This is a genomic window from Thauera sp. 2A1, assembly GCF_009469595.2.
Taxonomy (GTDB): Bacteria; Pseudomonadota; Gammaproteobacteria; order Burkholderiales; family Rhodocyclaceae; genus Thauera.
The window spans coordinates 1-56417 of sequence record NZ_SSXV01000004.1 but is presented as its reverse complement, the minus strand read 5'-3'; the positions used below and the strand labels follow the sequence as shown (position 1 = coordinate 56417).

Here is a 56417-nt window from a genome sequence, read left to right as displayed (position 1 = left end):
GTGCTGAAGCCGGGCGGGCTGCTGCTGCAGGTCGATGCCGCAGCGGACCACCTGCGCGAGCTGCGCGAGATCATCTATCCCGCGCTGAAGCCGGAGCGCCCGTCAGTGGAGGGGCCGCCACCGGGGTTCGAGCGCCTTCCGTGCGAAACCCTGCGCTTTCCGCTGCATCTCGCCGACCAGGCGCAGATCGCCGACCTGCTGGCGATGACGCCACACCTGCATCGTGCCACCGCCGAAGGCCGTGCGCGGGCCGCGGCGCTGAGCGCGCTGGACGTGACGGTGGAGGTGCGGCTCGGCGGGTTCCTGCGGACGGCTGTTGATAAATAGATTTATCGCATTGCGAACATGTTATTAATCAATTGGAGCTATTGATTGCGGCGGCCTAAGATGCATCTCGTCTTCTCACCACCCGCAAACACAGGAGCGAATCGAATGGCGATCATCAACAGCACCGTCAAGCCCTTCCAGGCCACTGCCTACCACGAAGGCAAGTTCATCCCGGTGTCCGACGAGACCATCAAGGGCAAGTGGTCGGTGTTCTTCTTCTACCCGGCGGACTTCACCTTCGTGTGCCCGACCGAACTGGGCGACATGGCCGATCTGTACGCCGACTACAAGGCGCTGGGCGTCGAGGTGTATTCGGTATCCACCGACACCCACTTCACCCACAAGGCCTGGCACGATGCCTCGGACACGATCAAGAAGATCCGCTACCCGATGATCGGCGACCCGACCCATGCCATCAGCCGCAACTTCGACGTGCTGATCGAGGAAGAAGGCCTGGCGCTGCGCGGCACTTTCGTCGTCGATCCTGAAGGCAGGATCAAGGTTGCCGAGATCCACGACCTGGGCATCGGTCGCGACGCTGCCGAACTGCTGCGCAAGGTCAAGGCCGCGCAGTACATCGCGGCGCATCCTGGCGAAGTGTGCCCGGCGAAATGGACCGAAGGCGCCGAGACGCTGAAGCCGTCGCTGGATCTGGTCGGCAAGATCTGATCGCCGGCAGGTAACGCTGTACCTCCACCCGCCCGGGTGGAATCCAGCGTCAAGCGCACCCGCCCCGGGCGCGCTTGGCGATGAATTTCCCGGCATCCACTTGAGGAGAACGCCATGCTCGACGCCAACATCAAGACCCAACTGAAAGCCTATCTGGAGAAGGTCACGCAGCCGATCGAGATCGTCGCGTCGCTGGACGAGGGCGAGAAGTCGCGTGAAATGCAGGCCCTGCTCGCCGACATCGTCGGCCTCACCGACAAGATCACGCTCGTCGAGCGCCGCGACGACGGCGAGCGCAAGCCCTCGTTCTCGGTGAGCCGCAAGGGTGCCGACATGGGCATCCGCTTCGCCGGCCTGCCGATGGGGCACGAATTCACCTCGCTGATCCTCGCGCTGCTGCAGGCCGGCGGCCATCCGCCCAAGGCGGAGGCGGACGTGATCGAGCAGATCCGCAACCTCGAAGGCGAATTCCGCTTCGAGACCTACATCTCGCTGTCCTGCCACAACTGCCCGGAAGTGGTGCAGGCACTCAACCTGATGGCGGTCATCAACCCCAACGTGCGCCACACGATGATCGACGGCGCGCTGTTCCAGGAAGAAGTCGACGCCCGCAAGATCATGGCCGTGCCGACGATCTTCCTGAACGGCGAACATTTCGGCCAGGGCCGCATGGAGCTGGGCGAGATCCTGGCGAAAATCGACACCGGCGCTGCGGCGCGTGACGCCAGGAAGCTCTCGGCCAAGGACCCGTTCGACGTGCTCATCGTCGGCGGCGGCCCGGCCGGCGCGGCGGCGGCGATCTACGCCGCGCGCAAGGGCATCCGCACCGGCATCGTCGCCGAGCGCTTCGGCGGCCAGGTGATGGACACGCTGGGCATCGAGAACTTCATCTCGGTGAAGGAAACCGAAGGCCCGAAGCTGGTGATGGCGCTGGAAGAACACGTCAAGCAGTACGAAGTCGACGTGATGAACCTGCAGCGCGCGGCCAAGGTCGTGCCCGGCAGCGAAGACGGCAGCCAGCTTGCCGAAGTGCAGCTCGAGAACGGCGCCGCGCTCAAGGCAAAGACGGTGATCGTCGCCACCGGCGCGCGCTGGCGCGAGATGAACGTGCCCGGCGAGCAGGAATTCCGCGGCAAGGGCGTGGCCTACTGCCCGCACTGCGACGGCCCGCTGTTCAAGGGCAAGCGCGTGGCGGTGATCGGCGGCGGCAACTCCGGCGTGGAAGCGGCGATCGACCTCGCCGGCCTCGTCGCCCACGTCACGCTGCTCGAATTCGCCGACGAGCTGCGCGCCGACGCGGTGCTGCAGCGCAAGCTCTACAGCCTGCCCAACGTCACCGTGATCAAGAGCGCGCAGACCACTGAAGTGACCGGCACGGACAAGGTCAACGGCCTGGTGTACAAGGACCGCAGGACGGACGAGGTGCACCGCCTCGAGCTCGAAGGCATCTTCGTGCAGATCGGCCTGCTGCCCAACACCGACTTCCTCAAGGGCACGCTGGAGCTGACCCGCTTCGGCGAGATCATCGTCGATGCGAAGGGGCAGACCTCGGTGCCGGGCGTGTTCGCCGCAGGCGACTGCACCACGGTGCCGTACAAGCAGATCATCATCGCCATGGGCGAGGGCTCGAAGGCGGCGCTGTCGGCCTTCGATCACCTGATCCGCACGTCGGCGCCGGCGTAATCCCGGCGACCGGCAGGAGCGGGCTTGACCGCGACCCCGAGGGCATCGATCGCGGTCAAGCGCGCTCCTACGGCAAGGCTCCGGGCGCGTCCTGCGACGCGGCTGTTGCCGGGCTAGAGTTCGTCCAGACGCGCGCGCAGGCTTGCCGCCTGGGCGCGCGTTGCTTCTAGCGTCGCCGCGTCCATTTTTGCCAGTTGGCGGAAAACCATCCCAAGGCGCTGGTTGCCTTGCAGCCGAGCCTCGTGGCGGGCGAAGAAGTCCCAGTACAGCGCATTGAACGGGCAGGCGCGTGCGCCGGTGCGCGCCTTCTTGTCGTAGTGGCAGCCCTTGCAGTAGTCGCCCATGCGGTCGATGTAGGCGGCGCTCGACACATAGGGCTTGGTGGCGAGCAGGCCGCCGTCGGCGTACTGGCTCATGCCCAGCGTGTTGGGCAGCTCCACCCATTCGAAGGCGTCGATGTAGACGCCGAGGTACCAGCGATGCACCGCCTGCGGCGACAGGCCGGCCAGCAGCGCGAAGTTGCCGATCACCATCAGGCGCTGGATGTGGTGCGCGTAGGCCTGCTCCAGCGACTGGCCGATCGAGTGCGCGAGGCAGCGCATGCGCGTCTGTCCGCTCCAGAACCAGGCCGGCAGCGGCGCGTCGTGGCCCAGGGCGTTGTGCTCCACGTAGCCGGGCATGTGCGCCCAATACACGCCGCGCACGTATTCGCGCCAGCCCAGGATCTGGCGGATGAAGCCTTCGGCCGCGGCGAGCGGCACGCGACCGTCGCGCCAGGCCACTTCCGCCTTCGCCACCACTTCGCGCGGGTTCAGCATCTTGACGTTGAGCGCGAAGGACAGCAGCGAGTGGAACAGCCGCGTGCTGCGCAGGCTCATCGCGTCCTGGAAGTCGCCGAAGTGCGGCAGGGCCTCGGCGATGAAGGCGTCGAGCTGGGCCAGCGCCTCGTCGCGGTTCAGCGGCCAGGCCAGGCGGTCGGCGTCGGGATCGCCGAAGCTGGGCACGCCGGCGGCGACGATGGTCTGCCACAGCGCGGAATGGTCGTGCCGGACACGCGGGTCGGCGGGCACGTAGGGGATGCCCGGCCAGGGCTTGCGGTTGTCGTGGTCGAAGTTCCACTGCCCGCCGGCCGGCTTGCCGGCAGCATCCATCAGCACCCCGTGGCGCCGGCGCATGTGGCGGTAGAAGCGCTCCATCAGCCATTGCTTGCGACCTTCGAACAGCCGCGCGGCCTCGTCGCGCGCGGTGTAGAAGTGCTCGCTGTCGACCGCCTGCGCCGGGATCGCGAGCCGGCGGGCGTAGTCGGCGAGCTGCGCGTCCAGCCGCCACTCGTCGGGCGACTGCCATTCGAAGGCGGTGGCACGGTGGGCGACGATCGCCGCGTCGAGGTTGGCGGACAGCGACTGGCGGTTTTCCGCGTCGTCGATGGTGAGGTAATGCACGCGGTGGCCGGCCGCGCGCAACTGCCGCGCGAAATCGCGCATGGCGGCGAAGATGGCGAGGATCTTCTGCGCGTGGTGCAGCACGTAGTCGGTTTCCTGACGCACCTCCATCATCAGGTAGACGACGTCGTCGCGCCGGCTGTCGAACCACGAGTGGCGCGGGTCGAGCTGGTCGCCGAGGATCAGCCGCAGGCAGGTGCTCATGCGGTGCTCCTGGCACTGCGGCGGCAGCGCTCCGAGCACCACTTCACCTGTTCCCAGTCGCGCGCCCATTTCTTGCGCCAGGCGAAGGGGCGCCCGCAGTGGGCACAGGTCCTGGTCGGCAGGTCGGCTTTGCGGCGCATGCCCATTCACCACTCCAGGCTGAGCTGACGGTCGGTGCCCGCGCGGCGGGGGCGCCGCGCCTCCGGGCGCTTGCGCGAGCCGTGTTTCTTGACGATCGCCGCCTTGGCGGCGCGCACGTCGGGCTGGGCGCGCAGCGCATGCACGCGGGCCTTGGCGGCGCGGGTGGCGTCTTCCAGATCGACGAGCGGCGCGGCGATGTCCTCGCCCACGCGCACGCCGCAGCGCTGCTGGATGTCGGTCGGCATGCGCCACGGCTCGAACAGCCAGGCGTCGGGCACACGGCGCATCGCCGGCAGCCAGCGGCGCACGAACCGGCCCTGCGGGTCGTGGTCGCGCGCCTGCTTCACCGGGTTGTAGACGCGGGTGGTGTTGATGCCGGTGGTGCCGGACTGCATCTGCATCTGGCTCCAGTGGATGCCCGGCTCGTAGTCGAGGAACTGGCGCGCCAGCCATTCGCCGACCGGGCGCCAGTGCAGCCACAGCGGATAGGCGGCCACCGACACCAGCATCGCGCGCATGCGGAAGTTCAGCCAGCCGGTGTCGCGCAGCATCGCCACGCAGGCATCGACCAAGGGCCAGCCGGTGCGTCCGGCCAACAGCGCGTCGAAATGCGCCGGGTTCCAGTCCGGCTCGCGCAGGCCGTCGTAGCCGCGGTGCAGGTTGCGGAACTCCAGCTCCGGTTCGCTCTCCAGCTTCTGGATGAAATGGCAGTGCCAGTACAGCCGGCTGAGGAAGGCGGCGAGGCCCTTGCGGCGGCGCTCGTCAGCGGGCGGCAGCGCGTCGATCATGGTTCGCGTGGCCTGCACCACCTCGCGCAGGCTCAGGCAGCCCCAGGCGAGGTAGGGCGACAGCCGCGAGCAGGCGCTGGGCGCCGACAGCGGCGACGAGATGCCGCCGCGGTACTGGCCGCCGCGCTCGGACAGGAAGCTGTGCAGTACGTCGACCGCGGCGCTGCGCCCGCCTTGCTGGCGACGCGGCGGATCGTCTTCGGTGAGACCCAGTCCGGCGACGCTTGGCGGCGGCGGTTCGGTCCAGGGCAGCGAAGCGAAGCCGATGTGCGTGGGCAAGACATGCTGGGCGGCGGCGACATGCGCTTCCCAGCGCTCCTGCCAGGTGTCGCGGTCGCGCAGGCGGCGCACCACGCCGAACTGCGGGTACTCGTGCCAGGCGACGCGATGGGCCCGGCACCAGTCCGCCACCGCGCGGTCGCGCGCGTAGCTGGCGCCGTTGCCGGTTTCCTCGTGCGAATGCAGCGCATCGAAAGGCGCCAGCGCGTGCAGGCGGTCGAGCACCGCGACCGCCTCGCCGGTGACGACGTGCAGCCGTCCGCCATGCTGGCGCAGGGCGACGTAGAGCTCGCGCAGGCTCTCGATCACGAAGCGGTAGTGCTGGCAGGCCGCGTCCGGCTGCGCCCACAGGCTGGGCTCGACGATGTACAGGCACAGCACCGGGCCGCGCGCCGCGGCCTGCGCGAGCGCGGCGTGGTCGTGCAGGCGCAGGTCGCGCTTGAACCAGACGACTTGGTAGCTCATGTCCGATCGACGAGGGAGGCGGCGTGGCGGGGCACAAGGAGATCCCCTTCGATCGGATGATAGCCTGTCCGACCCTATTTGTCCTGGACAAATAGTGGACAAATAGGGTCATTGGAGCGCTACGTCAGCGCGTGACCCAGCCGCCGCACATTGGGAACACCTGGCCGACGAAGCAGTCCGCCGCCGCGCTGCTCAGGTAGGCGGCGAAGGCCGCGTCCTCGCGCGCGCCGACCAGGCGGCCGAGCGGCACCTCGCGCTGCAGGCGCTCCTGGAAGCGCGGATTGGCCTGCACCTCGGGCGGGAAGTAGGTGGGGTTGTCGACGAAGTTCTGCGCGATCGCGTTGACCTGGACATTTTGCGGCGCCATCTCCACCCCGAGCGCCTGCACATAGGCCAGTTGCGCGCCGCGCGCCGCGCTGTAGGTGGAGGCGCGCTTCATGCCGCGCAGCGCCGATGCGCTGCCCATCAGCAGGATCTTGCCGGCACGCCGGGCCACCATCTGTGGCAGCACCGCGCGGCATAGCCGCGGCAGCGGATCAACCAGGCAGCCGAACACCTCGGCCCACTCGTCGTCGGTGACGTCCACCGCCGGGGTGCTGGGCGCTGGCAGCGCGAGGTTGGCGACCACTACGTCGATCGCACCGCAGCGCGCCACCAGCGCCGCCGGTGCGTCGGCTTCGCGCAGCGACTCGGTGCTGGCGACGACCTCGGCGCCCTGTTCGGCGAACACTTCGCACAGCACCGGGCCCATGAAGGCGTCGGCCTGGGTGATCAGCACACGTTTTCCGGCGAGCGGGGCAGCGGCCATGATCGTCTCCTCAGTTCCAGCGGATGGGTACGGGCTCGTGCTGCACGTGGAGCGCGGCAATGGCCCGGTTCGGGTAGTCGGTGATGATGCCGGTGACGCCGGCGGCTGCCAGTGCCGCCATGCGGTGCGCGTCGTTGCAGGTCCAGGCGAAGACCATGCGGCCGGCAGCAGCGAGCTCGGCGATGTCGGCGCGGCTGTTGGGGTCCAGCGTGCCGCGCACCGAGCCGAAGCCGAGCGAATCCACCTCGCCATCGCAGCCGGGGTGGTAGGCGTCGGCGTCGAGGAGGGCGAGGTAGTCATTGATGTGCGCGAGGCGCTCGCTGCTCAGCACGCCGGTGGCGATGTCGACATCGAGCCGGCGCACTTCGACGAGCTGGGCGTGGTCGAAGGACGACACCAGCACGCTGTGATGCAGGCCGGCGGCGTGCACGTCCGCCACCACGCGCGCGGCGATGCCTTCATACAGGCGTGGGATGGACTTGATTTCGATGTTCAGCAGCATGTCGCGCTCCGCCGCCCAGGCCAGCAGCTCGCGCAGCGTGGGGATGCGGATGGCGCCGCTGCAAAAGCGCTCGCGCTCGGCAAGCGGCACGTGCGCGGCGAGTTCGGTGTCGGTCAGCTCGCGCAGGAAGGGTTGGCGCTGCGCCGCGGGCAGGCCCAGTTCGCGCACGTACCAGCTCCCGGCGTCGAGCTCGCGCAGTTCCTCCGCGCTGAAGTCCGAGATGAATTCCCCGGCGAACAGCGGGAATTCGGAGGCGACGTCGGTGCAGCGCGCGAGGCGGTCATCGTGATGCACCACGACCACGCCGTCGCGCGACAGGTGCACGTCGAGTTCCACCATGTCGCAGCCGAGCGCAGCCGCCTTGTCGAAGGCGGCGAGGGTGCTCTCCGGCGCGAAGGCGCGCGCGCCGCGATGGCCGACGATGAGTGGGCGACCCGCGGGCAGCGGACGGCCGGAAGGAAACTGCAGGCGACGAGGCTGCGGCATGCGGGTCTCACGTGTGGGGTCTGCTTGGCTTCTGCCCTGATTCTATTGGGCTCGACGGCAAATACCTACCTGCACGCAGCGGCAGCGGACTGCGCTGTGACTTGGCTTGGTCGATCGCGGTCAAGCCCGCTCCTACGGGGACGGAGGCGCGGCTTCGCGTTGTCCGGGCGGCCGCGCTGTGACCTCGCGGGTCGATCGCGGTCAAACCCGCTCCTACGGGGACGGAGGCGCGGCTTCGTGTTGTCCGGGTGGCCGCGCTCGAGCGCGCTCCTGCACGGGGCCGCAGCGCTGGGTAGGGTTTTGTAGGAGCGGGCTTGACCGCGATTCGGTGTGGCCACGCGAGCGCAGCGTGCCCGGTCAGCGCTGTACGTCCTGTGCCCGCAGCCACTCCAGCACGCCCTGCCCGGCTGCATTGCCGGTGGCGAAGCAGGCGGTGAGCAGGTAGCCGCCGGTGGGTGCTTCCCAGTCCAGCATCTCGCCGGCGACAAAGACGCCGGGCAGCGCGCGCAGCATGAGGTGCGCGTCCACTTCGCTGAAATCCACGCCGCCCGCGCTGCTGATCGCCTCGTCCAGCGGCCTTGCTGCGACCAGGCGCATGGGCAGCGCCTTGATGCCGGCGGCGAGCCGGGCCGGATCGGCGAAATCCGCGGCCGGCAGGCACTCGCGCAGCAGCGCCGCCTTCAAGCCCTTGATGCCCGCCTGGCCCTGCAGGTGGCTGGCCATCGAGCGGCTGCCGCGCGGGCGCGCGAGATCGGCTGAAAGGCGCTCCAGGCTGCGGCCGGGCGCAAGGTCGAGCTGCAGTACCGCCTCGCCACGCGCAGCGATGGTGTCGCGTAGCGGCGCCGACAGCGCGTAGATCAGGCCGCCCTCGATGCCGGTGGCGGAGATCAGGCACTCGCCGGCGCGCTCGACGGTCTGGCCATTGGCGTCGGTGAGGCGGCCAACGACCGACTTCAGCGGTTCGCCGAGGTGGCGCGCCAGCAGGTGCTCGCTCCAGCCAATGCCGTCCGCTCCTCCCGCGGCGACGTCGAAGCCGCAGTTGGCCGGCAACAGTTCCGCGACCCGGATGCCGCGCTGGCGCAGTGTCGGCACCCAGGCGCCGTCCGAGCCCAGCTTTGCCCAACTGCCGCCGCCCAGCGCCAGCACCACCGCATCCGCGCTGGCGAGGCGCTCGCCGTCCGGCGTGGCGAAGCGCAAGGTGGCCGGCGCGCGTGGGACGGCGTCATCCTGGGCGCGCCAGCCCAGCCAGCGATGGCGCACCGCGAAATGCACGCCGGCGGCGCGCAGCCGGGCGAGCCAGGCGCGCAGCAGTGGTGCGGCCTTCATCTCCTGCGGAAACACGCGACCCGAGCTGCCGACGAAGGTGGTGACGCCCAACTCGTGCGCCCAGGCGCGCAGCGCGTCGGCGTCGAAGGCGGCGATCAGCGGCTCGAGCACCGCGCGGCGCTCGCCGTAGCGCGACAGGAAGGCGTCGGGCGGCTCGGAGTGGGTCAGATTGAGCCCGCCGCGGCCGGCGAGCAGGAACTTGCGCCCGACCGAAGGCATTGCGTCGTAGACGGTGACCTCGGTCGTGCCGGAGAGCACTTCGCCCGCCATCAGGCCCGCCGGACCGCCGCCGATCACGGCGACCCGCGGGCGGCGGGCGCTGCCTGCGCGCACCTCACTCATGCGCTGGGGAAGTGGCGGCGGAAGCCCTCGGGCGCCGGCGCGATCTTGCGCACGTCGTAGTCGAAGAACACGATGCCGTGCTTGCCGCGCGCCACGTCGCGGCCGCTGGCCTTGTCGCGCATGCGCCAGACGACGTCGCAGCCGTACTTGTTGAAGTCGTCGGCGCCGATCTCCACGACCATGGTCTCGCCGTGGAAGGCTTCCGACAGGTATTGCAGCGCCGCGTCGGCGACGATGATGCCCAGGCCCTCAATGTTCAGTTCGCCGTAGCCCATGGACTTCAGCCAGCGCACGCGCGCCTCCGATACCAGGGACAGCAGGCGGGCGTTGTCGAGGTGATTGCCGTGGTTCATGTGCTCGACGTAGAGCGGGATTTCGGTCGAGAACGGCAGCGATTCGGGTAGTTCGATCTTGATGCGGGCCATGTGCCGGTGCGGAGCCTGGGTTGTCTTGACTGGAAAGCAAACGCGATGGACCGGGCTGCCGGCCCATCGCGTGTGTGCCGCTCAGGCCTCGGCCGGGATGCGCAGCACCTGGCCCGGATAGATCTTGTCAGGGTGGCTCAGCATCGGCTTGTTGGCCTCGAAGATCGCCGGGTACTTGTTGGCGTTGCCGTAATACTGCTTGGCGATCGCCGACAGCGTGTCGCCGCGTACCACGGTGTGGAAGCGTGCTTCCGCGGCCGGGGCAGCGACCGTCATCTGGTCGCTGACCTGGCCGACGCCCGCGACGTTGCCCGCGGCAAGCAGGATCTTCTCCTTGGTGGCCTGGTCGGGCGCAGTGCCGGATACCGTCACGGTGGAGCTGGCGCCATCGAAACTCACCGCCAGATCGGCGGGGGCCAACTGCAGGGCGACGATGTAGTTGCGGATCGCCTCGGCGGCCTTGGCGTTGGCGGCGGGATCGGTTCCGGCAGCATGCGCTTCGCCGCTGCCGAACAGTTTTTCACCGGCTTCCTTGATGAACGAGAAAAGTCCCATGCTTGCCTCCTGGCTGAGATGATTCGGACGGATGACGCAAAAGAGCGGAGCGAAAAGCGGTGCGAACCGGAACGCGCCCAGCATAGACGGATATGTCGGAGAGGTCCATTTGCGCAAATTGGCTGCGCCCGGGCGAGCTCACGCCCGCAGCCCGAGCCGGATCAAAAGCCTCAACGGCAGCGCGTGTTTCCGCTAAACTGCGCGCCGACCCTGCGCCTGCGGGATAACCCTAGGAATCTGGAGCCAAAACATGTTCGATCAGGAAGACGGCGAACTCAATGTCGTCATGGGCGTACTGTTCGGCATCATCGCCCTGGTGATTGCCTTTGTCATCGGCCTTGGTGTCTACAAGACACGCTCGGCGGCGCATCATGCGCCGGTTGCGGCGGTCGTCGCGCCGGCCGCGGCGGAGTTCGTGGAGATCGCCGAAGTCGGCGAACCCCTCGTCAAGATCTACTTCGACCTCGGCCAGACCGGGCTGCCGGCGGACGCTTCGGCCAGCATCGCAACGGTGGTTGCCGCACTGCGGGCCGAACCGGCGAAGCATGTGCTGCTCTCCGGCTTCCACGACGAGACCGGCGGTGCCGCGGTCAATGCCGAAGTGGCCAAGGGCCGGGCGCAGTCGGTGCGCAAGGCGCTGGTCGACGCGGGTATCCCGGCCGAGCGCGTGCTGATGCGTCGCCCTGCGGTGACCCTGGGTGGCGCCGACGCTGCAGAGGCACGTCGCGTGGAAGTCCGCGTGCAGTAATCGTTGCGTCGTTCGAAGCGCGAACGCAAAGCCGGGCTTGCCCGGCTTTTTTGCGCCTGTCGAGCGGGCTGGCGCGCACCACCAAGGTGCATCTTGATACATTCGGCATTTTGAATCCCGAATTGGTGCATGAAATGCACCGCTTTGGTGAATCTGGTGCAGAATAATGCGGTTTTGCGCATCGAACCCTGAGAAAGTTGGGTTCCGCACGCCGTTTTCATGTCCACACAGGTTCGAGCACCATGAAATATCAGTCCCTGGCCGAATTCCTGGCCTACGTCGAGCAGCGCAACCCTGGCCAGCCGGAATTCCTGCAGGCGGTCGGCGAGGTGATGGAGAGCCTTTGGCCTTTCATCTCCGCCAACCCCCGCTATGCCGAGCACTCCCTGCTCGACCGCCTGGTCGAACCCGAACGCGTGATCATGTTCCGCGTGTCGTGGGTGGACGACAAGGGCGAAGTCCATGTCAACCGCGGCTACCGCATTCAGCACAGCTCGGCGATCGGGCCCTACAAGGGCGGCCTGCGCTTCCACCCGTCGGTGAACCTCTCCATCCTGAAGTTCCTCGCCTTCGAGCAGACCTTCAAGAACGCGCTCACGACGCTGCCGATGGGCGGTGGCAAGGGCGGCTCCGATTTCGACCCCAAGGGCCGCAGCCCCGGCGAGGTGATGCGCTTCTGCCAGGCCTTCATCAGCGAACTGTATCGCCACGTCGGCCCCGACACCGATGTGCCGGCAGGTGACATCGGCGTCGGTGGCCGCGAAGTCGGCTTCATGGCCGGCATGATGAAGAAGCTGTCGAACAACGCCGCCTGCGTGTTCACCGGCAAGGGCTTGTCCTTCGGTGGCTCGCTGATCCGTCCCGAGTCGACCGGCTACGGCACGGTCTATTTCGCCAAGGCGATGCTTGAGCACGCCGGCCGCGACCTCAAGGGCATGCGCGTGGCGGTCTCGGGTTCGGGCAACGTCGCCCAGTACGCCATCGAGAAGCTCATGCAGTTCGGCGCCAGGCCGGTGACCTGCTCCGACTCCAGCGGCACGGTGATCGACGAGGAAGGTTTCACCCCCGAGAAGCTGGCCGTGCTCATGGAGATCAAGAACCACTATTACGGCCGCGTCTCCGAGTATGCCGAGCGCGTCGGTGCCCGCTTCGAGCCGGGCGTGCGTCCGTGGCATGTGCCGGTGCAGGTCGCGCTGCCGTGCGCGACGCAGAACGAACTTGACGGCAACGATGCCGCGACGCTGGTGAAGAACGGTGTGGTCGCCGTCGCTGAGGGCGCCAACATGCCCAGCACCGCCGAGGCGGTGAAGATCTTCGAGCACAACGGCGTGCTCTATGCGCCGGGCAAGGCGAGCAACGCCGGCGGCGTGGCCACCTCCGGCCTGGAGATGAGCCAGAACGCAATGCGCCTGTCGTGGACCCGCGAGGAAGTCGACGCCCGCCTGCAGGAGATCATGCTGGGCATCCATGCCGCCTGCCTGAAGTACGGCAAGCGCGAGGACGGCACGGTGAGCTATGCCGACGGCGCCAACGTGGCCGGCTTCGTCAAGGTTGCCGAGGCGATGCTGGCTCAGGGCGTGGTCTGAGCATCGTCGCGCATTTGGCGCGTTGCTGACGCGCTACCGGTGTACCAACCCACCCTTGCGGCCTGGCGCCGCCGGGTGGGTTTTTTTGCGCGCGGAAGAGGCTGGGACCTGATCGGTTAAACTCCGGTCCGACTTACGTTTGCAGGAGCAGTAACCCATGATCCAGGCCAACATCGTCCCGGTGACGCCTTTCGAGCAGAACTGCAGCATCCTGTGGTGCGACCGGACGAAGAAGGCGGCGGTCGTCGATCCGGGCGGAGATCTCGACCGCATCCTCGCCGAGGCGCAGCGTCTCGGCGTCACGATCGAGAAGATCCTGATCACCCACGGTCACATCGACCATGCTGGAGGCGCGGCCAAGCTGGCGCGCGAACTCGGCGTGCCGATCGAGGGGCCGCAGCAGGAAGACCGCTTCTGGATCGAGGGCATGCCGCAGCAGAGCCGGATGTTCGGTTTCCATGAAGTGGAGACCTTCGAGCCCGACCGCTGGCTTGAGGAGGGCGACACGGTGACGGTGGGCGAGGAAACGCTGAGCGTGATCCACACGCCGGGCCACACGCCGGGCCATGTCGTGTTCCTGCATGCGGACGCGCGACTTGCGATCGTCGGCGACGTGCTGTTTGCCGGCTCCATCGGCCGCACCGACTTCCCGCGCGGCGACCACCAGACGCTGATTCGCTCGATCCGCACCAAGCTGTTCCGGCTCGGCGACGATATCGTCTTCATCCCCGGCCATGGTCCGACCTCGACTTTCGGCGATGAGCGCGAAAGCAACCCTTACGTCGGCGATCACGCCTGAAACGCGTCCGTCCGCGACGATTCAGAACGCGAAAAAAACTTGTGACGCACGCCCTGTCGGGGCGAGCGTCACAAGTTTGTCGTTTGCTGACCGACTTCGGTGACAGCGATCGCCGTCACCGCGCCGTGATCAGCCGCGCGCTTTCAGCGCGTCGCGGATCTCGCGCAGCAGCTTCACGTCCTCGGGCTCGGGTGCGGGCTCCGGTTCCGGCGCCGGAGGTTCGGCGCGCTTGAGCTTGTTGATGGCCTTGATGGCGATGAAGATCGCGAAGGCGATGATCAGGAAGTTGATGATGCTGTTGATGAAGACGCCGTACTTGATGAGCGGCGCGCCGGCTTTTTCTGCGGCTTCCAGGGTGTCGTAGGCAGTCTTGCCGAGATTGACGTACAGGTTGCTGAAATCGACGCCGCCCACCAGCATGCCGACGGCAGGCATCACCACGTCCTTGACGAGAGAGTCCACGATCTTGCCGAAGGCGCCGCCAATGATCACGCCAACCGCGAGATCGATGACGTTGCCACGCATTGCGAATTCCTTGAATTCCTGCACGAAGCTCATGGGCAACTCCTTTTGCGAACGTTGTTGTTTGGGGGCATGGCGCGCCGTTGCGTCATATCCCGTTGCATGCCTGATACGAGATTGATCTTAACGCCGCGCGCAGCGCAATTACAGGGGGATGAGGCGGAAAACTCAGCGCGATTGCCCATTCAGCGGCGCGCCGGCCTGCGGCGAGGCCGCAGTCCGTGTGCCAGAATTCGCGTCATCGCCTCGCCGCCGCACCTCGCGGCCTGCGTGAATCGCCATCCGGAGAAGACATGCCGCTTCCTACATCCCTGCTCGGCCGCTTTCGCGTACCGGCCATCGCCGCGCCGATGTTCCTCGTGTCCGGCCCCGAACTGGTCATCGCCGCCTGCCGGGCGGGCGTGGCGGGCACTTTTCCGGCGCTCAACGCGCGACCGGCGGCCCAACTCGATGCCTGGCTGAGCGAGATCGACGCAGCCCTCGCGCGCTGCGGGCGCGATCAGCCCGCGGCACCCTGCGCCCCGCATGGCGTCAATCTGATCCTGCACGCGTCCAACGACCGCCTGCAGGAGGACCTCGCCACCATCGTGCGTCACCGCGTGCCCATCGTCATCACCAGCCTGGGCCATCCGGCCGAGGTGGTGAAGGCTGTTCACGCCTACGGCGGGCTGGTGTTCTCCGACGTGATCCATGCCTACCACGCCAGGAAGGCGATCGCCGCCGGCGTGGACGGCATCATCGCCGTCGCGGCGGGCGCCGGTGGGCACGCCGGTGGCCAGGGCGTGATCAGCCTGGTGCGCGAAATTCGGGAGTTCTGGGACGGCGTGCTGGTCGCCGCCGGCAGCATCTCCGATGGTGCGGCGGTGCGTGCGGCGGAAGTCCTCGGTGCCGATTTCGCCTACATGGGCACCCGCTTCATCGCCACCCGGGAGTCGATGGCGCCGGAGGCCTACAAACAGATGATCGTCGATTGCGGCGCGGCCGACATTGTCTATACCGACGCGATTTCCGGCGCCAACGCCAACTTCCTGTGGCCCAGCCTGCAGCAGGCCGGCTTCGACCGCGCCGCGCTCGCCGCCAGCGCCGGCAAGGGCAAGCTGCACGACATGTCCGAAGAAGCCCGCGCCTGGCGCGACGTGTGGAGCGCCGGCCACGGCGTGGCGACGATCCACGACATTCCCACCGTCGCGCAGCTCGTCGATCGCCTCGCCGACGAATATCGCGTCGCCTGCGCGCTGCCGCCCAGCGCCGCGGTGGCGCGCTGAACGGACTCGCGCGTGCGGCATCTCGTCCGGGTTCCTGCATGCTCGCCGTCGTCCAGGTCCTGATCAGCGGCGTCGCGCTCGGCTGCGTATATGGCCTGGTCGCACTGTCCTTCGTGCTGATCTACAAGGCGACCGAGACCGTCAGCTTCATGCAAGGCGAGTTGCTGATGCTCGGCGCCTTCACTGCGCTTGGCCTGCACCTGGGCGCAGGCTGGCCGCTCGCGGTGGCGGCGCTCGCCGCGGTGGCGGGCACGGCGCTGCTGGCTGCGGCGTTCGAGCGCATCGCGCTGCGCCACGCCGTCGGCCGTCCGCATCTGGTTGCGGTGCTGCTGACTTTCGGCCTCGGCCTGATGCTGCGCGGCGCGGTGGCCTCGGTGCCGGCGGCCGCGCAGGAAACCTACCGCCTGCCCCTCGCCTTGGATGTCGTGCAGATCGGTGCCGTGACGCTGGCTGGCGGGCAGTTGCTGGTGATCGCCGCCACCTTGCTGATCGCCGCGCTGCTGACGCTGTTCTTCCGCGCCACGCGAGCCGGCCTGGCCCTGCGCGCGCTGTCCGAGGACGCGCGCATCGCCGCGCTGATGGGCGTGCCGGTGGCGCGCATGCACACGCTGGCGTGGGCGCTCGGTGCCGGCCTCGCCGCGCTCGCCGGCCTGCTGCTGGCGCCGCTCACCTTCATCCACCTGAACATGGGTCTGGTGGCGCTGAAGGCCTTTCCCGCTGCGGTGCTGGGCGGGCTCACCAGCCTGCCGGGCGCGCTCGTCGCCGGCATCTTCCTCGGCGTGGTGGAGGCGCTGGCGGGGCTGATGCTGCCCGAGGGCGTCAAGGACGTCGTGCCCTATGCGCTGCTGATGCTCGGGCTGCTGCTGTTTCCGGCGGGTTTTGGCGCCGGCCGGGCGGGGCGATGACGCGGACCGTGCGCTGGCGTTCGGTCTTGTCGTGGGCCGCGCTGCTCGGGCTGGCGGTCCTCGCCTTCGGCGCCGACCATGCCTTGAGCCAGGCGACGCTGGTCGCCACCTATGCGCTGGCCGGGCTTGGTGTCGTCGTGGTGGTGGGCCAGGCCGGTCAGATCGCGCTCGGCCAGGCGGCGCTGGTGGGGCTGGGCGCCTACACCGAGGCCTTGCTGGTGACCGCAGGCGTGCCGTCGCTGCTCGCGATTCCGGCCGCTGCGGCGATCGCTGCGGCGGGCGGTGCGCTTGCCAGCCTGCCGGCACGCCGCCTGGGGGGGCTCTACTTCGGCATGAGCACGCTGGCCTTCGCCCTCATCGTCGAGGAGGCGCTGGTGCGCTGGGAGCCGGTCACGCGCGGCGCAGCCGGGCTCGCGGTGCCCGCGCTGCAGCTTGCCGGACAGGCGGTGGAATCGCCTGCAAGCCAGGCCCTGGTGAGTGCCGCCGCGCTGATCGGCGCCATGCTGCTGTGCACGAGGCTGTTCGATTCGCGCCTCGGCCGCGCATGGCGTGCGGTGCGCGAGGACGAGGCCGCCGCCGATGCCTGCGGCGTTGATCCGGTGCGCGCGAAGCTGCTCGCCTTCGTCGTCGGCGGCGCGCTGTCGGGCGTGGCCGGCGCGTTGTATGCGCACTGGATCGGCTTCATCAGCCCGGATCAGTTCGGGCTGATGTTCTCCTTCGAGCTGCTGATGCTCGCCTTCATCGGCGGCGCGCAGCGCCAGGCGGGTGCGGCCTGGGGCGCGCTCGTCATCGTCGCCATTCCGCAGGCGATCTCGGTGCTACGCGACGCGCTGCCTGGCGAGCTGGCACGCTCTGCGGGGCTGGAGACGGTGGTGTTCGGCGCAGTGATCGTGGCCGTCGTGCTGCTGCGGCCCCGCGGCATCGCAGGCGGGCGTTGAACCGCGCCGCCACGTCGTCGGGTGTTGCGGCGGCGGGCCAGGGCAACATTTACTGACGACTTCGGCGTGGACAGCGTGTGCTGCTGCCTTTTACGATCCAGCCCAACCGAACAACAACAGGAATACACGCAATGATGCGCAAACTGCTTCCCGCCCTTCTTTGCCTCTCGCTTGCCGGCGCTGCTCATGCCGGCGCATCGACCGTGCTCGGCGGCGCCATCGGCGGCGGCGTGGGTGCGGCCGTCGGTGAAGCGGTGGGCGGCCGCGATGGTGCGGTGATCGGCGGTGCCCTCGGCGGCGGCGTGGGTGCCGCGGTCGGCAGCAACGCCGGGCGCGAACGTGTGCGCGAGCGCGAAGTTGTGCGCTACGAAGATCGCCGCTACTACGACGACCACCACCGTCACCGCCACGAGCGCGGATACTTCTGCCCGCCGGGCCAGGCCAAGAAAGGCAACTGCTGATCGCAAGAAAGCGTAGGAGCGGGCTTGACCGCGACACGATGCGTCGTGTGATGTCGCGGTCAAGCCCGCCCCTGCATGGCGCTTCGTCCTGTCGGAGCCATGTCTTGGCGCGGGTGAGGGTATAAAGCGGATCCACGTCCATCAGACCGGAGATCCGTGCCCATGAATCTGCTTCTGAAGCTGGCGCTGGCCGCAAGCGCGAGCGTCTTCCCTGTCGCCGCCATGGCCGCTCCGGTCACCCCGGGCGTGACCGATCGCGAGATCGTGGTCGGCACCATCTCCGACCTTTCGGGCCCGATCGCCTTGCTCGGCGTGCCGGTGCGCGACGGCTTGCTGATGCGCTTCGACGAGGCCAACGCGGCCGGTGGCGTTCATGGCCGCAAGATCCGTCTGGTGGTCGAGGATTCCGGCTACGACCCCAAGCGCGCGGTGCTTGCTGCGCGCAAGCTGGTGCAGCGCGATCAGGCCTTTGCCTTCATCGCCGACATGGGTACGCCGGTGGTGATGGCCTCGATGCCGGTCATCGTCGACGCCGGCCGCCTGCACCTGTTCCCGTTCTCGCCGCACGAATCGACCTATCTGCCGCTGCATCCGCTGAAGTTCCAGAACTTCGCGCCCTACCAGACCTACATGGAAGCGGCCACCCGCCACATGGTGCAGACCCACGGCTACCAGCGCTCCTGCCTGCTGTACCAGGACGACGACTACGGCCTGGAGGTGATGAAGGGCGTCGAGGCGGCGCTCGGCAGGCTCGGACGTCCGCTCGTCGAGAAGACCAGCTACAAGCGCGGCGCCACCGACCTGTCGAGCCAGGTCGCCCGCCTGCGCGGCGCCGGCTGCGACTTCGTGGTGCTCGCCACGGTGGTGCGTGAGACGGTGGCGGCGATGAGCGAGGCGCGCAGGATCGGCTGGAAGGTCGACATGCTGGTCACCGCGTCCGGCTATTCGGCGCAGACACATGAGCTGGGCGGCGCGGCGGTGGAGGGGCTGTACGGCGTCAGCGTGCTGCCGCACCCGTATGCGGAGGGCGCCAACAAGCAGCTCGCCGACTGGATCCAGCGCTACCGCAAGCGCTACGGCGTGGATCCCAACGTGTGGAGCGTGATGGGCTATACACTGGCCGACATGTTCGTGCGCACGGCGGAAGCTGTCGGGCCGCAGCTCACGATCGGCGGCTTTGCCCGCACGCTGGAGAAGTTTGACTTCACCCGCGACTATTTCGGCAGCCCGGAATACCGCTTCACGCCCACCGACCATCTCGGCAACCGGTACGGGCGGCTCGCGCAGATCCGGAATGGAAAGTGGGAATTGATTTCGGATTACCTGAAGTGACTTTCCTCGTCCGTGGTCTCTCTTCCATGAAGGGCCTGATCGGTTAACCTGCAGCCAGGGATGTGATCTCCGGACCGGACCATGAGCAACGATCAAACGCGCACCATCACCGTCGCCTTCACCGGCGCCTCCGGCCTGCCTTATGGCGTGCGCCTGGTCGAATGCCTGCTGCAGGCCGGCTGCCGGGTGTGGCTGCTCTATTCGCAGGTCGCGCAGATCGTTGCGCGGCAAGAGATGGACTGGAACCTGCCGGCGCGCCCGGCCGACGTCGAAGCCGAGCTGTCGGCGCGCTTCAGCGCCGCGCCCGGCCAGTTGCGCGTGTTCGGCCGCGAGGAATGGTTCGCCCCGCCGGCCTCCGGCTCCAACCCGCCGGACGCGATGGTCGTCTGCCCCTGCACCATGGCGACGCTCGCGGCGATCGCCGGCGGGCTCAGCCAGAACCTGATCGAGCGCGCGGCCGACGTCGTCATCAAGGAAGGGCGCAAGCTCGTGCTGGTGCCGCGCGAGACGCCGTATTCGGCCATTCACCTGGAAAACATGCTCAGGCTCGCGCGCCTCGGCGTCTGCATCCTGCCGCCCAACCCCGGCTTCTACCACCATCCGCAGACGGTGCAGGATCTGGTCGATTTCGTCGTCGCGCGCGTGCTCGACCAGCTCGGCGTGCCACACCGGTTGATGGCGCGCTGGGGCGACGAAGGAGGGACGTCATGACCGATAGCGCCCGGATTCCGCTGTTTCCGCTCGGCACCGCACTGTTCCCCGAAGGCAGCCTGCCGCTGCGCATCTTCGAGCCGCGCTACCGGCGCATGATCGCCCAGTGCCTGAAGGCGCATGACACCTTCGGCGTGTGCCTGATCGCCGCCGGGCGCGAGGTGGGCGAGCCGGCCGTGCCCTACCTGCTGGGCACCGAGGCGCAGATCGTCAGTGCCGACCACCTGCGCAACGGCGTGGTGGACATCGTCGTGCGCGGGCGTCGGCGGTTCCGGGTGCTGGACCACGAGCTGGAGGAGGATGGCCTGCTCATCGGCACTGTGCGCTGGCTCCCCGAGCCGGTGGCGCAACCGATTCCGCGGCATCTTGCCGAGGTGGTGCCGCTGCTCGAGCGCCTTATCGAGAAGTTTGGCGGCGGCCATGTCGTCGAGCCGCTCCGCTTCGACGACGCCGTCTGGGTGGGCACGCGCTACGCCGAGTGGCTGCCGCTGAAGCCGGAGGCCAAGCAGCGCCTGCTGGAGATGGACGACCCGCTGGAGCGCCTCGAATTCGTGCGCGACACCTTGTACGAACTGGGCATGCTGCCCGACGATCCGGACGCGCCGCTTACGCGCTGAACAGGTCCGGAGCAGCCAGGGCGCCGAGGATGCGCCGCACGGGCGTCGGCAGGGCGGCATCGGCGAGGGTGGCCAGCGGCTGCCAGGCGTGGCCCGGCTCCATCGCGGCGGCGTGGGTGCGCCGGGCTTCCAGCCGCAGCGGCTGCATGTCGAGCACGAAGTGGGTGAAAGCGTGGGTCAGCGGCGCGAGCGGCTGCGCGTCGGCGCACTCCACTCCCAGCGCGGCATCCGCCCAGGCGGTCACGTCGGCGGCGGCGTCGGGGATCTCCGGCAGCGCCAGCAGCCCGCCCCAGATGCCGGCGGGCGGGCGGCGTTCCAGCAGCACGCGGCCTTCATGCAGGATCACCGCCACCCGTACGCTGCGCCGCGGCACCACCTTTTTCGGGCGTGCCGCCGGCAGTTCCGCCGTGCGGCCGTCGCGCCGTGCGACGCAGTCGTCGTGCAGCGGGCAGCGTGCGCAGGCGGGTTTGCCGCGGGTGCACACGGTGGCGCCGAGGTCCATCTGCGCCTGGATGTAGGTGCCGACGCCGCGCGCCGGCAATAGCGACTCGGCCAGCGCCCACAGGCGGTTTTCCACCGCCTTTTCGCCCGGGAAGCCCTCGATGCCGAACACCCGGCACAGCACGCGCTTGACGTTGCCGTCGAGGATGGGGGCGCGCTCGTCGTGGGCGAAGGCGGCGATCGCCGCCGCAGTGGAGCGGCCGATGCCGGGCAGCGTCTCGATCTCCACCGCGCTGCCGGGGAACTGCCCGCCGTGGCGCTCCACGACCTGCTGCGCCGCGCGGTGCAGGTTGCGCGCACGGGCGTAGTAGCCCAGCCCGCTCCACAACGCCATCACGTCCTCCACCGGCGCGGCGGCCAGCGCGGCGACGTCGGGAAAGCGCTCGAGAAAGCGCAGGTAATAGGGGATCACCGTCTCCACCTGTGTCTGCTGCAGCATGATCTCCGACAGCCAGATGCGGTAGGGATCACGCCCGCCCTGCCAGGGCAGGTCGTGGCGGCCGTGCTCGCGCTGCCAGGTGACGAGTTTGCGTGCGAATTCGCTCATGCGTTGTGTGCTTTCCCCGGCAGGCGCCCGGCACTCGACGCTGTTGGCGCCTGCCGCCATAATCCGTACCTGTTCATTCTTCCTGCCGCCTCAGCCGGCGCGGCAGCATTCCGTCCGATGTCCCAGCAGACCTTCAGCAGCGACGATGCGGCGCGGCGCTTCCGCAATGCGCTCGGCATGTTCGCCACCGGCATCACCGTCGTCACCACGCGCACGCCCGATGGTGTGCCGTTCGGGCTGACGGTGAATTCCTTCAACTCGGTGTCGCTCGAGCCGCCGCTCATCGTCTGGAGCCTCGCGAACGACGTGTCGATGCGCGAGCAGTTCGAAGGCTGCGAATACTACGCGATCAACGTGCTCGCCGCCGATCAGGAGGCGCTGTCGAACCGCTTCGCCAGCCGCGTCGACGACCGCTTCGCCGGCCTGGCCCTGGAAGACGGCGAGGGCGGCGTGCCGCTGCTGAGTGGCTGCTGCGCGCGCTTCGTGTGCCGCAACACCACGCGCCACCCGGGCGGCGACCACATCGTGTTCATCGGCGAAGTGGTGAGCTTCGACCGCGAGGAGCGGCCGCCGCTGATCTACCACGCCGGCGCCTACCGGCGGCTCGTCGACTGACCGGCGCAGCTCCGGTCCCCTGCTTTCCTGCCCACTCCTTTCCGGCCTCATTCCCATGGCTCAGCTCATCCTCAAGCCCGGCAAGGAACGCTCGCTGTTCCGTCGCCACCCCTGGATCTTCGCCGGCTCGGTCGACCGCCTGGACGGCCGCGCGCGGCCGGGCGACACGATCACCGTCGTCACCGCCGACGGCAAGCCGCTGGCGCGCGCCGCTTGGTCGCCGGAATCGCAGATCCGCGCGCGGGTGTGGAGTTTCGATGTCGACGCGGCGATCGACCATGCCTTCTTCAAGCGCGCGGTGGCCGCTTCGGTGGCACGGCGCGCGGCGATCCCGGCGCTGCGCGGGCAGCAGGGCGTGCGCCTGATCCACGGCGAGTCCGACGGCCTGCCCGGCGTCATCGCCGACCGCTATGGCGACGTGGTGGTGCTGCAGCTCACCAGCGCCGGCGCCGACAAATGGCGCGAGGCGATCGTCGCCGGCCTGGTGCAGGCCACCGGCTGCGCCGCGATCTACGAGCGTTCGGATTCGGAAGTGCGCGGCCTTGAGGGGCTGGAGCCGCGCACCGGCGTCGCGTATGGCGAACTGCCGGCGGGCGGGCTCACCATCGTCGAGAACGGCGTGCGCATGGAAGTGGATGTGGAGGGCGGCCACAAGACCGGCTTCTACCTCGACCAGCGCGACAACCGCCTGCTCACCGGCCAGCTTGCCGGTGGCCGCGAGGTGTTGAACTGTTTTTGCTACACCGGCGGCTTCTCGCTGCAGGCGCTGGCGGGCGGCGCGCAATCGGTGCTGTCGATCGACTCCTCCGGCCCGGCGCTGGAATCCGCGCGACGCAACCTGGCGCTCAACCCGCAGCTCGACGCCAGCCGCGCCGAATGGCTGGAGGCCGACGTGTTCAAGGCGCTGCGCGCGCTGAAGGACGACGGCCGCCGCTTCGACCTGATCGTGCTCGATCCGCCCAAGTTCGCGCCTTCCGCCGCGCACGCCGAGCGGGCCGCGCGCGCCTACAAGGACATCAACCTGTTCGGCTTCCGTTTGCTCAACCCGGGTGGCATCCTGATGACCTACTCGTGCTCGGGCGGCATCGGCCAGGAGCTGTTCCAGAAGATCGTCGCCGGCGCTGCCACCGATGCCGGTGTCGATGCGCGCATCATCTACCGTCTGTCGGCCGCGCCGGACCACCCGATCGGGCTGGCGGTGCCGGAAGGCGAGTACCTCAAGGGGCTCGCCTGCCAGGTGGGGTGAGGGGCTGCGCTTCCCTGCTACGAATCCGGTTTGGAGGCGGGGGGTGCGCTCCGTCAGGCTGCGCAACTCGACCTCGCTTCGCTCGGGACTCGGACAGTGCTCGCCTGCTCCGCGCACCCCCCGCCTCCAAACCTGCAGGTTCGAGTACTTCTACTGATCCAACGCGTTCTCCGCACCGCCGAGATGCACCGCCAGCCAGACCGCATCCGCGCTCGTCGACTCCACCCGGTGCCGCCGGTGCGCCGGGATGAAGACCCAGTCGCCCGCCGCCAGCGCCAGCGACTCGAGATCGCCGTCCGCGTGCTCGAGGGTGAGCTCGGCGCGCCCCGCCGCCAGCATCACCCATTCGTCGCCCGCCTGGTCGTACCAGAAACCCGGCGGGCTGGCCTGGGCGAACGAGGCGATGCGCTCGATGCGCGCCGCCGGGTGGTCGAGCAGGGTATCGAAATGCTCCTGCGGCCCGGCCGGCGGCAGGCCGGCGAGGAGCTTGCCGCGCTCGCTCAAGCCTTGCCTTCCTTCTTCGCCTCCACCAGCGGCACCACGCCCGGGAACTCGAAGCGCTTGCGGCCGGGTTCCATCTCGGTGAGCGGCCCGCACGGCTTCAGCGTGGCCAGGCAGCGCTCGGTCAGTTCCTGGTAGGTGCGGGTGCCGTCGCCCTTCCACGTCACTTCCTGCTCCGAAAGGTCGCGCATCACCTTGGCCGGCATGCCGGCGACCAGCTTGCGCGGCGGGATCTCCATGCCGGCCTTGACGAAGGCGCAGGCGGCGACGATGGATTCGTCGCCTACCACCGCGTTGTCCATGATCACGGCGTTCATGCCCACCAGCGCATTGCGCCCGATGCGGCAGCCGTGCAGTACCGCGCCGTGGCCGACGTGGCCATCGACGCCGATCACCGTGTCGGTGCCTGGAAAACCGTGCATCACGCAGGTGTCCTGGATGTTGCTGCCTTCCTCCATCACGATGCGGCCGAAGTCGCCGCGCAGCGAGGCCAGCGGCGCGACATAGCAGCGCGGGCCGACGATCACGTCGCCGATCAGCACGGCGTCGGGGTGGACGAAGGCGGTGGGATGGATGACGGGCTTCAGGCCGTCGATTTCATAGCAGGGCATGGGGTGGGTCCTTGGTTCGGCGCGGCAGTGATGGTGTCGATCTAGCTCGATTCTGCCATGCGGACATCGCCATCGCTGCCATCACCGCTTCACCCCAGCCCAACTGTCCTTGCGGGCAGGTTCTGCAGGCTGCTCTACACGCTGAAACCACGCGACTGAGAGTCTGTTTTCCTGTTATTCTCAACCTCGTAGAAAAACAGGAAAACATCGTGCAGCCTCTCGATCACCAGCAGCAGTTGTTCATGGTCGAGTCGGACCAACTCTATCGCGCATGGATCGACGCGCTCCATCACGCCCGTAGTTATCGCTATGGGATGCGCTGGATGTCATCCAAGGGGCGCCAATACCTCCTGCGACGCCAGGACGCGCGTGGAAACGGCAAGTCGCTCGGCCCGCGTAACGCCGAAACCGAGGCCGTCTATGCCGCGTTCACCGAGGGCAAGGTACGTGCGAAGGCGCGCCTGCAAACGCTGTCCGAGCGGGTGAAGAACCAGACGCGCCTCAACCGTGCGCTGCGTTTGGGGCGGCTCCCCAGCATCGTCGGCGACATCCTGCTCGGTCTGGCGGCAGCACGCATGGAGCATGATTTTTGCGTGATCGGAACACACGCGATCCACGCCTACGAGGCGATGGCAGGCGTGCATTGCCGTATGGAACTGCTGGCCTCGGGCGACGTGGATCTTCTCTACGATCCGCGTCGCCACTTGTCGATCGTGACGCAAAAGCTCGACCAGGGAGGGCTGCTCGGGCTGCTGCGGAAGGCCGATCCGAGCTTTGTGCCCTCGCGCGACGCGCCCTTCCGCGCGGTCAATGACAAGGGCTTCATGGTCGATCTCGTGATCCCGGCGCGCGACATGCGTGACGCAACCGACGTGACCTTTGGCCAGGACGATCTTGTCGCGGTCGAGCTGCCCAACCTGCACTGGCTGGTGAATGCGCCCAAGCATGATGTCGTCGCGATCGCATCCGACGGTCGCCCAGTCATGATGCGGGTACCCGATCCGCGCGCATTTGCCCTGCACAAGGCCTGGCTCTCCACACGACAGGATCGGGAGCCGGTGAAGAAGGGGCGCGACCGGGCACAGGCAGTGCTTGTTGCCGAGATCGTTCTGGCCCATCTGCCGACGTTTGAGTTCGACCCCGCACAGTTGCGCTACTTCAGCGCCGAGATGTTGCAGCAGGCTCGCCGCACATTGGCTGGGGGCGATGGAATCCGGCTGCCCGGGATCGATTTCTGAGGATGCCTCAGCCCGATCGATTCGGCGCAACAGCCTGCGTTCACGCCTGTTGGAGCAGGCGCATGCCGAGCAGGAGATCATCCTCGCCAAGACCGGCAAGCTCTATGCGCGGCTCGTACTGCACGCCCCGGCTTTTCAGCGGGGTCGGGAGTGCCGCCAAGGGTGTTAATGTGTTGGCCCCTACCGGGCAGGCACCAGCCCGCAGCCCGGTCGTCATCGAGCGAACTCAGGTCATGAATCAGACAAACACCACGAACAGGTACTACGCCGCCATGGTCATCGCGAAGGCCAAGGATCTTGCCGAATTCCGCGAGAAGTTCCAGCAGGATCAGGACTTCGCCGAAGTGGAGCAGCGGATCCGGGAGCAGGGGACGTACCAGTTCATCATCGGCGGCCAGGACGACCGCTTCGGCGTGATCGTCGCGCTGCCGGATCGCACCTTCGCCGCCTGTGGCGCGATGAACAGTTGGGTCTGCGACTCGTACGAGGAGGCGAAGGAGCTCGCGGAACGGCTTTCGCGCCCCGACGAAACGTCGGAAGGTCACGAAGTGCTGGTGATGAGCTTCACGCCCGAGGCATGACGGCTGCCTGCTGCACGAACCTGGATCTCTCCCCGGTTTCCCCTCGCCTCGACATCCAGCATCCGCTGGCGGATGAGTTTTCGCCGCGAAGTGCGTCACTCGCGTGCCGACTGTCTATAAACAGAATTGGGAGGGTATCGCGAAGCGAGGTGGGCAAATGAACACGCTGGGATGGCAGGAACTGAAAGTGGTGGCGCTCGCCGTCGATGACCTGGCGAGGGCGGCAGATTTCTATCGCGCAAAACTGGGTCTCGAACCCGTCCCGGGCGGCAATGGCGACGTGGGCTTCGCGCTCGGCAGCCTGACGATCCTGCTCAAGCCCGTGGCCGAGGATGCGGCCCCGTCGGGAAAGTCTCCCTTTCCGCGGCTGACCATCGCCGTTGCGGATGCGCCCCGGCTCGAGCGGGACTTGCTGGCCCGCGGCGTCACGATCAGCGACAAGGTCCAGCTCTACGAGGAGGGACGGTTCTGGGTGGGAGCCTTGCTCGACAGCGAGGGCAACAAGCTGTGGTTCTGTTCGGAAGCGCACAGGGGCGACGCAGCCGCACAGGCTTGAAGAAGGTCCGGCGCGCAGACGGTTCGAAGCGTGGGCTCAGCGCATCAATTTCCAGCCCCTGCGTGCGAAACGGAACGGCCGGGAACCTCGCGGCGGCACCGCTGCTGACGGTGCAGGTGGGCTGAATTTCGGCCCGGGGGCTTGTCTTTCGATCGCGGCAGATCTACACGGAGCACGCAATGCTGAACGGGAAGATCGCACTCATCACCGGCGCCGCAAGCGGCATCGGCAGGGAAATCGCCCACGTGTACGCGAGGGCCGGCGCGGCGGTGGCCATCGCCGATATCCACCTGGCGGCTGCCCAAGCCACGGCCGATGAAATCGTCGCAAGCGGCGGCAAAGCCATGGCCGTGGCGATGGACGTCACCGACGAGGACGCCGTCGACGCCGGCACCACGGCGGTGGTCGACACCTTGGGCGGACTCGACATCCTCGTCTCGAACGCCGGCATACAGATCGTCAAGCCGATCGTCGAATTCAGTTTCGCCGAGTGGAAGAAGATGCTGGCGATTCACGTCGACGGCGCCTTTCTCACCACAAGGGCGGCGCTGCGCTTCATGTATCAGGACAATCGTGGCGGCACGGTGATCTACATGGGGTCGGTGCACTCGCATGAGGGCTCGCCGCTCAAATCGGCCTACGTCGCTGCCAAGCACGCCCTGCTCGGTCTCGCCCGCGTACTGGCCAAGGAAGGGGCCGCGCACAATGTCCGTTCGCACGTGATCTGTCCGGGCTTCGTGCGCACGCCGCTGGTCGACAAGCAAATACCCGAGCAGGCCAGGGAATTGGGCATCAGCGAGGAAGAGGTGGTCAAGAAGATGATGCTGGGCGAGACGGTCGACGGCATCTTCACCACCATCGACGACGTGGCGCAAACCGCGCTGTTCCTCGCGGCCTTCCCGAGCGCGGCGCTGACCGGACAATCGTTCGTCGTCAGCCACGGCTGGCATATGCATTGAGGGGCCGCCATGGTCGGCGACACGCCAGACGCCACGCGGCAGCGCGGCTCGGGTTTCTACCAGAGCCCGAGTCTGCCGGCCGGCCACCGCTATCAGGTGGTCGCTCTGGTGCTGCAGGGAGGCGGAGCGCTCGGCGCCTATCAGGCCGGGGTGTATGAGGGTCTGGCCGAGGCGCAGTTGCATCCGAACTGGGTCGCCGGGATCTCGATCGGCGCACTCAATGCGGCGATCATCGCCGGCAACCCGCCGCAGCAACGCGTGGCGCGCCTGCAGCAATTCTGGGAAACGATCTGCCGGCCGCCGCTGCTGCCGTCCAGCCCGCTCAGCCAGATGGATCTTCGGGACTGGCCCGAACCGCTGATCGGGATGCTCAATGGCTGGGAAGCGTGGCGCGCACTGACCGAGGGCCAGAACGGCTTCTTCCAGCCCCGTGCCTCCTTCAGCTTCGATCGTTCAGCCACCCCCGACACGGCGAGCTACTACGACACCGCGCCGCTGAAAGCGACGCTCGAGGCGCTGGTCGACTTCGATCGGCTCAATGACAGCGGCGAAATCCGGGTATCGGTCGGCGCGGTGAACGTCGCAACGGGCAATTTCGTCTACTTCGACAACACGAAAGAGCGCTTGTGTGCCGAGCACTTCATGGCCTCGGGTGCGCTGCCGCCAGGCTTTCCGGCGGTGGAGATCGGCGGCGAGTATTACTGGGACGGAGGCGTGGTGTCGAACACCCCGCTGCAAAAGGTGCTGGCCACCACGCCGCGCAGGAACTCGCTGGTGTTTCAGGTCGACCTGTGGAGCGCACACGGCGCGCTGCCGACCGATCTCTCCGCGGTGATGGTGCGCCAGAAGGACATTCAGTACTCGAGCCGGACGCGCACGATCACCACCTACATGGCAAGCATGCAGAAGCAGCGCCGCCTGCTTGGCGAACTGATGAAGCTGGTGCCGGAGGACGCGCGCAAGCACAACCCCTGGTACCGGCGCGCAGCCGAAGAGGCCTGCGACCGGCTCTTCAACGTGTTCCACCTGATCTATCGGGACAAGCGCTGCGAGGGTAACTACAAGGACTTCCAGTTCGGTGCGCGCACGATGCGCGCGCACTGGCAATGCGGCCTGGCAGACATCCGGCACAGTCTGCAGCATCCAGACTGGCTCGACATGCCCACGGCCGAGGAGCCGTTCATCACCCATGACGTGCATCGGCAGTGAAGCGCCTGAGCCGCCAGGGTCGGCGTGCGCCTGTCCGCAGTCAGCCGTTCGCACCAACCAGGAGCAGATCATGAGCGTGGAATCGGTCCGTGGCACCACCGTCGTCATCCAGTTTGACGGTCAACGTTGCATTCACTCGCGCCACTGCGTGCTCGATCGGCCCGACGTGTTCGTGCCGAACGTGGCGGGCGACTGGATCCACCCCGAGCGCGCGACGCCGGCGGAACTGCTCGAACTGGCACACAACTGCCCGTCGGGCGCGATCCAGTGTGCCGGTGCCGACGGTACTGCGATCGAGTCGCCACCCCGCGTCAACACGGTGCGCGTGCGCGAGAACGGACCGCTCGCCTTTCGTGCACCGATCTCGATCGACGGCAGCGACCGGGGTTATCGGCTGACGCTGTGCCGCTGTGGCGCCTCGACACACAAACCCTATTGCGACGGCAGTCACACGACCGCGGGCTTTGTCGCCACCGGCGAGCCGACGCCGGGCGACTCGACCCCGCTGGCGCAGCGCGATGGCCCCCTGCTGATCGAGCCCCTGCAGGACGGCCCGCTGCACGTGCGCGGCAACCTCGAGGTGATCACCGGCACCGGCAAGATGGTGAACCGCGTCACCGATTGCTGGCTGTGTCGCTGTGGCCAATCGAAGGACAAACCCTATTGCGACGGCAGCCATCGCAGCGTGGGTTTCCGCAGCAACCCCTGACCTCGTTCCGACCATCGCCACCCAGAGGCTTCCCTCACGGCAGGATCGGCAGCCCCAACTCCTTGAGGAAGGCGTTGTGCTTATCGAGCGCAGCTTTCCTTTTCTGCTCCAGCGTCACCAGCTCGGCGTGAACAGCGGCCAAGTCGATCTCCTCTTCCGCCTCTGCCGTGCTGACATAGCGCGAGATGTTCAGGTTGAAATCGTTCTTCTCGATTTCCGCCATACCCACCCGACGCGAATAGCGAGCCTCTTCCTTGCGGAACTGGTAGGTGTCGATGATCTTGTCGATGTGCTCGGGCAGCAGCTGATTCTGCCGCTTGCCCTTCTCGAAATGCTCGGCAGCGTTTAGGAACAGCACATCGTCAGGCTTCTTGCACTTCTTCAGCACCAGGATGCAGACCGGAATGCCGGTCGAGAAGAACAGGTTGGCCGGCAGCCCGATCACCGTGTCGATGTGGCCGTCCTTGAGCAGCTTGGTGCGGATGCGAGCCTCCGCGCCGCCACGGAACAGCACGCCGTGGGGCAGGATGATGGCCATCACGCCGTCCTGCTTCAGGAAGTGGAAGCCATGCAGCAGAAATGCGAAGTCGGCGGCAGACTTCGGCGCCAGGCCGTAGTTCTTGAAGCGCACATCCTCGCCCAGCGCCTCGCTCGGCTCCCAGCGATAGCTGAAGGGCGGATTGGCCACCACCGCGTCGAACTTCGGCATCCTGGCCGGGTTCGTCTCCCGCAGCATGTCCCACTCGTTGAGCAGGGTGTCGCCGTGGAAGATTTCGAACTCGGAATCCTTCACCCCGTGCAGCAGCATGTTCATGCGCGCCAGGTTGTAGGTGGTGATGTTCTTTTCCTGGCCGTGAATCTTGCCGATGCCGTGCGGCCCCATGCGGTGGCGCACATTCAACAGCAGCGAGCCCGAGCCGCAGGCAAAATCCAGCACGCTGTCCAGATGCGAACGCTGCCCCGTCGCCGGCTCCTGGCTGTCCAGCGTAACGATGGTGGAAAGGATGCTGGAAATGGGCTGCGGCGTGTAGAACTCGCCCGCCTTCTTGCCCGAGCCGGCGGCAAACTGGCCGATCAGGTATTCATAGGCATCGCCCAGTGCGTCGCTGTCGGTGCGAAATTGCGTCAGCCCGTTGGCGATCTCGCTGATGATCTTGCACAAACGGGCATTGCGCTCGGCATAGGTCTTGCCGAGCTTGTCGGACGCCAGATTGATCTCCGAGAACAAGCCCTTGAAGGTGCTGGCGAATGACTGGTTCTCGATGTAGTCGAAGCCCTGCTGCAGCGTGTGCAGCAGCTCGGCGTGCTGGGTGCGGGCCAGCTCGCTGATGTTGCCCCACAGGTATTGCGGCTCGATCACGTAATGCACCTTGCGGCGCATCTGCTTTTCGAACTCGGGCACATCCGCCGCGTTATCGGCATACCAGAACGACAGGGGGCTGAGCCGATCGCCAGGCTTCGGCGCCGGGTAGTCCGGCCCCAGTTCCTTTTTTGCGGCCGCTTCGTAGTTGTCCGACAGATAGCGCAGGAAGAGGAAGGCCAGCATGTAATCGCGGAAGTCGTCCGCGTTCATCGCGCCGCGCAACTGGTCGGCGATGGCCCAGAGGGTCTTGCCCAGCTTTTGCTTCTCGAGGTCCGTCACTTAGTTTCTCCCTCGTCACGAAGGCCTTGTTGAATTTCGAGGGCTTCGCGGTCACGCTGCAACTCCAACCGCAGCTCTTCCTCACTGGGCAACACCAAACGGTACTTGCTGGCGAAGAGCTGTTCGCTTCCGTTCAACACGGAATAACGCACCACCGACTTGTCTTTACTGCCGCACAGCAGAATGCCCACTGTCGGGTTGTCTCCCTCACCCCGGCGCAGGTCGTCGTACATGCGCACATACATGTCCATCTGCCCCACATCCTGATGCGTGAGTGGGCCGGTTTTCAGGTCGATCAGCACGAAGCACTTGAGCAGGTAGTTGTAAAACACCAGGTCAATGTAGAAATCCTGCGTTTCGGTGCTGATGCGCTGCTGCCGGGCCACAAACGCAAAGCCTTTGCCCAACTCCATCAGAAACTGCTGCAGCTTGTCCATCAACGCCGTTTCCAGCGTGGCCTCCAGCAGGCGGCCCGTGTTGGGCAGGCCCAGAAACTCCAGCATCATCGGGTCGCGCACAAATGCGCGGGGTGATTGCTCCAGTACACTCAGATTTGCCTGCGCCTCAGCAGTCACGGCCGCCTTGTCCTGGCTCAGCAGCAGGCGCTCGTAATACAGGCTGCCAATCTGCCGCTCCAATGCGCGTGTGCTCCAGTTCTGAGCGACGGCCTCCTCCACATACCACTGGCGGGCCTCGGGGCTGTCTACCCGCAGCAACAGGCGATAGTGCGTCCAACTCAATTCGCGACGCAGTGCGTCGCGAATTGGAAACGCCAGATAGAACCCGCGCATGTGCCGCAAATTGGTCGCATCGAAACCCCGCCCGAATTCGGCCGACAAGGCCTGCCCCAACTGCGGCAACAAGCGCTGCCCATAGGCCGCCCGCTGCGCACCGCCTTGCTCGAACTCCACAATGTGCCGACCGACGTGCCAATAGGTTTGCACCTGCACCGCGTCCACCGCCCGCAGCACTTGCTGGCGTGAATCGGCGATGAGCTGACGCAGGGTGCCCAGCAGCGGCGAAAAGCCTTCGACCGGATCGGCAGGCGGGGGGCTCCCGATAGCGCCCTGCTTCTTCTGGTTCCTTTTCGTCATGACAACTTTCCCCACCGCTTCTCCGCCCACGCCTTACGCCTTGAACTGTCAAGGATTCCTTGACAGTTGCCGCGCTGGTCAGGCATCGGTCGTTCTCTACACGCTGTGTAGAGAATGGGAAGAGGCCCAATGGCGAGAGGCCTGCACTGCGCGCCACGGCAATTCTGGCCATCGGCTGCAGTTGTCAAGCGATGGTTGACAACTGAACTCCCACGTTCGCTGGTGTAGAGAATCACTTGCGTCACGCGGGCACCTTGTCCGGCACCGGGAACAACTGCTGCATCAGGCCCTTCTTGTGGGTCTTGAGGGCGTCGATTTTCTGAATTTGCGTTGCAATGAGGTCATCGAGTGATGCGAGGCCATCAGAAATTTGCCTTTGCTCTTCCTTGCGGGGGTAAGCAATAGGAAAGTTGGCAACGTCGGTACCGGTTATGTTTGGGTCCTTCCGACTGCTACTGGCGATCTTTTTCCAGCTCTCGACACGTGCATTCATCCAAGTCAGCAAGTAAATTGGCAAGACTTCATTTTCGTCTGCAGTCAGAACAGATATGGCTTGATTGGTTGCCGCTGACACCGTCAGGTACCCTGTCCGGCCGATTTGGTTGAACCCGCCATACATGGCAACGAGAACTGAGCCGACAGGATTGATTCTTGCTTTCGCGGCGGGCGTTATGCACTCCTCTGTGTGAGAGATGAAGCCGTTGTTCAAATCTGCCGTCTTCACCCAAGGGATTGTTCCGCCGCTGTAGAACGCTGGCTCAGAACGCGAAGGCGTAGTGCCAGCTCGGATGGTCGCAACACCTGCGAGTGTCGTGGATTTCCAAGACCCAGACTTTCGAAACTCCGGAAACCGAAGTCGTGGCGCGGTTTCGCCTTCGCGGGGGAAAAGCTGCTGCATCAGGCCCTTCTTGTGGGTCTTGAGAGCGTCCAGCTTTTGGGTCTCCAACGTTATCAGTTCGTCGAGGGAAGACAGGCAGTCGGCGATTTTTTCTTGTTCTTTCTGAGATGGGGTTGGGAGCTGCAATTCAGAGAATTGCTTGTAGCTGACCATCTTTCCATCCCGCAAGCCTTCAAGGTTCTTGGTCAGTTGGCCAATGAATCGATCTGTCTTGAGAAAGTGCCGAAAATAGTCCGCCGAATACCCAGGCGCGAGCCTCAGAATCACGTAGGCCGGACTGCAAATTCCTTTGTAACTGGAGTATTCAATGCCACCCTGGAAGGAGCGCAAGCTGATGATGAAGTCACCAACTTCCACAACCTTGTAGCCTTCAATACTCTTGTCGGCTACAGATACGTGATAGTCAATCAAGCGGCGAGGGACCGCCCCATGCTCTTGGGTAATGGCAAGCACAGGAAGATCAGAGTTGTGGTCTTTATTGCTGACTTGATCGAAAAGCACGGCTCCGGATTGACTGCGCCACTCCCCCGCCTCCCGAAACTCCGGAAACCGCAGCCGCGGCACCAGCGCCGACATTTCGTCATCCTCTTCGCCAATCACGGTTGTGCTCTCACTGCTCATACGCACTCAACCCCGAAATCTCCCGCCCCTGCGCAAGCTTGTGCAGCAGTGGCGTAAGGTCATCCACCAGCGCCAGTTCGGCCTGAGTGCGCTCCTTCCAGCCCAGCCCCAGCGGCGCCATGAGATCACTCAGGCGTTCCCCGTCGAAGATGCGGCGGCGTAGGACTTCGTCCACAAAGGCTTGCAACGCGGCGGCGTCCAGCTTGTGCTTGGCGGCAATGGCGGTGAGTTCGCGCGCTTTCTTCTCGGCCTTGAAGCGCTCGTAACCGGCGCGGATTTCCTTTTCTTCCAGCGCCTCGCCCACCGGCAGGCTGCGGATGTATTCGGCGATGTCTTCGCGCTCGTCGATGAACTTGGCGTCGGCATGAATGAGGCCGATCAGCTGCTCGCGGTTCATTGTGGTCTTGCCGGGCTTCTGCGCTGTCATCCGGGCGATGAGGCCCATGATGTAGTCGTAATCGATGAGGCTGGAGGCGAACAGCACGAACTCGAAATCCAGTTGCTGCACGGCGGGCGGCGCCTGCTCGCCTTCTCTCGCCTGTTGTTCTTTCAGACGCTTGGCGGTTTCGAGATAGGTGCTGCGGAAACTCTGCAATTGATCCTGCGGCAGGATGGCTTCCATCCGTGCCTTCTGCTCGGGCTCGAGGTCGGTGTATTGGTCGAGCTGGGTCTTGAGACGCTGCACTTCCTTGAAGCGGTTTACGAATTCGATGCGCGCCGTGTCGCCCTTGAGGTTGTAGACCTGCTCGGGTTCGCAGACCAGATTCTTCCTTTCCATGAAGCCGGCCATGCCCGCGACGGCGGCCTCGTACTTGCGCAGCACTTCGGCGGCCGGTTCCACCAGCCAGATTTCGCGCGGGTTATCGATCTTCTCGCCGGAGAAGAGGGCGATGGCTTCATCCACGCACTTCTTGGCCTCATCCTGTTTGCGAAAATGCAGGATGTTGCCATAAGGCTTGGTGTCGTTGAGCACGCGGTTGGTGCGCGAAAAGGCCTGAATCAGTCCGTGCTGCTTGAGGTTCTTGTCCACGTACAAGGTGTTGAGGTACTTGGAGTCGAAACCGGTAAGCAGCATGTCCACCACGATGGTGATGTCGATCTTCTGCGCGTGCGGCAGGTCGGCATTCGGGTACTGCTGATCCTTGATGCGTTTTTGCAGGTCCTGGTAGTACAGGTCGAATTCGCCGATGCGGTGGTTGGTGCCAAAGCGGGTGTTGTAGTCGGCGATGATGGCCATGAGGGCCGCCTTCTTCTTTTCTGGCTCGACCTCGTTATCGGCCTTTTCCTGTGGCAGGTCAGCTTGTAGTTGCCGGATGTCTTTAGCATTCTTGTCGTTGCCGTTCTCCTTGTCCTTTTCCAAGGCGGCTGCCGGTGGGGAGAAGACGCAGGCGACGTTGAGCAGTACGAAGTCCGGGTTCTGCTGCCGCGTTTCGTCCTGCACGGTCTGGAACAGGGCGTGGTATTCGATGGCGTCGTTGATGCTGGCGGTGGCCAGTACGGCGTTGAACTTGCGGTCGGCAGTGGCGGCGTCGTGCTTGGCCAGGATGGCCTCGATCACCTTGCGCTTGGCGAGGGCTTCGCCGGGCTTCGGCTGAGAGGTGTTGCCAATGAGGCCCTTCGGCTTGTAGTAATCAACATGGAAGCGCAGGACGTTGCGGTCTTCGATGGCGTGGGTGATGGTGTATTGGTGCAGGCAGCGCTGGAACAGATCGTCGGTGGTGCGGTAGCTGGCCTGCTGGCCTTCGATCTGCTGATAGCTGGCGTTCTGCTCGAAGATGGGCGTGCCGGTAAAGCCGAACAACTGGGCGTTGGGGAAGAATTCCTTGATGGCCTTGTGGTTGTCGCCGAATTGCGAGCGGTGGCATTCGTCGAAGATGAACACGATGCGCTGATTGCGCAGCGGCGCCAAACGCTCCTTGTAGTTGCCGTAGTTGCGTTTATTGTTGCCGCCGCCACTGCTGTCATCCAGCGCCAGGCCCAGCTTCTGGATGGTGGTGACGATGACCTTGTCGGCGTAGTCGTCGGAGAGCAGGCGGCGCACCAGCGTTTCGGTGTTGGTGTTTTCCTCGACGCAGCCTTCCTGGAAACGGTTGAATTCCTCGCGCGTCTGGCGGTCCAGGTCCTTGCGGTCCACGACGAACAGACATTTGTCGATGTCCGGGTTGTCCTTGAGCAGGGTGGAGGCCTTGAACGAGGTGAGCGTCTTGCCGCTACCGGTGGTGTGCCAGATGTAACCGTTCCCGCAGCGCTGGTGGATGCAGTCCGCGATGGCCTGCACGGCATAAATCTGATACGGCCGCATCATCAGCAGCTTTTGCTCGCAGGCCACCAGCACCATGTAGCGGCTGATCATCTGGCCCAGCGTGCACTTGGCGAGAAACTTCTCGGCAAAGGCATCCAGATGGGTGATCTTCTTGTTGTCTTCGGCGGCGAACTGATAAATGGGCAGGAAGCGCTCGTCGGCGTTGAAGCTGAAATGGCGGGCGTTGTTGTTGGCGAAATACCAGGTGTCGCTGCGGTTACTGACGATGAAGAGCTGGATGAAGCACAGCAGCGTCTTGCTGTAGCCGTTGCCGGGGTCACCTTTGTAATCGACGATCTGCTGCATCGCCCGGCGCGGGCTGACGGCCAGCGTCTTCAGCTCGATCTGCACCACCGGCACACCGTTGATGAGCAGCATCACGTCGTAGCGGTGGTGGCTGTTGTCGGTATTGATGCGTAGCTGGTGGATGACCTCGAAGTCGTTCTTGCACCAGTCGCGGATGTTCACCAGGGTGTAATTCAGCGGCGTGCCGTCGTCACGCTCGAAGCTGCTGATGTTGCGCAGCGTCTGGGCGGCGTTGTAGACATCGGGCGTGATGATGCTGTCGAGCAGCCGGTGAAACTCGCTTTCGGTCAGGCGCACACGGTTGAGTGCCTCGAACTTGGCGCGGAAGTTGGCTTCCAGCGTGGCCCGGTCTCGGATATCGGGGCGGTAGGTGTATTTGAGGTCGCCCAGTTTGGCGACCAGATCAAGTTCGATCTGGCTTTCCGTGGTTGTCATCTATTCGACCCGGGGCATGCAAATGGGAACTTCAGGGTCGCCGGAGTCTAGCAGCGCGCGACTGGACAGGCCAGGATTCAGGAGATGGCTATCAGGCGCAATCTTCAGGGCAGATCGCTGCCACGATGGTGCTGATGCCAGCGCCGCAGTCGTTCGCCGAACTCGATGAACAAGTTGCCGAAGACCGACCCGAGGCGGGCTTGAAAGCAGGTGCCGAGCGGCTGGGGCGTACCGCTGACGTGCCTCGCGCGCTGCTTTGCCGCGTCGTGCCGTAGGCGACCTTCGGGCCGCCGCTCAGTGCCCCTCACCCATGCAGCGCCTTCACCACCCGTCTGAGCGTGTTCTCTTCCGGATGCGGCTGCACTTCGAAGCCCAGGCCATGCATCAGACGCAGCATCTTCGGGTTGTTGCCGAGCACGTCGCCGACGATGTTGCGGTAGCCCTTGTTGCGGGCGCAGTCGATCAGGGCGCCCATCAGGCGGCGGCCGAGGCCGAAGCGTTGCCAGTCGTCGGCCACGACGAGGGCGAACTCGACCGACTCGCCGTCGGGGGCCAGCGAGTAGCGCGCGCTGCCGATCATCGTCTCGACGTTGTCGGTGCGGGTGGTGGCGAGCAGGGCCATCTCGCGGTCGTAGTCGATCTGCGTGAAGCGGTCGATCAGGCTGGGCGGCAGCTCCTCGAGCTGCTCCATGAAGCGGAAGTAGCGCGTCTCCGGGCTCAGCTTGTCGAAGAAGGCTTGCACCAGCGCGGCGTCCTCGGGGCGCACCGGGCGCACGCGCACGATGCGGCCGTCGGCCATCTTCCATTCCTGGATCAGGTGGCCGGGGTAGGGGTGGATGGCCATGTGTGCGTAGCGGTCGCTGCCCGCGGGCAGGCCCTGGTCGATGACGAGGTGGGCGTCGGCGACGATTGCGCCGTCCTCGTCGGCGATCAGCGGGTCGATCACCAGCTCGCGTACCCAGGGCAGCTCGCATACCAGGTCGGACACCGCGACCAGCACCTGTTCCAGCGCGTCGCGATCGATCCCCGGCACGCCGTCGACGCCAGCGACCAGCGCTTCCACCTGCGGCGAATCGATCAGGTCGCGCGCCAGCACCGGGTTGAGCGGCGGCAATGCGTAGGCGCGGTCGGCGGTGTGGCCGGCGGCCGCGCCGCCCGCACCCAGGCTGATGACGGGGCCGAACACCGCGTCGCGGAACACGCCGAGGCGCAGCTCGCGGCCGTGCGGGCGGTGGAGGTAGGGCTCGAGCGACACGCCGGTGATGCGCGCGTCGGGGTGGCGGGTGCGCACGGTGCCGACGATGTCGTGGAAGGCGCTCCATACCGATTCGGTGGCGCTGAGGTTGAGCCGCACGCCGCCCGCCTCGGACTTGTCGTGCAGGTCGGGCGAGTCGATCTTCATGACGACCGGAAAGCCGATCTGCTCGGCGACGAACAGCGCCTCGGTGACGTCGTGCGCCACCATGGTCTGCGTCACCGGCACGCCGAAGCTGCGCAGCAGCGCCTTCGCCTCCATCGTCGACAGCACCGTGCGGCGCTGGTTGAGCAGCGCCTCCACCAGCATGCGCGCGCCGCCGGAGCCGCCGCGCCCGGCTTCGTCGGAGCGGCCGGCGGTCTGCAGCAGCAGCGCCTGGTTGCGGTGGAAGCGGGAGATGTTGTGGAACAGCTCGACGGCGGCCTCCGGCGCATGGAAGACCGGGATGCCGGCCTGGTCGAGCAGGTTGCGCGCCTGCGCCACCTGGCCGCCGCCCATCCAGCAGCAGCAGATGCTCAGGCTCACCTGGCGGGCGACGTCGATGACGGCCTGGGCGATATCCACCGGGTCGGTGAGCGCGTGCGGCGACAGGATCACCAGCACGTTGCGGATCGACGCATCCTCGGCCAGGGCGAGGATGGCGTCGCGGTAGCGTTCGGGCGGCGCGTCGCCGCCGAGGTCGAGCGGGTTGCCGACGCGGCTGCCGCCGACCTTGAGGCGCGCCAGCGCCGCCTGCGCCTGCGGTGACAGCGCCACCAGCGGCGTGCCCAGGTCGCCGGCGCGGTCGGCGGCGATCGCGCCCGGCCCCGCGCCGTTGGTGACGATGGCGAGCTGTTCCACCCGCGGCCGGAAGCCGGTGGCCAGCGCGCGCGCGGCGAAGAACAACTGGCCGACGTTCTGCACCCGCACCACGCCGGCGCGGCGCATCGCGGCATCGAACACCGCGTCGGCCAGCGATGCGCCGGTGCCGCCGCCGGGCGCGCCGGACGGCTCGTGGCGGCCGGTCTTGAGCAGGATGATGGGCTTGACGCGCGCCGCCGAGCGCAGCGCGCTCATGAAGTGGCGCGCGTTCCGGATGCGGTCGACATACAGCAGGATGTAGCGCGTGCGCGGATCATGCACCAGGAAATCGAGCGTCTCGCCGAAATCCACATCCAGCCCGGTGCTGAGCGCGATCACCGACGAGAAGCCGATGTGGTGCGTCGCCGCCCAGTCGAGCACCACCGAGCACATTGCGCCCGACTGCGACACCAGCGCGAGGTCGCCGCTGGCCACCGCGATGCGGGTGAGCGCCGCGTTGAGCCCGTCGGCCGGCCGCAGGATGCCCAGGCTGCCCGGCCCGAGCAGGCGCAGGCCGGCGGCGCGCGCCGTCTCCAGGATGCGCCGTTCCAGCGCGCTGTCGGCCGGCCCCAGCGCGGTGACGATCACCGCGTTGCGCACGCCGGCGCGGCCGCACTGCTCGACCACCGCGTGCAGCGTGCGCGCCGGCGTGGCGATGACGGCGAGGTCGATGCGCCGGCCGATGTCTTCCACCGAGCGCACGCAGGGGTGGCCCAGCACCGTTTCGCGCTTCGGGTTCACCGCGTGAAGCTGGCCGCGGTAGCCGGCGTCGATCAGGTTCTTGAAGATGAGATGGCCGACCGAGCGCGCTTCCTCGGATGCGCCGATCACCGCGACGGAGGCGGGCTGGAAGAGGGCGCTGAGGTAGTGGTCGTTGAGCATGGCGGGCGGGGGCGGTCGTTGGAGTCAGGTGAGTCTAGGCAAGCGCGTGGGCGAGTTCATTGACCTGCATCAGCGGCAAAGGCGAAGCGGGCGGCTTTGCCGGGTCGCGCTCAAGCGCGCTCCTACAGGGATGTGCCGCGCTTCTGTAGGAGCGCGCTTGAGCGCGACTGGCAAGTCACCAAATGCCGGCCGTGGACAAAAAACGCGGCCGACGAATCGGCCGCGTTCCGGGGCTGGGCGATCACGTCGAACGCCGCATCAGCGCTCGTCGAAGCTCACCTTCAGGTGCTTGGTGGTGCATCGTGCCTGGCAGCTCAGCACGAAGCCCTGCGCCACTTCGGCCGCTTCGAGGGTGAAGTTCTTGTCCATCACCACTTCGCCGTCCAGCACCTTGGCGCGGCAGGTGCAGCACACGCCGGCCTTGCACGAGAAGGGCAGGTCGAGGCCGGCGTTGAGCGCGGCGTCGAGCACGTGCTCGTCGGCGCCGATGGCGATCTCGTGCTCCTTGCCGTCGAGCACCAGCGTCATCGTGATGTCCTTGGCCGCGGTGGCCACCGCCTCGGCGGTGCTGGAGGCACCGACCGGCTTGGCGCCTGGCGCCAGGGTGGCGGTGAAGCGCTCGGTGCGGATGCGGTCGGCGGGCACGCCGGCCTCCACCAGGGCGGTTTCGGTGGCGGTGATCATCTCATCCGGGCCGCAGATGAAGACTTCGTCCATGCTGCCCACCGGCAGCAGGGCAGCGATGATCTCGCGCACCTTGTCGCCGTCGATTCGGCCTTGCAGCAGGTCCACTTCCTGCGCCTGGCGCGACAGCACGTGGATCATCGTCAGGCGGTCGCGGTAGCGGTCCTTCAGATCCTGCAGGTCCTCGTTGAACATCACGGTGGACATGCGGCGGTTGCCGTAGATCAGCGTGAACTTCGACTCGGGCTGCTCTTCCAGCGTGCTGGCGGCGATCGACAGGATGGGCGTGATGCCCGAACCGGCGGCGAAGCCCACGCGGTGGATGGCGCGTTTCTTCCTGACCACGAAGCGACCGTCGGGCGGCATCACCTGGATGGTGTCGCCGGCCTTGATCGCGCGCGCGGCCCAGTTGGAGAACAGGCCGCCTTCCACCGGACGGATGCCGATCTCGAGCTCGCCATCCTTCGCCAGGCGGCTGCGCGGGCTGCTGATCGAATAGTTGCGGCGCACGTCCTGGCCGTCGATGGTGGCGCGCAGGGTGAGGAACTGGCCCGGCTCGAAGGCGAAGCGCTCCTTCTCCGACGCGGGGATGGCGAAGGTGATCGCCACCGCGCCGGCCGCTTCCGGGCTCACGCGCTTGACGGAGAGTTCTTGAAAACGGGGTGCTGACATGTCGGTTTGGCTCCGGCCCTCAATAGGGCTTGAAGTAATCGAAGGGTTCCTGGCAGGAGAGGCAGCGGTAGAGCGCCTTGCACGCGGTGGAACCGAACTGGGAGGTGACGACGGTGTGGGTCGAGCCGCACAGCGGGCAGGCCACCGGCGCGGTGTCGGCGCGCCGCACGAACTTCACCACGCTGACGTCCTTCGGCGTGTGGTGCGGCGGGGCGATGCCGTACTTGCGCAGCTTCTCCTTCGCCTCGTCGCTCATCCAGTCGGTGGTCCAGGCCGGCGCGAGCTGGGTGATCACCCGCGCCGCGATGCCGGCCTGCTCCAGGCTGGCGCGCACGTCGTCCTCGATCTGGCCCATTGCCGGACAGCCGCTGTAGGTCGGCGTGATGACGACCTCGACCCCGTCCGCGGTCTCGCGCACATCCCGCAGGATCCCCAGCTCGCGCAGGGTCACCACCGGGATCTCGGGATCGGTCAGGTGCTCCAGGGTCGCCCAGACCTTGTCGACGTTGCTGCTCATGGCGACTCGCCTTACCAGGTTGCGTTGGGATGCGCGCGGGCCAGGCCCTGCATCTCGCCGAGCAGGTAGCTCAGGTGCTCGGAGTGCAGGCCGACCTTGCCTTCGGTGACGTAGCCGTGGAAGTTCGGCCGCGTCAGCGTCGCTTCTTCCAGCGCCTCGTTCACCATCGCGTCCCACTCGGGGCGCAGCGCCCACACGTCGATGCCGACCCCGGCCGCCACCGCGGCACCTTCGGCCGGGCTGGTGGTCCAGAATTCCTCGGTGTAGGGCATCAGGTGGTTCACCGCGGCCTGCACGCGAGCGTGCGATTCCTCGGTGCCGTCTCCCAGGCGCACCAGCCAGTCGCGCGAGTGGTGCAGGTGGTAGCTCGCTTCCTTCAGCGACTTGGCGGCGATCGCCGCCAGACTGGCATCCTTCGATTGCAGCAGCTTGTCCCACACCAGCACCATCAGCGTGGAATACAGGAAGTTGCGCACGATGGTGGTGGCATAGTCGCGATCCGCCGCGGCGTAGCCGACAAGCGGGCCGTGGTGCGGCAGCTCCAGCAGCGTGTAGTTGCGGAACTGGTGCGCATCGCGGAAGTAGGCCAGCTTGTCCTCGGTGGCATCGCCGCCCATCAGCTCGGCCGCGCGCTGGTACAGCAGGCGGGCCTGGCCGATGAGGTCGAGGCTGACGTTGGCGAGCGCGAGGTCTTCCTCGAGGATGGGACCGTGGCCGCACCACTCGGCGTTGCGCTGGCCGAGCACGACGGCGTTGTCGGCCAGGTGCAGCAGGTAGTCGATCGGCGTGCTCATTACATGTGCCCCACTTCTTCCGGGATCTCGTAGAAGGTCGGATGGCGGTAGATCTTGTCGGCCGCCGGGTCGAACAGCTCGCCCTTGTCGTCGGGGTTGCTGGCGGTGATCGCGGCGGACGGCACCACCCAGATGCTCACGCCTTCCTGGCGGCGGGTGTAGACGTCGCGCGCCATGTGCAGCGCCTGCGCCGCGTCGGCCGCGTGCAGGCTGCCACAGTGCTTGTGCTCCAGGCCTTGCTTGCTGCGGACGAAGACTTCCCAGAGGGGCCAATCCTTCAGTGCGGGTGCGGTGCTCATGCTGCCTCCTTGACTTGACGTTCTTTCTGCTTGCGTGCGTATGCCAGGGCTGCGTCGCGCACCCACTGGCCGTCGTTGTGTGCCTTCACTCGCGTCGCCAGGCGTTCCTTGTTGCAGGGGCCGTTGCCCTCGACGGTGTTCCAGAACTCGGCCCAGTCGATCTGGCCGTAGTCGTAGTGGCCGCGCTCCTCGTTCCACTTCAGGTCGGGGTCGGGCAGGGTCACGCCCAGCACCTTGGCCTGCGGCACGGTGGCGTCGATGAACTTCTGCCGCAGCTCGTCGTTGCTGATGCGCTTGATGCCCCAGCGCATGCCCTGCGCGCTGTGCGGGCTGTCGGCGTCCGGCGGCCCGAACATGGCGAGGCACTTCCACCAGTAGCGGTTCACCGCGTCCTGCACCAGCGCGCGCTGCTCATCCGTGCCCTTCATCATCACCAGCAGGGCCTCGTAGCCCTGGCGCTGGTGGAAGGATTCCTCCTTGCACACGCGGATCATGGCGCGCGCATAGGGGCCGTAGGAGCAGCGGCACAGCGGGATCTGGTTCATGATCGCGGCGCCGTCGACCAGCCAGCCGATCACGCCCACGTCGGCCCAGTTGAGCGTCGGGTAGTTGAAGATCGAGCTGTACTTGGCCTTGCCGGAGTGCAGGCCGGCGAGCATCTCGTCCCGTCCGGTGCCCAGCGTCTCGGCGGCGGAGTACAGGTACAAGCCGTGGCCGCCCTCGTCCTGCACCTTGGCGATCAGGATCGCCTTGCGCTTGAGGCTGGGCGCGCGCGAGATCCAGTTGCCTTCCGGCAGCATGCCGACGATCTCGCTGTGGGCGTGCTGGCTGATCTGGCGCACCAGCGTCTTGCGGTACGCCTCGGGCATCCAGTCCTGCGGCTCGATGCGGCCGTCAGCCGCGATGCGGGCCTCGAACGCGGCTTCCTGATCGCTCGCCGCACCGGGCACGACGGCAAGCTTTTTCCCGGATTCGTCCGGGATGTCCATCGCCTGGGTATACATCTGCTCTCTCCTCGCAAATACCGGCCCGGGGGATACCGGGGCGGAACTCAACATGTGTTTCGACTTGCTCTCTGCTGCGTTGTTTCCGTGCGCCGCCGCTCAGCTCATCCAGGCCGGCGATCGCTTCTGCAGGAAGGCGGCGATGCCTTCCTTCGCCTCGTCGGTGGCGCGCTGGCGGGAAATGCGGGTGGCCGTCTCCTCGGTCACCGTGGCGTCGATCGGGCGCCCGGTGATTGCCGCAATCAACTGCTTGGCCGCCAGTTGCGCCAGCGGACCGCCGGCCAGCAGCGGCTCCACCAGTTTCGCCACGCCGGCGTCGAGCTGCTCCAGCGGCACCACTTCGCTGACCAGGCCGATGGCCTTGGCCTCCGCAGCGCGGAACTTCTCCGCGGTCTGGAAGTAGCGCAGCGCGTGGCGCGGGCCGATGGCGCGCAGCACGTAGGGGCTGATCACCGCCGGGATGATCCCGAACTTCACTTCCGAGGTGGAGAACTGTGCGTCCTCGGATGCCACCACCATGTCGCAGGCCGCCGCCAGGCCGGTGCCGCCGCCCAGCGCGGCGCCCTGCACGCGGGCGATGGTCGGCTTGGACATGCCCGCCAGCGCCTGCAACATGCCGGCGAACTTGCGCGCGTCGGCAAGGTTCTCGGCCTCGGTGTAGGCGGAAGCGCGCTGCATCCAGTTGAGGTCGGCGCCGGCCGAGAAGTGGCGGCCGCGGCCGGCGAGCACGACGATGCGCACCGAGGCGTCGACGTCCAACTCGGCACAGGCCGCGCCGAGGTCGGCGATGAGCTGTTCGTTGAAGGCGTTGAACACGTCCGGACGGTTCATCCAGATCGTGGCGACCGCGCTACTGCGTTCGATTTCCAGTGTTTCGTAGGTCATTCTGCTGTTCCTGCCGCCGCGGCCGGCGGGCGAGGTCCGGCGTGAAGCCGGATCTGCCCGGGGCGCTGCGGGTCTCCTCCGTTATTCTCTGTGGCCTGGCGCGGCCTCAGACGCGCTCGATGATCATCGCGATGCCCTGGCCGACGCCGATGCACATCGTGCACAGCGCGTAGCGGCCGTTGCGGCGCTGCAGCTCGTAGGCGGCAGTGGTCACCAGGCGCGCGCCGCTCATGCCGAGCGGGTGGCCCATGGCGATGGCGCCGCCGTTCGGGTTCACGCGCGCCTCGTCGTCGGCCAGGCCGAGGTCGCGCAGCACCGCGAGCGCCTGCGCGGCGAAGGCCTCGTTGAGCTCGATGACGTCCATCTGATCGAGCGTCAGGCAGGCCTTGGCCAGCACCTTGCGCACCGCCGGCGCCGGGCCGAAGCCCATGATGCGCGGCGGCACGCCGGCGGTGGCCATCGCCACCACGCGGGCACGCGGCGTCAGGCCGTGGCGCTCGGCGGCGGCCTCGGAGGCGAGCAGCAGCGCGCAGGCGCCGTCATTGACGCCGGAGGCGTTGCCGGCGGTGACGCTGAGATCCGGGCCATTGACGCCCTTGAGCTTGGCCAGCATCTCCAGCGTGGTCTCGGGGCGCGGATGCTCGTCGGTGTCGAACAGGATCGGATCGCCCTTCTTGCGCGGGATCTCGACCGGTACCAGCTCGTCCTTGAAGCGGCCGGCGGCGTTGGCCGCGGCCCAGCGCTGCTGCGAGCGCAGCGCGAAGGCGTCCTGGTCGGTGCGCGAGATGCCGAACTCGGCGGCGACGTTGTCCGCCGTCTGCGGCATCGAGTGCGTCTCGTACAGCTTCTTCATCAGCGGATTGATGAAGCGCCAGCCGATGGTGGTGTCGTAGATCGCGGCCTGGCGCGAGAAGGCCGATTCGGCCTTGCCCATGACGAAGGGCGCGCGCGACATGCTCTCGACGCCGCCGGCGATCATCAGCTCGGTCTCGCCCGACTTGATCGAGCGCGCGGCCAGGCCGATGGCGTCCATGCCGGAGCCGCACAGGCGGTTCACCGTGGTGCCGGGCACCTCGATCGGCAGCCCGGCCAGCAGGCCCGACATGCGCGCGACGTTGCGGTTGTCTTCGCCGGCCTGGTTGGCGCAGCCGTAGATGATGTCTTCCACCGCGGTCCAGTCGACCTGCGGGTTGCGCGCCATCAGCGCCTTGAGCGGCACGGCGCCGAGGTCGTCGGCACGCACCGCCGCGAGGGTGCCGCCGTAGCGGCCGATCGGGGTGCGGATGGCGTCGCAGATGAATGCCTGGGTCATCGCCGGCTCCTTACAGTTGCTTCGGGCGCTGGTCGATGACGCGGCGTGCCTTGCCGGTCAGCGTGCGCGGAATGGCTTCGAACTCCATCACGTTCACCTTGGTGCTGATGCCGATGATGGTCTTGATGTGGTGCTGCAGCTCGCGGGCGATCGATTCGGTCTCGGTGCGGCTGAGCTTGCCCGACAGCTCGCGCTGGACCTCGACGCGGATCTCGACGTTGTCGAGATGGCCGTCGCGCGTCAGCACGATCTGGTAGTTCCCCGACAGGCGCTTGTCGCGCATGATCTGCTCCTCGATCTGGGTCGGGAACACGTTCACGCCGCGCACGATCAGCATGTCGTCCGAGCGCCCGGTGATCTTGCCGATGCGGCGGAAGGAGCGTGCGGTCGGCGGCAGCAGGCGGGTGAGGTCGCGGGTGCGGTAGCGGATGACCGGGAAGGCTTCCTTCGTCAGCGAGGTGAACACCAGTTCGCCTTCCTCGCCGTCGGGCAGCACCTCGCCGGTGTCGGGGTCGATGATCTCGGGGTAGAAGTGGTCTTCCCAGATCACCGGGCCGTCCTTGGTCTCGATGCACTCGCTCGCCACGCCCGGGCCCATCACTTCGGTGAGGCCGTAGATGTCGATGGCGTCGATGCCGAGCTTGCGCTCGATCTCGGCGCGCATGCCTTCGCCCCAGGGCTCGGCGCCGAAGATGCCGATCTTCAGCGAGATTTCCTCGGGCTTGATGTTCAGGCGCTCGAACTCCTCGGCGATCACCAGCGAGTAGGACGGCGTGACCATGATCGCGTCGGGGCGGAAGTCCATGATCTGCTGCACCTGCTTCTCGGTCTGGCCGCCGGACATCGGCACCGCGGTGCAGCCGGCACGCTCGATGCCATAGTGCGCGCCGAGGCCGCCGGTGAACATGCCGTAGCCGTAGGCGTTGTGCACCATGTCGCCGGCGCGCACGCCAGCGGCGCGCAGCGAACGGGCGACGACGTTGGCCCAGTTGTCGAGGTCGTTCTTGGTGTAGCCGACCACCACCGACTTGCCGGTGGTGCCGCTCGAGGCGTGCAGGCGGGCGACCTTGCTGCGCGGCACCGCGAACAGGCCGAAGGGGTAGTTGTCGCGCAGGTCCGTCTTCGTCATGAAGGGGAACCTGGCGAGGTCTTCCAGCGACTTCAGGTCGTCCGGGTGCACGCCCTTTTCCTCGCAGCGCTTGCGGTAGGGCTCGACGTTGTCATAAGTGTGGCGCACCGACCACTGCAGGCGCTGCAATTGCAGCGCGGAGATTTCGTCGCGGCTGGCTTGCTCGATCGGCTCGAGATCGCCGGGTTGCGGGCTCTTCACGGGCATGGTGTTGTCCTCTCCTCTCTGTTTTTCGGGTGGCCGTTCAGGCCTGTTCGGCAGCGAGGCCGGCGATCACTTCGCCGGCGATGCGGTAGCTCTTGCCGCGGAAAAGCGCGACGGTGCGGCCGGCGCTGTCGCGCACGGTGACGTCATAGACGCCGGTGCGGCCCGACAGCGAGCGCTCGACCGCCTCCGCCTGCAGGGTGTCACCTTCCTTGCCGGGGGCGACGAAGTCGATGTTGCAGCCCGAGGCCACGGTGTTGCGGTTGTAGGCGTTGCAGGCGTAGGCAAAGGCGGTGTCGGCGAGCGCGAAGATCAGGCCGCCGTGGCAGATGTGGTGGCCATTCACCATGTCGCCGCGCACCGGCATGCTCAACGTGGCGTGGCCGGGGCCGACGCTGTCGATGCGCATGCCCAGCGCCTGGGCGGCGCGGTCGCGCGACCACATCGCCGCAGCGACGGCTGCGGCCAGCGCCTGCGGATCGGCGGGGATGGTCTGCGTGTCAGTCATGGATCTTCTTTCCGGCAAAGACGCGCTGCTGGATCAGCGGCGAGACGCGATAGCGGTCCTCGCCGTAGAAGCGGGCGAGGTTGGCAAGCACGGTGCAGATCGTCGGCACGCCCACGCGGTCGGCCCATTCCAGCGGGCCGCGCGGGTAGTTCACGCCCAGCTTCATGGCGGAGTCGGCGCCGGCCGCGTCGCACACGCCCTGATACACGGCGTCGGCGGCTTCGTTGGCGAGCATCGCCACGGTGCGCATCACCGCCAGGCCCGGCGTGTCGCCCAGGCGGCACACTTCGAAACCGGCGGCCTGCAGCAGGCCGATGGCGGCGCCCACCGCGGGCGCGAAGCAGTTGATCGCGGCGCCGACGGCGATGCGGCTGGCAGTGGCGTAATCGAGCGCAAGGTCGATCAGCACCACGTTGGCGATGCCGGTGTCGGCGGCGCGCTGCGTGGCGGTGCGGCCGTCGGTGACGAAGATCACCGCGCCGCCGACTTCGGCGATGCGGCCGTCGCTGGCCTCGCCCCAGGTGTGGGCGATGTTGCGCTCGAACAGGCGGTCGGCGATCGCATGCACTGCGGCCGAATGGCCGTGCAGCACGATCTCGGTCGGTGCGTTCTGTGCCACCGCGACCTGCGGCGCGGGGCGCTCCGCGCCTTCGCGATAATCGTAGAAGCCGCGGCCCGACTTGCGGCCAATGAAGCCGGCGTCGACCAGCTCCTGCTGGATCAGCGAGGGCGTGAAGCGCGGGTCGTTGTAGAAGGCGTTCCACACCGAGCGCGTCACGGCGAAGTTCACGTCGTGGCCGATCATGTCCATCAGCTCGAACGGCCCCATGCGGAAGCCGCCGGCGTCGCGCATGATCGCGTCCAGCGTGGCGCAGTCGCCGCCGCCTTCGTTCAGGATGCGCAGCGCCTCGGCGTAGTAGGGCCGGGCGACGCGGTTGACGATGAAGCCCGGCGTCGAGCGCGCATGCACCGGCGTCTTGCCCCACGCCGCGGCGGAGGCGAACAGGGTGTCGGCGACGGCGCGGTCGGTGGCGAGGCCGGACACGATCTCGACCAGCTTCATCAGCGGCGCCGGGTTGAAGAAGTGCAGGCCGGCGAGGCGCTCGGGGCGCTTCAGGGCGGCGCCGATCGAAGTCACCGAGATCGACGAGGTATTGGTGCCGAAGATGCAGTCGGCGCCGACGATGTCTTCGAGGTCGCGGTAGAGCTTCTGCTTCGCTTCCAGGTTCTCGACGATGGCTTCGGTTACCAGCGCGGCGTCAGCCAGATCGGCGAGCTGCTCGACGGCGACGAGGCGCGCGCCGGCAGCCTGCGCGGCGTCGGCGCTCATCCGGCCCTTCTCGGCGAGCTTGCCGAACTGCGCGCGGATGCCTTCGATCGCCTTGGCGGCGGCGCCCGGGCGGTTGTCCAGCAGCTTGACCACATGGCCGGCGGCGGACGCCACCTGGGCGATGCCGGCGCCCATGGCGCCGGTGCCGACCACCGCGATGACGGCCGAGGCGGGCAGCGGGTTCGCTGCGGGCTTGGAGGTTTCAGTGCCGGTCACGCTCATTCCCCCGTGAACTTCGGTGCGCGCTTTTCCATGAAGGCGGCAACGCCTTCGGCGTAGTCCGGACTCCAGCCCAGTTCGCGCATGAAGCCGCCCTCGAACGAGAGCTGCTGCTCCAGCGTGTGGCCGGGCGCGGCGTGCATCGCCTGGCGCGTGCGGACCAGCGCCTTGGTCGGCATGGTGGCGAGTTGCGCGGCGAGCGCATCCACCTTGGCGCCGAACTCGGCGTCGTCGTATGCGGCCCAGATCAGGCCCCAGTCGGCGGCCTTCTCGGCCGGCAGCTTGTCGGCCAGCAGGGCGAGGCCCATGGCGCGCGCCATGCCCACGCGCTGCGGCAGGAACCAGGTGCCGCCGGTGTCCGGGATCAGGCCGATCTTGCTGAAGGCCTGCAGGAAGGACGCGGACTTGGCCGCCACCACCAGGTCACAGGCCAGCGCCACGCTCGCGCCGGCGCCGGCGGCGATGCCGTTGACTGCGGCGATGGTGGGCACGCGCAGATTCTGCAGGCGCAGCACCAGCGGCTTGTAGTTCTTCTCGACGACGTTGCCGATGTCGGGCATCTTGCCGCCCACCGACGCCATGTCGGGATCGGCCAGGTCCTGGCCGGCGCAGAAGGCGCGGCCGGCGCCGGTGAGCACGAGCACGCGCACGGCCTTGTCGGCCTGGATGCGGTCGAGCGCGTCACGCAGCTCGGCGTGCATTTCGCCGGTGAAGCTGTTGAGCTTGTCGGGGCGATTCAGCGTCAGGCGGGCGACACCCGCCTCCACCGTGAAGAGGATGTTGTTGTATTCCACGGATGGCTCCTCAGACGTGGTAGCGACGCTGAACCACACGGAAGCGATTGGCGACGAAGGCCGAATCCGCATACGAGGCATTGGCCGACGGGTTGCCGCCGGTGCCGTGGTAGTCGGAGAAGGCCGCCGACTGATTCACGAACACGCCACTGGTCAGGTTGATCGACAGTGCGACCTTGCCGCGCCAGGTGGCCTCGGTCATCGCGTCGATGACGTCCTGCTTCGTCGAGTAGACGCCGACGGTCAGCGCGCCGTGGGTTTTCACCACGCGCTCGGACAGCGCGATCGCCGCGGCGGTGTCGGCCACCTTGACGATGAAGCTGATCGGTCCGAAGCGCTCTTCCATGTAGGCCTTCTCGTCCGCCGCGTCGCAGGCCAGCAGCACCGGGGTGCGCACCTTGGCGCCGGGGAATTCCGGATTCTGCAGCGTGGTCGAGGCCAGCACGACCTTGCCCAGCGCGCCGCTGTTGGCGATGTCGATGCGCTCGGCGGTGTCGGCCGACTGGATCGCCCCCAGCACCGCATGGGCGACTTCAGGCTTGGACAGGAAGCGCTCGACCGCCTTGGCGAGATCGGCGCAGACCTCGTCGTAGCTCTTGTGGCCGTCCTCGGTGTCGATGCCGCCGGCCGGCACGAAGATCGCCTGCGAGGTCGTGCACATCTGGCCCGAGTAGAGCGACAGCGTGAAGGCGAGGTTGCCCAGCATCGCCTTGTAGGCATCGGTGGAGTCGATGACGATGTTGTTCACGCCGGCCAGCTCGGCATACACCTGGGCCTGGCGGCAGTTGTCGATCAGCCACTGGCCGAACACGTTGCCGCCGGTGAAGTCGACCGACTTGACCGCCGGGTGGGTGGCGAGCGCCTGGGTGACGCTGCGCTTGGTGGCCACGCACAGGCTCACCAGGTTGGGGTCGATGCCGTTCTCGGCGAGCACGGTGCGGATCGTGCGCACGGTGATGGCCGCCGGCAGGATGGCGTTGCTGTGCGGCTTGACGATCACGGCGTTGCCGGTCGCCAGCGCGGCGAAGAGGCCGGGGTAGGTGTTCCAGGTCGGGAAAGTGCCGCAGCCGATCACCAGGCCGACGCCGCGGCCGACGATCTGGAAGTGCTTCTTCATCACCAGCGGCGGGTTCTTGCCCTGCGGCTTTTCCCAGGTGGCCTCGGCAGGCACGAAGCCCTGCTCGCGCCAGGCATAGGTCACTGCTTCGAGGCCGCGATCCTGCGCATGCGGCGCGCCGGCCTGGAAGGCCATCATCCAGCCCTGGCCGGTGGTCATCATCACCGCATGTCCGAGTTCGAAGCTCTGCTTGTTCAGGCGGTCGAGGATCTCCAGGCAGATCCCGGTGCGGCCATCCGCACCCACCGCCTGCCAGCCCGTCATCGCCTCGAGGCCGGCGGCGATCAGCGCGTCCGGCTCGCACACCGGGTAACTGACGTCCAGCGCGACACCGTAGGGCGAAGCTTCGCCACCATGCCAGCCGGTCTGGCCCGGCTGCCCCAGTTCGAATTGCTTGCCCAGATGGGCCTCGAACGCGCGCTTGCCTTCATCGGGCGCCGTTTCGCCATACAGCTTGGGGCTCGGCATCTCGGGGAAGGGCGTCCAGTATCCACGGGTGGAGATGGCGTTGAGGGCGCTATCGAGGGTCGCGCGGTGCTTCTCGAACAGGGGATGAGTCATTCGTCTCTCTCCGGTGGGGATGTGTGGGTACAAACGATACGAATGGATTTGATGGATGTCAATGCTTGGTATCTTAAATTGCTGCTAGTTTCGCGTCTTATTCCTCTCAGAGGAATGAATTATATAAAAAGAAAGACAAGGAAAAACAAGTTGATGCATTGAAAAAAGGCAGCAAATAATCGCCAATGGAATATTTTGAGGCTCTGTGCCGACCGCTCTTTGATCTTGTTGTGATACAAAAAACGTGATAAAAATATAACATACGTATCACTTCAATTTGACCGCGCATCCGTACCCTGCCGCTTTCACCGGGGGCGGTTCTTGTGCGCGGCAAGTGCGCCACGTTGATGATGCCGCCTCCTTCTCTTTTTAAACTCGAGCACGCTGTCCTTCCACCATCATGTTGCCCGTTCAATCCGTTGTACGGCGTCGAAGCGACGCTATCCGGCGTGGCACCGAATCGATAGACTCGTTTGCCCTAAGTCCAGGCCTCGCCGACCAAACCGTGTCCACTGCCATCCAGCAACGTCTCAATGCTTTCCGCAGGCTCGATCGCGTGCAGGCCGGGTCGGTCATCATTTCTGTCTTCGGCGACGCGGTGGTGCCGCGCGGCAGCCGCATCTGGCTCGGCAGCCTCATCCGTCTGCTCCAGCCGCTGGGGTTGAACGAGCGGCTGGTGCGCACCTCGGTGTTTCGTCTTGCGCGCGACGAGTGGCTGCGCAGCGAGCCGGTGGGGCGCCGCACCGACTACCTGTTGACGGCCTCGGGCCAGCAACGTTTCGAGGAAGCATCGCGGCACATCTACGCCTCCAGCACGCCGCAGTGGGACCGCCGCTGGCGGCTGGTCGTCGTCGTCGGCGAGGTGGGGGGGCGGGATCGCGAGCGGCTCCGCCAGGCCTTGTTCTGGCAGGGGTTCGGCGCGCTGGGGGCTGACTGTTTCGTGCACCCCAGCGCCGACCTGGGCGCTGCCTTCGATGCGCTGACGGCAGAAGGACTGGGTGGGTTGCTGCCGCGGCTCAAACCGCTGCTGGCGGCCGATCCGGCTCCCGGTACCGCAGCGAGCGACGCCGACATGGTGCACCGCGCGTGGAACCTCGAGCGCCTGGCTGTCATGTACATCGAGTTTGTCGAGCGCTACCAGCCGGTGCTGCAGCAGGTGCGCGACGGCGCCGCCGAGTTCGACGACGAGAGTGCCTTTCTGGTCCGCGCGCTGCTGATTCACGACTATCGACGGCTCCTGCTGCGCGACCCCGAATTGCCCGATGTGCTGCTGCCGGCCGACTGGCCAGGGCAGAAGGCGCGCCTGTTGTGCAGGGAACTGTACCGCCGCCTGGTGGTGCCGTCCGAGCGCCACCTCGATGCCGTTTTCCAGCTTGCCGATGGCGGTACGCCGGAAGCGGCGCCGCTGCTGTTCGAACGTTTCCGGGACGCCGACCCGCTGCAGCAGCCGCTCTGATACGTTCGCGCTGCACATCTGTTTTCCTCCCCACCGAGTTGTGTTACACATTACGAAATAAATTTTCTATTTCGTAATGAACGGTCGTAATGAACGGCGAAAGGGCAGGGGTATGAGCGAGGAGCTGGAGGGCAAGCATGGTGTGCAGTCGCTGGAGGTGGGCATGTCCATTCTCAAGGCGATGGCCACCGGGCGGCGCTCGATGATGCTGAAGGACATCGCTGCGGCAGCCGGCATGCCGCCGTCCAAGGTACATCGCTACCTGGTCAGTCTGATCCGCAGTGGCCTCGTCGAGCAGGACCGGCTGACGTCGCGCTACGACCTCGGGCCCTTTGCGCTCAACCTGGGCCTGGTCGCGCTCGACCGCGTCGACCGCATCCGACTGGGGCTGGCCGCCATCGCCGACCTGCGCGACGCCACCAACGAAACCACCGCGCTCGCGGTATGGAGCGACGGCGGACCGGTCATCGTGCGCTGGGAGCGCCCGCGGCGGCCCGTCACCGTCAACGTCGTCACCGGCACCAGCCTGTCCTTGCTGTCTTCCGCTGCAGGGCGCGTGTTTGCCGCATGGTTGCCCGAGCGCCAGACCGAGGCGCTGCTGCTGAAGGAAATCGAGGCGGGCAGGCTTCCTCCAGGGGTCAGCTCGCTCGAGCAGGCGCGTACCCTGCTCGCCGACGTGAAGGCGCGCGGCATGGCGGTCGTCTCCAGCGGCTATTACGCCCGCGGTGTCGAAGCCGCTGCCGCGCCGGTGTTCAACTTCAAGAACGAGATCACCATGGCGATCGCCTTGGTCGGTGTGGAGGGGTCGATGGATTTGAGTCCGGAGAGCACGACGCTGGCCGGGTTGCGCCGCGCCACACGCGAACTGTCGCAGCGACTGGGCGCGCCGCTGGACGCTGCCTGATCTCGTTGCGATACAAGATTTTTGCTTGACGAGCGCTTTTGTCTCATTTCTAATGCGCAGAACTGATTACGCGATACAGAATAACGGCCTGGCACTCCCAGCGGGATGCATGGACCACTTGTGAAATCTGGAGGAGAAACCATGAAGCTGCATACCCCCGTGATGGCCGCCCTCGGCCTGGCTTTTGTCACCACCGCCGCACAGGCGGACATCAATGTCGGTGTCGTGCTCTCTGCTACCGGTCCGGCGGCTTCGCTGGGCATCCCGGAGAAGAACACCGTCGCCCTGCTGCCGCAGAGCATTGGCGGCGAGAAGGTGAACTACATCGTGCTCGACGACGCGTCCGACACCACGACGGCGGTCAAGAACGCACGCAAGCTCATCGACGAGAACAAGGTCGACGTGCTGGTCGGTTCGACCACCAGTCCCGCTTCGCTGGCGATGATCGACGTCGCCGCCGAGTCGAAGACGCCGATGATCTCGATGGCGGCCTCGGCGCGCATTGTCGAGCCGATGGACGACAAGAAGAAGTGGGTGTTCAAGACCCCGCAGAATGACCTGCAGATGGCCACCGCGATCATCGAGCACATGCTGGCCAAGAGCGTGAAGAAGGTGGCCTTCATCGGTTTCGCCAACGCGTATGGCGATGGCTGGTACGAGCAGTTCAAGAAGCTTGCCGACGCGCGCGGCATCGAGATCGTCGCCAACGAGCGCTTCAATCCGGCGGACACCTCGGTGACCGGCCAGGCGCTGAAGCTGATCTCGGCGAAGCCCGATGCCGTCTTCATCGCCGGTTCGGGCACGCCGGCGGCGCTGCCGCAGAAGGCGCTGCGCGAGCGCGGCTACAAGGGCGTCGTCTATCAGACGCATGGCGTGGCCAACAACGACTTCCTGCGCATCTGCGGCAAGGACTGCGAGGGCACCCTGCTGCCGGTCGGCCCGGTGCAGATGGCGCGCCAATTGCCGGACAGCAACCCGGTCAAGAAGAGCGCGCTCGCCTACGTGGAGAAGTACGAGGCCGCCAACGGCAAGGGCAGCGTGTCGAGCTTCGGCGCCTACGCCTGGGACGCCGGCGTGCTGCTCAACGCCTCCGTTCCCGCGGCGCTGAAGAAGGCCAAGCCCGGTACGCCTGAATTCCGCGCCGCGTTGCGCGACGGACTCGAGGCGGTGAAGGAAGTCGCGGGCGCCACCGGCATCTATTCGATGAGCGCAAGCGATCACCTCGGCCTGGACCAGCGTTCGCGCGTCATGATCGAGATTCGCAACGGCGAATGGTCGCTGCTGAAGTAAGCCTTTAAGCGAGCGGGTCTGGCGGATTCCCGTGATGGCGGCGATGGCCGCGGGCCGGCCGCCGTGGTGGTCAGGCCGACGCCCAAGGTGACGGCTAGACACGCATTTGATTGATCGCCGGGTCGAAAGGATTCGATCCGGCGATTGTTTGCGAGGCGTCGTCACGCCGGGCTCGCGATCGACGGAGGAGACAAATGGATACAACGATAGCAATGATGCTGGCGCAGGACGGCCTGACCAACGGCGCGATCTACGCGCTGCTGGCGCTGGCGCTGGTGCTGGTGTTCGCGGTGACGCGGGTGATCTGCATCCAGCAGGGCGAGTTCGTCGCCTATGGGGCGCTGACGCTGGCGATGATGCAATCGGGCGCCGTGCCGGCGACGGTGTGGCTGCTGGTGGCGATGGGCGTGGCGGTGGCGGTGATCGACGGTACCGCGGCGCTCAGATCGGGCCACACCGGCAAACTCCTCGGCGTGGCCGGCTGGAACCTCGCCTACCCGCTGATTCTCGCCGCGGTGCTGGCGCTGCTGCCGGTCAAGGACCTGCCGCTGGCGGTGCAGGTGCTGCTGGCGCTCGCGGTGGTGGTGCCGATGGGCCCGGCGATGTACCGGCTGATCTACCAGCCCATCGCCTCGGCGCCGGTGCTGATCCTGCTGATCGTCTCAGTCGCGGTGCACGTGGCCATGGTGGGCCTGGGGCTCTTGTTCTTCGGCGCCGAAGGCCAGCGCACGCCGGCGTTCAGCGAGGCGAGCTTCGAAGCCGGTCCGCTGATGATCTCCGGGCAGACGATCTGGGTCATCGTCGCCTCGCTGGTGCTCATCGTCGGCCTCTACCAGTTCTTCGAGCGCACGCTCTACGGCAAGG

General features: G+C 66.7%; 53 protein-coding genes and 1 pseudogene (1 of these 54 running past the window's edge). 25 read left to right on the top strand and 29 right to left on the bottom strand.

Features of this window, described 5'->3' with window-relative positions; translation table 11 throughout:
* From GH664_RS05175 to ahpF, 3 genes are all read left to right on the top strand, one after another.
* A protein-coding gene (locus tag GH664_RS05175; protein WP_153167176.1) for a putative RNA methyltransferase crosses the window boundary here: on the top strand, positions 1-327 show its 3' portion. The gene continues 534 nt to the left of window position 1, outside the view; the window shows 327 of its 861 coding nt (coding positions 535-861); the start codon falls outside the window, past its left edge; it ends in the stop codon at positions 325-327.
* 105 nt (positions 328-432) lie between these two features.
* Positions 433-996: an alkyl hydroperoxide reductase subunit C gene (gene ahpC, locus GH664_RS05170; protein ID WP_153167061.1), complete on the top strand. Its 564-nt coding sequence runs from the start codon at positions 433-435 to the stop codon at positions 994-996.
* Between the two features lie 114 nt (positions 997-1110).
* Positions 1111-2679 (top strand): alkyl hydroperoxide reductase subunit F, encoded by a 1569-nt coding sequence (gene ahpF, locus GH664_RS05165; protein ID WP_153167060.1) that lies wholly within the window; start codon positions 1111-1113, stop codon positions 2677-2679.
* A gap of 113 nt (positions 2680-2792) precedes the next feature.
* Here ahpF and GH664_RS05160 read toward each other — a convergent pair whose 3' ends face one another.
* The 8 genes from GH664_RS05160 to lysM form a co-directional block, all read right to left on the bottom strand.
* Positions 2793-4325, bottom strand: coding sequence for a cryptochrome/photolyase family protein (locus GH664_RS05160; RefSeq protein ID WP_153167059.1), 1533 nt, complete (start codon positions 4323-4325; stop codon positions 2793-2795).
* The gene (locus GH664_RS05155; RefSeq protein ID WP_153167058.1) at positions 4322-4471 is read right to left on the bottom strand and encodes a DUF2256 domain-containing protein; all 150 of its coding nucleotides are present in this window, start codon (positions 4469-4471) and stop codon (positions 4322-4324) included. The genes GH664_RS05160 and GH664_RS05155 overlap by 4 nt, the downstream gene beginning before the upstream one ends.
* Positions 4472-5998: a cryptochrome/deoxyribodipyrimidine photo-lyase family protein gene (locus tag GH664_RS05150; protein WP_153167057.1), complete on the bottom strand. Its 1527-nt coding sequence runs from the start codon at positions 5996-5998 to the stop codon at positions 4472-4474. It lies immediately after the preceding gene.
* A gap of 124 nt (positions 5999-6122) precedes the next feature.
* Complete coding sequence (locus tag GH664_RS05145) at positions 6123-6806, bottom strand: SDR family oxidoreductase (RefSeq protein ID WP_153167056.1); 684 nt, start codon at positions 6804-6806, stop codon at positions 6123-6125.
* A gap of 10 nt (positions 6807-6816) precedes the next feature.
* Entirely contained in the window at positions 6817-7794 is a 978-nt protein-coding gene (locus tag GH664_RS05140; RefSeq protein ID WP_153167055.1) for a glycerophosphodiester phosphodiesterase family protein, read from the bottom strand.
* A gap of 357 nt (positions 7795-8151) precedes the next feature.
* Entirely contained in the window at positions 8152-9462 is a 1311-nt protein-coding gene (locus GH664_RS05135; protein WP_153167054.1) for a TIGR03862 family flavoprotein, read from the bottom strand.
* Positions 9459-9887: a thioesterase family protein gene (locus GH664_RS05130; protein WP_153167053.1), complete on the bottom strand. Its 429-nt coding sequence runs from the start codon at positions 9885-9887 to the stop codon at positions 9459-9461. The genes GH664_RS05135 and GH664_RS05130 overlap by 4 nt, the downstream gene beginning before the upstream one ends.
* A gap of 81 nt (positions 9888-9968) precedes the next feature.
* Positions 9969-10442: a peptidoglycan-binding protein LysM gene (gene lysM, locus GH664_RS05125; RefSeq protein WP_153167052.1), complete on the bottom strand. Its 474-nt coding sequence runs from the start codon at positions 10440-10442 to the stop codon at positions 9969-9971.
* A gap of 250 nt (positions 10443-10692) precedes the next feature.
* On the opposite strand from lysM, the gene GH664_RS05120 reads away from it, so the two are divergent.
* From GH664_RS05120 to GH664_RS05110, 3 genes are all read left to right on the top strand, one after another.
* Complete coding sequence (locus GH664_RS05120; RefSeq protein ID WP_153167051.1) at positions 10693-11190, top strand: OmpA family protein; 498 nt, start codon at positions 10693-10695, stop codon at positions 11188-11190.
* 242 nt (positions 11191-11432) lie between these two features.
* Positions 11433-12776, top strand: a complete 1344-nt coding sequence (gene gdhA, locus GH664_RS05115) for an NADP-specific glutamate dehydrogenase (RefSeq protein ID WP_153167050.1) — start codon at positions 11433-11435, stop codon at positions 12774-12776.
* A 157-nt stretch (positions 12777-12933) separates the two neighbouring features.
* Positions 12934-13575 (top strand): MBL fold metallo-hydrolase, encoded by a 642-nt coding sequence (locus GH664_RS05110; RefSeq protein WP_153167049.1) that lies wholly within the window; start codon positions 12934-12936, stop codon positions 13573-13575.
* 129 nt (positions 13576-13704) lie between these two features.
* On the opposite strand, the gene mscL is transcribed toward GH664_RS05110, so the two are convergent.
* A complete protein-coding gene (gene mscL, locus GH664_RS05105) occupies positions 13705-14133 on the bottom strand; it encodes a large conductance mechanosensitive channel protein MscL (RefSeq protein ID WP_153167048.1) in 429 nt (142 codons plus the stop codon).
* Between the two features lie 257 nt (positions 14134-14390).
* Between mscL and GH664_RS05100 the strand changes: the two genes are divergently transcribed.
* The 7 genes from GH664_RS05100 (at position 14391) to GH664_RS05070 (ending at position 20326) form a co-directional block, all read left to right on the top strand.
* Complete coding sequence (locus GH664_RS05100) at positions 14391-15362, top strand: nitronate monooxygenase family protein (protein ID WP_153167047.1); 972 nt, start codon at positions 14391-14393, stop codon at positions 15360-15362.
* A gap of 38 nt (positions 15363-15400) precedes the next feature.
* Positions 15401-16267: a branched-chain amino acid ABC transporter permease gene (locus tag GH664_RS05095; RefSeq protein ID WP_153167046.1), complete on the top strand. Its 867-nt coding sequence runs from the start codon at positions 15401-15403 to the stop codon at positions 16265-16267.
* Complete coding sequence (locus GH664_RS05090) at positions 16264-17205, top strand: branched-chain amino acid ABC transporter permease (protein ID WP_153167045.1); 942 nt, start codon at positions 16264-16266, stop codon at positions 17203-17205. The genes GH664_RS05095 and GH664_RS05090 overlap by 4 nt, the downstream gene beginning before the upstream one ends.
* Before the next feature lie 131 nt (positions 17206-17336).
* A complete protein-coding gene (locus GH664_RS05085) occupies positions 17337-17666 on the top strand; it encodes a hypothetical protein (protein WP_228111401.1) in 330 nt (109 codons plus the stop codon).
* A gap of 162 nt (positions 17667-17828) precedes the next feature.
* Positions 17829-18998, top strand: a complete 1170-nt coding sequence (locus tag GH664_RS05080; RefSeq protein ID WP_153167044.1) for an ABC transporter substrate-binding protein — start codon at positions 17829-17831, stop codon at positions 18996-18998.
* A gap of 81 nt (positions 18999-19079) precedes the next feature.
* Positions 19080-19709, top strand: a complete 630-nt coding sequence (locus tag GH664_RS05075; RefSeq protein ID WP_153167043.1) for a flavin prenyltransferase UbiX — start codon at positions 19080-19082, stop codon at positions 19707-19709.
* Positions 19706-20326 (top strand): LON peptidase substrate-binding domain-containing protein, encoded by a 621-nt coding sequence (locus GH664_RS05070; RefSeq protein WP_153167042.1) that lies wholly within the window; start codon positions 19706-19708, stop codon positions 20324-20326. The genes GH664_RS05075 and GH664_RS05070 overlap by 4 nt, the downstream gene beginning before the upstream one ends.
* Here GH664_RS05070 and mutY read toward each other — a convergent pair.
* Positions 20316-21374: an A/G-specific adenine glycosylase gene (mutY, locus tag GH664_RS05065; protein WP_153167041.1), complete on the bottom strand. Its 1059-nt coding sequence runs from the start codon at positions 21372-21374 to the stop codon at positions 20316-20318. The two genes, GH664_RS05070 and mutY, sit on opposite strands and share 11 nt — an antisense overlap.
* A gap of 117 nt (positions 21375-21491) precedes the next feature.
* Between mutY and GH664_RS05060 the strand changes: the two genes are divergently transcribed.
* Positions 21492-21989 carry a flavin reductase family protein gene (locus GH664_RS05060; protein ID WP_153167040.1) on the top strand — a complete coding sequence of 166 codons (498 nt, stop codon included), beginning with the start codon at positions 21492-21494 and terminating at the stop codon, positions 21987-21989.
* A 55-nt stretch (positions 21990-22044) separates the two neighbouring features.
* Positions 22045-23235 carry a class I SAM-dependent rRNA methyltransferase gene (locus tag GH664_RS05055; RefSeq protein WP_153167039.1) on the top strand — a complete coding sequence of 397 codons (1191 nt, stop codon included), beginning with the start codon at positions 22045-22047 and terminating at the stop codon, positions 23233-23235.
* Between the two features lie 150 nt (positions 23236-23385).
* Here the strand turns inward: GH664_RS05055 and GH664_RS05050 are convergent, their stop codons facing one another.
* Together GH664_RS05050 and paaY are read right to left on the bottom strand one after the other, a co-directional pair.
* Complete coding sequence (locus tag GH664_RS05050) at positions 23386-23739, bottom strand: cupin domain-containing protein (protein ID WP_153167038.1); 354 nt, start codon at positions 23737-23739, stop codon at positions 23386-23388.
* Positions 23736-24347 carry a phenylacetic acid degradation protein PaaY gene (gene paaY / locus GH664_RS05045; RefSeq protein ID WP_153167037.1) on the bottom strand — a complete coding sequence of 204 codons (612 nt, stop codon included), beginning with the start codon at positions 24345-24347 and terminating at the stop codon, positions 23736-23738. Before paaY ends, GH664_RS05050 begins: the two co-directional genes overlap by 4 nt.
* Before the next feature lie 11 nt (positions 24348-24358).
* Between paaY and GH664_RS05040 the strand changes: the two genes are divergently transcribed.
* The 6 genes from GH664_RS05040 (at position 24359) to GH664_RS05015 (ending at position 29599) form a co-directional block, all read left to right on the top strand.
* On the top strand, positions 24359-25585 hold the full coding sequence (locus tag GH664_RS05040) for a nucleotidyltransferase domain-containing protein (RefSeq protein ID WP_228111390.1): 1227 nt from the start codon (positions 24359-24361) through the stop codon (positions 25583-25585).
* Between the two features lie 233 nt (positions 25586-25818).
* Entirely contained in the window at positions 25819-26166 is a 348-nt protein-coding gene (locus GH664_RS05035; RefSeq protein ID WP_153167036.1) for a hypothetical protein, read from the top strand.
* A 157-nt stretch (positions 26167-26323) separates the two neighbouring features.
* Positions 26324-26722, top strand: coding sequence for a VOC family protein (locus GH664_RS05030; RefSeq protein ID WP_153167035.1), 399 nt, complete (start codon positions 26324-26326; stop codon positions 26720-26722).
* Between the two features lie 179 nt (positions 26723-26901).
* Entirely contained in the window at positions 26902-27681 is a 780-nt protein-coding gene (locus tag GH664_RS05025; protein ID WP_153167034.1) for a 3-hydroxybutyrate dehydrogenase, read from the top strand.
* Between the two features lie 9 nt (positions 27682-27690).
* Entirely contained in the window at positions 27691-28890 is a 1200-nt protein-coding gene (locus tag GH664_RS05020; RefSeq protein WP_153167033.1) for a patatin-like phospholipase family protein, read from the top strand.
* A gap of 70 nt (positions 28891-28960) precedes the next feature.
* Positions 28961-29599 carry a CDGSH iron-sulfur domain-containing protein gene (locus GH664_RS05015; protein ID WP_194270328.1) on the top strand — a complete coding sequence of 213 codons (639 nt, stop codon included), beginning with the start codon at positions 28961-28963 and terminating at the stop codon, positions 29597-29599.
* 34 nt (positions 29600-29633) lie between these two features.
* Here the strand turns inward: GH664_RS05015 and GH664_RS05010 are convergent, their stop codons facing one another.
* The 17 genes from GH664_RS05010 to paaN form a co-directional block, all read right to left on the bottom strand.
* Positions 29634-31241 carry a type I restriction-modification system subunit M gene (locus GH664_RS05010; protein ID WP_153167032.1) on the bottom strand — a complete coding sequence of 536 codons (1608 nt, stop codon included), beginning with the start codon at positions 31239-31241 and terminating at the stop codon, positions 29634-29636.
* Complete coding sequence (locus tag GH664_RS05005) at positions 31238-32335, bottom strand: YhcG family protein (RefSeq protein ID WP_153167031.1); 1098 nt, start codon at positions 32333-32335, stop codon at positions 31238-31240. Before GH664_RS05005 ends, GH664_RS05010 begins: the two co-directional genes overlap by 4 nt.
* A 241-nt stretch (positions 32336-32576) precedes the next feature.
* Complete coding sequence (locus GH664_RS05000; RefSeq protein WP_228111389.1) at positions 32577-33854, bottom strand: restriction endonuclease subunit S; 1278 nt, start codon at positions 33852-33854, stop codon at positions 32577-32579.
* Positions 33844-36897 (bottom strand): type I restriction endonuclease subunit R, encoded by a 3054-nt coding sequence (locus GH664_RS04995; protein ID WP_153167030.1) that lies wholly within the window; start codon positions 36895-36897, stop codon positions 33844-33846. Before GH664_RS04995 ends, GH664_RS05000 begins: the two co-directional genes overlap by 11 nt.
* Before the next feature lie 304 nt (positions 36898-37201).
* Complete coding sequence (locus GH664_RS04990) at positions 37202-39874, bottom strand: bifunctional acetyl coenzyme A synthetase (ADP forming), alpha domain/GNAT family N-acetyltransferase (RefSeq protein WP_153167029.1); 2673 nt, start codon at positions 39872-39874, stop codon at positions 37202-37204.
* Positions 39875-40132: 258 nt separating this feature from the next.
* Complete coding sequence (locus GH664_RS04985) at positions 40133-41230, bottom strand: 2Fe-2S iron-sulfur cluster-binding protein (protein WP_153167028.1); 1098 nt, start codon at positions 41228-41230, stop codon at positions 40133-40135.
* Positions 41231-41249: 19 nt separating this feature from the next.
* A complete protein-coding gene (paaD, locus tag GH664_RS04980; protein WP_153167027.1) occupies positions 41250-41747 on the bottom strand; it encodes a 1,2-phenylacetyl-CoA epoxidase subunit PaaD in 498 nt (165 codons plus the stop codon).
* Between the two features lie 11 nt (positions 41748-41758).
* A complete protein-coding gene (gene paaC / locus GH664_RS04975) occupies positions 41759-42541 on the bottom strand; it encodes a 1,2-phenylacetyl-CoA epoxidase subunit PaaC (RefSeq protein WP_153167026.1) in 783 nt (260 codons plus the stop codon).
* Positions 42541-42840, bottom strand: coding sequence for a 1,2-phenylacetyl-CoA epoxidase subunit PaaB (gene paaB / locus GH664_RS04970; RefSeq protein WP_153167025.1), 300 nt, complete (start codon positions 42838-42840; stop codon positions 42541-42543). Before paaB ends, paaC begins: the two co-directional genes overlap by 1 nt.
* Positions 42837-43844 carry a 1,2-phenylacetyl-CoA epoxidase subunit PaaA gene (gene paaA / locus GH664_RS04965; protein ID WP_153167024.1) on the bottom strand — a complete coding sequence of 336 codons (1008 nt, stop codon included), beginning with the start codon at positions 43842-43844 and terminating at the stop codon, positions 42837-42839. Before paaA ends, paaB begins: the two co-directional genes overlap by 4 nt.
* A 99-nt stretch (positions 43845-43943) precedes the next feature.
* Positions 43944-44729 (bottom strand): enoyl-CoA hydratase/isomerase family protein, encoded by a 786-nt coding sequence (locus GH664_RS04960; RefSeq protein ID WP_153167023.1) that lies wholly within the window; start codon positions 44727-44729, stop codon positions 43944-43946.
* A gap of 106 nt (positions 44730-44835) precedes the next feature.
* On the bottom strand, positions 44836-46041 hold the full coding sequence (gene pcaF, locus GH664_RS04955; RefSeq protein WP_153167022.1) for a 3-oxoadipyl-CoA thiolase: 1206 nt from the start codon (positions 46039-46041) through the stop codon (positions 44836-44838).
* Positions 46042-46051: 10 nt separating this feature from the next.
* Positions 46052-47377 carry a phenylacetate--CoA ligase PaaK gene (gene paaK, locus GH664_RS04950; protein WP_153167021.1) on the bottom strand — a complete coding sequence of 442 codons (1326 nt, stop codon included), beginning with the start codon at positions 47375-47377 and terminating at the stop codon, positions 46052-46054.
* 37 nt (positions 47378-47414) lie between these two features.
* Positions 47415-47882 carry a hydroxyphenylacetyl-CoA thioesterase PaaI gene (gene paaI, locus GH664_RS04945; RefSeq protein ID WP_153167020.1) on the bottom strand — a complete coding sequence of 156 codons (468 nt, stop codon included), beginning with the start codon at positions 47880-47882 and terminating at the stop codon, positions 47415-47417.
* Positions 47875-49434 (bottom strand): 3-hydroxyacyl-CoA dehydrogenase PaaH, encoded by a 1560-nt coding sequence (gene paaH, locus GH664_RS04940; protein ID WP_153167019.1) that lies wholly within the window; start codon positions 49432-49434, stop codon positions 47875-47877. The genes paaI and paaH overlap by 8 nt, the downstream gene beginning before the upstream one ends.
* Positions 49431-50225, bottom strand: a complete 795-nt coding sequence (gene paaG / locus GH664_RS04935) for a 2-(1,2-epoxy-1,2-dihydrophenyl)acetyl-CoA isomerase PaaG (RefSeq protein WP_153167018.1) — start codon at positions 50223-50225, stop codon at positions 49431-49433. Before paaG ends, paaH begins: the two co-directional genes overlap by 4 nt.
* A 10-nt stretch (positions 50226-50235) precedes the next feature.
* Positions 50236-51903 carry a phenylacetic acid degradation protein PaaN gene (paaN, locus tag GH664_RS04930; RefSeq protein ID WP_153167017.1) on the bottom strand — a complete coding sequence of 556 codons (1668 nt, stop codon included), beginning with the start codon at positions 51901-51903 and terminating at the stop codon, positions 50236-50238.
* Positions 51904-52408: 505 nt separating this feature from the next.
* Here paaN and paaX point away from each other — a divergent pair.
* The 4 genes and pseudogenes from paaX to GH664_RS04910 all read left to right on the top strand — a co-directional run.
* Positions 52409-53359, top strand: coding sequence for a phenylacetic acid degradation operon negative regulatory protein PaaX (gene paaX / locus GH664_RS04925; protein ID WP_228111388.1), 951 nt, complete (start codon positions 52409-52411; stop codon positions 53357-53359).
* A 112-nt stretch (positions 53360-53471) separates the two neighbouring features.
* The gene (locus tag GH664_RS04920; RefSeq protein WP_153167016.1) at positions 53472-54263 is read left to right on the top strand and encodes an IclR family transcriptional regulator; all 792 of its coding nucleotides are present in this window, start codon (positions 53472-53474) and stop codon (positions 54261-54263) included.
* A gap of 141 nt (positions 54264-54404) precedes the next feature.
* Entirely contained in the window at positions 54405-55553 is a 1149-nt protein-coding gene (locus GH664_RS04915; RefSeq protein ID WP_153167015.1) for an ABC transporter substrate-binding protein, read from the top strand.
* Between the two features lie 194 nt (positions 55554-55747).
* Positions 55748-56417, top strand: a pseudogene (locus tag GH664_RS04910) (branched-chain amino acid ABC transporter permease); the annotation flags it as partial.

Coding starts and splice junctions, on each gene's coding strand:
- ahpC (WP_153167061.1), top strand. CDS start 433: ATGGCGATCATCAACAGCACCGTCAAGCCCTTCCAGGCCACTGCCTAC.
- ahpF (WP_153167060.1), top strand. CDS start 1,111: ATGCTCGACGCCAACATCAAGACCCAACTGAAAGCCTATCTGGAGAAG.
- GH664_RS05160 (WP_153167059.1), bottom strand. CDS start 4,325: ATGAGCACCTGCCTGCGGCTGATCCTCGGCGACCAGCTCGACCCGCGC.
- GH664_RS05155 (WP_153167058.1), bottom strand. CDS start 4,471: ATGGGCATGCGCCGCAAAGCCGACCTGCCGACCAGGACCTGTGCCCAC.
- GH664_RS05150 (WP_153167057.1), bottom strand. CDS start 5,998: ATGAGCTACCAAGTCGTCTGGTTCAAGCGCGACCTGCGCCTGCACGAC.
- GH664_RS05145 (WP_153167056.1), bottom strand. CDS start 6,806: ATGGCCGCTGCCCCGCTCGCCGGAAAACGTGTGCTGATCACCCAGGCC.
- GH664_RS05140 (WP_153167055.1), bottom strand. CDS start 7,794: ATGCCGCAGCCTCGTCGCCTGCAGTTTCCTTCCGGCCGTCCGCTGCCC.
- GH664_RS05135 (WP_153167054.1), bottom strand. CDS start 9,462: ATGAGTGAGGTGCGCGCAGGCAGCGCCCGCCGCCCGCGGGTCGCCGTG.
- GH664_RS05130 (WP_153167053.1), bottom strand. CDS start 9,887: ATGGCCCGCATCAAGATCGAACTACCCGAATCGCTGCCGTTCTCGACC.
- lysM (WP_153167052.1), bottom strand. CDS start 10,442: ATGGGACTTTTCTCGTTCATCAAGGAAGCCGGTGAAAAACTGTTCGGC.
- GH664_RS05120 (WP_153167051.1), top strand. CDS start 10,693: ATGTTCGATCAGGAAGACGGCGAACTCAATGTCGTCATGGGCGTACTG.
- gdhA (WP_153167050.1), top strand. CDS start 11,433: ATGAAATATCAGTCCCTGGCCGAATTCCTGGCCTACGTCGAGCAGCGC.
- GH664_RS05110 (WP_153167049.1), top strand. CDS start 12,934: ATGATCCAGGCCAACATCGTCCCGGTGACGCCTTTCGAGCAGAACTGC.
- mscL (WP_153167048.1), bottom strand. CDS start 14,133: ATGAGCTTCGTGCAGGAATTCAAGGAATTCGCAATGCGTGGCAACGTC.
- GH664_RS05100 (WP_153167047.1), top strand. CDS start 14,391: ATGCCGCTTCCTACATCCCTGCTCGGCCGCTTTCGCGTACCGGCCATC.
- GH664_RS05095 (WP_153167046.1), top strand. CDS start 15,401: ATGCTCGCCGTCGTCCAGGTCCTGATCAGCGGCGTCGCGCTCGGCTGC.
- GH664_RS05090 (WP_153167045.1), top strand. CDS start 16,264: ATGACGCGGACCGTGCGCTGGCGTTCGGTCTTGTCGTGGGCCGCGCTG.
- GH664_RS05085 (WP_228111401.1), top strand. CDS start 17,337: ATGATGCGCAAACTGCTTCCCGCCCTTCTTTGCCTCTCGCTTGCCGGC.
- GH664_RS05080 (WP_153167044.1), top strand. CDS start 17,829: ATGAATCTGCTTCTGAAGCTGGCGCTGGCCGCAAGCGCGAGCGTCTTC.
- GH664_RS05075 (WP_153167043.1), top strand. CDS start 19,080: ATGAGCAACGATCAAACGCGCACCATCACCGTCGCCTTCACCGGCGCC.
- GH664_RS05070 (WP_153167042.1), top strand. CDS start 19,706: ATGACCGATAGCGCCCGGATTCCGCTGTTTCCGCTCGGCACCGCACTG.
- mutY (WP_153167041.1), bottom strand. CDS start 21,374: ATGAGCGAATTCGCACGCAAACTCGTCACCTGGCAGCGCGAGCACGGC.
- GH664_RS05060 (WP_153167040.1), top strand. CDS start 21,492: ATGTCCCAGCAGACCTTCAGCAGCGACGATGCGGCGCGGCGCTTCCGC.
- GH664_RS05055 (WP_153167039.1), top strand. CDS start 22,045: ATGGCTCAGCTCATCCTCAAGCCCGGCAAGGAACGCTCGCTGTTCCGT.
- paaY (WP_153167037.1), bottom strand. CDS start 24,347: ATGCCCTGCTATGAAATCGACGGCCTGAAGCCCGTCATCCATCCCACC.
- GH664_RS05035 (WP_153167036.1), top strand. CDS start 25,819: ATGAATCAGACAAACACCACGAACAGGTACTACGCCGCCATGGTCATC.
- GH664_RS05030 (WP_153167035.1), top strand. CDS start 26,324: ATGAACACGCTGGGATGGCAGGAACTGAAAGTGGTGGCGCTCGCCGTC.
- GH664_RS05025 (WP_153167034.1), top strand. CDS start 26,902: ATGCTGAACGGGAAGATCGCACTCATCACCGGCGCCGCAAGCGGCATC.
- GH664_RS05020 (WP_153167033.1), top strand. CDS start 27,691: ATGGTCGGCGACACGCCAGACGCCACGCGGCAGCGCGGCTCGGGTTTC.
- GH664_RS05015 (WP_194270328.1), top strand. CDS start 28,961: ATGAGCGTGGAATCGGTCCGTGGCACCACCGTCGTCATCCAGTTTGAC.
- GH664_RS05005 (WP_153167031.1), bottom strand. CDS start 32,335: ATGACGAAAAGGAACCAGAAGAAGCAGGGCGCTATCGGGAGCCCCCCG.
- GH664_RS05000 (WP_228111389.1), bottom strand. CDS start 33,854: ATGAGCAGTGAGAGCACAACCGTGATTGGCGAAGAGGATGACGAAATG.
- GH664_RS04995 (WP_153167030.1), bottom strand. CDS start 36,897: ATGACAACCACGGAAAGCCAGATCGAACTTGATCTGGTCGCCAAACTG.
- GH664_RS04990 (WP_153167029.1), bottom strand. CDS start 39,874: ATGCTCAACGACCACTACCTCAGCGCCCTCTTCCAGCCCGCCTCCGTC.
- GH664_RS04985 (WP_153167028.1), bottom strand. CDS start 41,230: ATGTCAGCACCCCGTTTTCAAGAACTCTCCGTCAAGCGCGTGAGCCCG.
- paaD (WP_153167027.1), bottom strand. CDS start 41,747: ATGAGCAGCAACGTCGACAAGGTCTGGGCGACCCTGGAGCACCTGACC.
- paaC (WP_153167026.1), bottom strand. CDS start 42,541: ATGAGCACGCCGATCGACTACCTGCTGCACCTGGCCGACAACGCCGTC.
- paaB (WP_153167025.1), bottom strand. CDS start 42,840: ATGAGCACCGCACCCGCACTGAAGGATTGGCCCCTCTGGGAAGTCTTC.
- paaA (WP_153167024.1), bottom strand. CDS start 43,844: ATGTATACCCAGGCGATGGACATCCCGGACGAATCCGGGAAAAAGCTT.
- GH664_RS04960 (WP_153167023.1), bottom strand. CDS start 44,729: ATGACCTACGAAACACTGGAAATCGAACGCAGTAGCGCGGTCGCCACG.
- pcaF (WP_153167022.1), bottom strand. CDS start 46,041: ATGACCCAGGCATTCATCTGCGACGCCATCCGCACCCCGATCGGCCGC.
- paaK (WP_153167021.1), bottom strand. CDS start 47,377: ATGCCCGTGAAGAGCCCGCAACCCGGCGATCTCGAGCCGATCGAGCAA.
- paaI (WP_153167020.1), bottom strand. CDS start 47,882: ATGACTGACACGCAGACCATCCCCGCCGATCCGCAGGCGCTGGCCGCA.
- paaH (WP_153167019.1), bottom strand. CDS start 49,434: ATGAGCGTGACCGGCACTGAAACCTCCAAGCCCGCAGCGAACCCGCTG.
- paaN (WP_153167017.1), bottom strand. CDS start 51,903: ATGACTCATCCCCTGTTCGAGAAGCACCGCGCGACCCTCGATAGCGCC.
- GH664_RS04920 (WP_153167016.1), top strand. CDS start 53,472: ATGAGCGAGGAGCTGGAGGGCAAGCATGGTGTGCAGTCGCTGGAGGTG.
- GH664_RS04915 (WP_153167015.1), top strand. CDS start 54,405: ATGAAGCTGCATACCCCCGTGATGGCCGCCCTCGGCCTGGCTTTTGTC.